This is a genomic window from Comamonas guangdongensis (assembly GCF_041079535.1).
In the GTDB taxonomy this organism is placed as follows: domain Bacteria; phylum Pseudomonadota; class Gammaproteobacteria; order Burkholderiales; family Burkholderiaceae_C; genus Comamonas; species Comamonas guangdongensis.
Genome location: NZ_JBFYGN010000001.1, coordinates 57,672 through 114,066, shown reverse-complemented (window position 1 = coordinate 114,066; position 56,395 = coordinate 57,672). Strand labels below are relative to the sequence as shown.

53 protein-coding genes and 2 riboswitches (2 of these 55 only partly in view) are annotated in these 56,395 nt (G+C 64.4%); of the genes, 17 read left to right on the top strand and 36 right to left on the bottom strand.

Annotated features, from left to right (window positions below; all coding sequences use genetic code 11):
• The 4 genes from AB6724_RS00485 to accD all read left to right on the top strand — a co-directional run.
• Positions 1-295, top strand: partial view of a phosphoribosylanthranilate isomerase gene (locus AB6724_RS00485; protein ID WP_369336540.1) — the end only. It extends 488 nt beyond the left edge of the window; the window shows 295 of its 783 coding nt (coding positions 489-783); its start codon lies beyond the left edge, outside the window; it ends in the stop codon at positions 293-295.
• Positions 220-1,527, top strand: coding sequence for a tryptophan synthase subunit beta (trpB, locus tag AB6724_RS00480; protein ID WP_369336539.1), 1,308 nt, complete (start codon positions 220-222; stop codon positions 1,525-1,527). The genes AB6724_RS00485 and trpB overlap by 76 nt, the downstream gene beginning before the upstream one ends.
• Entirely contained in the window at positions 1,524-2,333 is an 810-nt protein-coding gene (gene trpA / locus AB6724_RS00475) for a tryptophan synthase subunit alpha (RefSeq protein ID WP_369336538.1), read from the top strand. Before trpB ends, trpA begins: the two co-directional genes overlap by 4 nt.
• A 187-nt stretch (positions 2,334-2,520) precedes the next feature.
• Positions 2,521-3,396, top strand: a complete 876-nt coding sequence (gene accD, locus AB6724_RS00470; protein WP_369336537.1) for an acetyl-CoA carboxylase, carboxyltransferase subunit beta — start codon at positions 2,521-2,523, stop codon at positions 3,394-3,396.
• A gap of 72 nt (positions 3,397-3,468) precedes the next feature.
• Here the strand turns inward: accD and AB6724_RS00465 are convergent, their stop codons facing one another.
• Complete coding sequence (locus AB6724_RS00465; RefSeq protein WP_369336536.1) at positions 3,469-4,038, bottom strand: YggT family protein; 570 nt, start codon at positions 4,036-4,038, stop codon at positions 3,469-3,471.
• Positions 4,039-4,097: 59 nt separating this feature from the next.
• On the opposite strand from AB6724_RS00465, the gene AB6724_RS00460 reads away from it, so the two are divergent.
• The 6 genes from AB6724_RS00460 (at position 4,098) to AB6724_RS00435 (ending at position 11,158) form a co-directional block, all read left to right on the top strand.
• Positions 4,098-4,751 (top strand): LON peptidase substrate-binding domain-containing protein, encoded by a 654-nt coding sequence (locus AB6724_RS00460; protein WP_369336535.1) that lies wholly within the window; start codon positions 4,098-4,100, stop codon positions 4,749-4,751.
• 253 nt (positions 4,752-5,004) lie between these two features.
• On the top strand, positions 5,005-6,549 hold the full coding sequence (gene lysS, locus AB6724_RS00455) for a lysine--tRNA ligase (protein ID WP_369336534.1): 1,545 nt from the start codon (positions 5,005-5,007) through the stop codon (positions 6,547-6,549).
• Between the two features lie 561 nt (positions 6,550-7,110).
• Complete coding sequence (locus tag AB6724_RS00450) at positions 7,111-7,950, top strand: class II glutamine amidotransferase (RefSeq protein ID WP_369336533.1); 840 nt, start codon at positions 7,111-7,113, stop codon at positions 7,948-7,950.
• A gap of 260 nt (positions 7,951-8,210) precedes the next feature.
• Positions 8,211-9,230 (top strand): hypothetical protein, encoded by a 1,020-nt coding sequence (locus AB6724_RS00445; protein ID WP_369336532.1) that lies wholly within the window; start codon positions 8,211-8,213, stop codon positions 9,228-9,230.
• 144 nt (positions 9,231-9,374) lie between these two features.
• The gene (locus tag AB6724_RS00440) at positions 9,375-10,433 is read left to right on the top strand and encodes a diguanylate cyclase domain-containing protein (protein ID WP_369336531.1); all 1,059 of its coding nucleotides are present in this window, start codon (positions 9,375-9,377) and stop codon (positions 10,431-10,433) included.
• A gap of 59 nt (positions 10,434-10,492) precedes the next feature.
• A complete protein-coding gene (locus AB6724_RS00435; protein ID WP_369336530.1) occupies positions 10,493-11,158 on the top strand; it encodes a mechanosensitive ion channel family protein in 666 nt (221 codons plus the stop codon).
• Positions 11,159-11,215: 57 nt separating this feature from the next.
• Here AB6724_RS00435 and purT read toward each other — a convergent pair whose 3' ends face one another.
• The 27 genes from purT to AB6724_RS00300 all read right to left on the bottom strand — a co-directional run bounded on the left by purT (position 11,216) and on the right by AB6724_RS00300 (position 36,586).
• A complete protein-coding gene (purT, locus tag AB6724_RS00430; protein ID WP_369336529.1) occupies positions 11,216-12,433 on the bottom strand; it encodes a formate-dependent phosphoribosylglycinamide formyltransferase in 1,218 nt (405 codons plus the stop codon).
• Positions 12,434-12,513: 80 nt separating this feature from the next.
• Positions 12,514-12,993, bottom strand: coding sequence for a hypothetical protein (locus tag AB6724_RS00425; protein ID WP_369336528.1), 480 nt, complete (start codon positions 12,991-12,993; stop codon positions 12,514-12,516).
• 213 nt (positions 12,994-13,206) lie between these two features.
• The gene (locus AB6724_RS00420) at positions 13,207-13,563 is read right to left on the bottom strand and encodes a hypothetical protein (protein WP_369336527.1); all 357 of its coding nucleotides are present in this window, start codon (positions 13,561-13,563) and stop codon (positions 13,207-13,209) included.
• Between the two features lie 67 nt (positions 13,564-13,630).
• Complete coding sequence (locus tag AB6724_RS00415; protein WP_369336526.1) at positions 13,631-14,101, bottom strand: hypothetical protein; 471 nt, start codon at positions 14,099-14,101, stop codon at positions 13,631-13,633.
• A 59-nt stretch (positions 14,102-14,160) separates the two neighbouring features.
• Entirely contained in the window at positions 14,161-15,216 is a 1,056-nt protein-coding gene (locus tag AB6724_RS00410; protein ID WP_369336525.1) for a 6-phosphofructokinase, read from the bottom strand.
• A gap of 171 nt (positions 15,217-15,387) precedes the next feature.
• Positions 15,388-17,178: an ABC transporter ATP-binding protein/permease gene (locus AB6724_RS00405; RefSeq protein ID WP_369336524.1), complete on the bottom strand. Its 1,791-nt coding sequence runs from the start codon at positions 17,176-17,178 to the stop codon at positions 15,388-15,390.
• Positions 17,179-17,407: 229 nt separating this feature from the next.
• The gene (gene nagZ / locus AB6724_RS00400) at positions 17,408-18,511 is read right to left on the bottom strand and encodes a beta-N-acetylhexosaminidase (RefSeq protein ID WP_369336523.1); all 1,104 of its coding nucleotides are present in this window, start codon (positions 18,509-18,511) and stop codon (positions 17,408-17,410) included.
• Between the two features lie 56 nt (positions 18,512-18,567).
• Complete coding sequence (gene acpS / locus AB6724_RS00395; protein ID WP_369336522.1) at positions 18,568-18,963, bottom strand: holo-ACP synthase; 396 nt, start codon at positions 18,961-18,963, stop codon at positions 18,568-18,570.
• A 65-nt stretch (positions 18,964-19,028) separates the two neighbouring features.
• A complete protein-coding gene (locus tag AB6724_RS00390; RefSeq protein WP_369336521.1) occupies positions 19,029-19,802 on the bottom strand; it encodes a pyridoxine 5'-phosphate synthase in 774 nt (257 codons plus the stop codon).
• Positions 19,799-20,578 carry a DNA repair protein RecO gene (gene recO, locus AB6724_RS00385; protein ID WP_369336520.1) on the bottom strand — a complete coding sequence of 260 codons (780 nt, stop codon included), beginning with the start codon at positions 20,576-20,578 and terminating at the stop codon, positions 19,799-19,801. The genes AB6724_RS00390 and recO overlap by 4 nt, the downstream gene beginning before the upstream one ends.
• Positions 20,579-20,747: 169 nt before the next feature.
• Positions 20,748-21,863 (bottom strand): GTPase Era, encoded by a 1,116-nt coding sequence (era, locus tag AB6724_RS00380; RefSeq protein ID WP_369336519.1) that lies wholly within the window; start codon positions 21,861-21,863, stop codon positions 20,748-20,750.
• On the bottom strand, positions 21,860-22,543 hold the full coding sequence (gene rnc / locus AB6724_RS00375) for a ribonuclease III (protein ID WP_369336518.1): 684 nt from the start codon (positions 22,541-22,543) through the stop codon (positions 21,860-21,862). The genes era and rnc overlap by 4 nt, the downstream gene beginning before the upstream one ends.
• 9 nt (positions 22,544-22,552) lie before the next feature.
• Entirely contained in the window at positions 22,553-22,903 is a 351-nt protein-coding gene (locus tag AB6724_RS00370; protein WP_369336517.1) for a DUF4845 domain-containing protein, read from the bottom strand.
• Between the two features lie 73 nt (positions 22,904-22,976).
• Positions 22,977-23,954 (bottom strand): signal peptidase I, encoded by a 978-nt coding sequence (lepB, locus tag AB6724_RS00365; RefSeq protein ID WP_369336516.1) that lies wholly within the window; start codon positions 23,952-23,954, stop codon positions 22,977-22,979.
• On the bottom strand, positions 23,954-25,762 hold the full coding sequence (gene lepA, locus AB6724_RS00360) for a translation elongation factor 4 (RefSeq protein WP_369336515.1): 1,809 nt from the start codon (positions 25,760-25,762) through the stop codon (positions 23,954-23,956). The genes lepB and lepA overlap by 1 nt, the downstream gene beginning before the upstream one ends.
• A gap of 428 nt (positions 25,763-26,190) precedes the next feature.
• Positions 26,191-27,687 (bottom strand): DegQ family serine endoprotease, encoded by a 1,497-nt coding sequence (locus AB6724_RS00355; RefSeq protein ID WP_369336514.1) that lies wholly within the window; start codon positions 27,685-27,687, stop codon positions 26,191-26,193.
• Between the two features lie 241 nt (positions 27,688-27,928).
• Positions 27,929-28,687, bottom strand: a complete 759-nt coding sequence (locus tag AB6724_RS00350) for a sigma-E factor negative regulatory protein (RefSeq protein WP_369336513.1) — start codon at positions 28,685-28,687, stop codon at positions 27,929-27,931.
• A 20-nt stretch (positions 28,688-28,707) separates the two neighbouring features.
• A complete protein-coding gene (gene rpoE / locus AB6724_RS00345; RefSeq protein WP_369336512.1) occupies positions 28,708-29,337 on the bottom strand; it encodes an RNA polymerase sigma factor RpoE in 630 nt (209 codons plus the stop codon).
• 37 nt (positions 29,338-29,374) lie between these two features.
• On the bottom strand, positions 29,375-29,857 hold the full coding sequence (locus tag AB6724_RS00340) for a hypothetical protein (RefSeq protein ID WP_369336511.1): 483 nt from the start codon (positions 29,855-29,857) through the stop codon (positions 29,375-29,377).
• Positions 29,858-29,972: 115 nt separating this feature from the next.
• Positions 29,973-31,217: a beta-ketoacyl-ACP synthase II gene (fabF, locus tag AB6724_RS00335; protein WP_369336510.1), complete on the bottom strand. Its 1,245-nt coding sequence runs from the start codon at positions 31,215-31,217 to the stop codon at positions 29,973-29,975.
• A gap of 37 nt (positions 31,218-31,254) precedes the next feature.
• The gene (acpP, locus tag AB6724_RS00330) at positions 31,255-31,494 is read right to left on the bottom strand and encodes an acyl carrier protein (protein ID WP_003058049.1); all 240 of its coding nucleotides are present in this window, start codon (positions 31,492-31,494) and stop codon (positions 31,255-31,257) included.
• Between the two features lie 159 nt (positions 31,495-31,653).
• The gene (fabG, locus tag AB6724_RS00325) at positions 31,654-32,397 is read right to left on the bottom strand and encodes a 3-oxoacyl-ACP reductase FabG (protein ID WP_369336509.1); all 744 of its coding nucleotides are present in this window, start codon (positions 32,395-32,397) and stop codon (positions 31,654-31,656) included.
• Positions 32,394-33,338 (bottom strand): ACP S-malonyltransferase, encoded by a 945-nt coding sequence (gene fabD, locus AB6724_RS00320; protein WP_369336508.1) that lies wholly within the window; start codon positions 33,336-33,338, stop codon positions 32,394-32,396. The genes fabG and fabD overlap by 4 nt, the downstream gene beginning before the upstream one ends.
• Positions 33,339-33,389: 51 nt before the next feature.
• Positions 33,390-34,370: a beta-ketoacyl-ACP synthase III gene (locus AB6724_RS00315; RefSeq protein WP_369336507.1), complete on the bottom strand. Its 981-nt coding sequence runs from the start codon at positions 34,368-34,370 to the stop codon at positions 33,390-33,392.
• Between the two features lie 8 nt (positions 34,371-34,378).
• Positions 34,379-35,419, bottom strand: coding sequence for a phosphate acyltransferase PlsX (gene plsX, locus AB6724_RS00310; protein ID WP_369336506.1), 1,041 nt, complete (start codon positions 35,417-35,419; stop codon positions 34,379-34,381).
• A gap of 197 nt (positions 35,420-35,616) precedes the next feature.
• Positions 35,617-35,799, bottom strand: coding sequence for a 50S ribosomal protein L32 (gene rpmF, locus AB6724_RS00305; protein WP_012207072.1), 183 nt, complete (start codon positions 35,797-35,799; stop codon positions 35,617-35,619).
• Positions 35,800-36,031: 232 nt separating this feature from the next.
• The gene (locus tag AB6724_RS00300; RefSeq protein WP_369336505.1) at positions 36,032-36,586 is read right to left on the bottom strand and encodes a YceD family protein; all 555 of its coding nucleotides are present in this window, start codon (positions 36,584-36,586) and stop codon (positions 36,032-36,034) included.
• 25 nt (positions 36,587-36,611) lie between these two features.
• Between AB6724_RS00300 and AB6724_RS00295 the strand changes: the two genes are divergently transcribed.
• Complete coding sequence (locus AB6724_RS00295; RefSeq protein ID WP_369336504.1) at positions 36,612-37,220, top strand: Maf family nucleotide pyrophosphatase; 609 nt, start codon at positions 36,612-36,614, stop codon at positions 37,218-37,220.
• Positions 37,217-38,005: an SAM-dependent methyltransferase gene (locus tag AB6724_RS00290; protein WP_369336503.1), complete on the top strand. Its 789-nt coding sequence runs from the start codon at positions 37,217-37,219 to the stop codon at positions 38,003-38,005. The genes AB6724_RS00295 and AB6724_RS00290 overlap by 4 nt, the downstream gene beginning before the upstream one ends.
• A 101-nt stretch (positions 38,006-38,106) precedes the next feature.
• On the opposite strand, the gene AB6724_RS00285 is transcribed toward AB6724_RS00290, so the two are convergent.
• Genes AB6724_RS00285 through AB6724_RS00270 form a run of 4 tightly spaced genes read right to left on the bottom strand, consistent with a single transcriptional unit; the run spans position 38,107 to position 41,223 of the window.
• Positions 38,107-39,153, bottom strand: a complete 1,047-nt coding sequence (locus AB6724_RS00285; protein ID WP_369336502.1) for a S49 family peptidase — start codon at positions 39,151-39,153, stop codon at positions 38,107-38,109.
• 1 nt (position 39,154) lies between these two features.
• Complete coding sequence (locus tag AB6724_RS00280; protein WP_369336501.1) at positions 39,155-39,520, bottom strand: Rieske (2Fe-2S) protein; 366 nt, start codon at positions 39,518-39,520, stop codon at positions 39,155-39,157.
• Positions 39,521-39,527: 7 nt separating this feature from the next.
• Positions 39,528-40,211 (bottom strand): HAD family hydrolase, encoded by a 684-nt coding sequence (locus tag AB6724_RS00275; RefSeq protein ID WP_369336500.1) that lies wholly within the window; start codon positions 40,209-40,211, stop codon positions 39,528-39,530.
• Between the two features lie 7 nt (positions 40,212-40,218).
• Positions 40,219-41,223, bottom strand: a complete 1,005-nt coding sequence (locus AB6724_RS00270; protein ID WP_369336499.1) for an RluA family pseudouridine synthase — start codon at positions 41,221-41,223, stop codon at positions 40,219-40,221.
• A gap of 601 nt (positions 41,224-41,824) precedes the next feature.
• Between AB6724_RS00270 and AB6724_RS00265 the strand changes: the two genes are divergently transcribed.
• The 4 genes from AB6724_RS00265 to queF all read left to right on the top strand — a co-directional run bounded on the left by AB6724_RS00265 (position 41,825) and on the right by queF (position 47,573).
• On the top strand, positions 41,825-44,758 hold the full coding sequence (locus AB6724_RS00265; protein WP_369336498.1) for an Rne/Rng family ribonuclease: 2,934 nt from the start codon (positions 41,825-41,827) through the stop codon (positions 44,756-44,758).
• A 160-nt stretch (positions 44,759-44,918) separates the two neighbouring features.
• On the top strand, positions 44,919-45,716 hold the full coding sequence (gene yaaA / locus AB6724_RS00260) for a peroxide stress protein YaaA (RefSeq protein ID WP_369336497.1): 798 nt from the start codon (positions 44,919-44,921) through the stop codon (positions 45,714-45,716).
• A gap of 43 nt (positions 45,717-45,759) precedes the next feature.
• Entirely contained in the window at positions 45,760-46,659 is a 900-nt protein-coding gene (locus tag AB6724_RS00255; RefSeq protein WP_369336496.1) for a 2OG-Fe(II) oxygenase, read from the top strand.
• Positions 46,660-46,727: 68 nt separating this feature from the next.
• Positions 46,728-47,573 (top strand): NADPH-dependent 7-cyano-7-deazaguanine reductase QueF, encoded by an 846-nt coding sequence (gene queF, locus AB6724_RS00250; RefSeq protein ID WP_369336495.1) that lies wholly within the window; start codon positions 46,728-46,730, stop codon positions 47,571-47,573.
• A 99-nt stretch (positions 47,574-47,672) separates the two neighbouring features.
• Here queF and AB6724_RS00245 read toward each other — a convergent pair whose 3' ends face one another.
• The 4 genes from AB6724_RS00245 to AB6724_RS00230 form a co-directional block, all read right to left on the bottom strand.
• Complete coding sequence (locus tag AB6724_RS00245; protein WP_369336494.1) at positions 47,673-49,997, bottom strand: hypothetical protein; 2,325 nt, start codon at positions 49,995-49,997, stop codon at positions 47,673-47,675.
• Positions 49,998-50,076: 79 nt separating this feature from the next.
• Positions 50,077-51,633: a methyl-accepting chemotaxis protein gene (locus AB6724_RS00240; RefSeq protein WP_369336493.1), complete on the bottom strand. Its 1,557-nt coding sequence runs from the start codon at positions 51,631-51,633 to the stop codon at positions 50,077-50,079.
• A gap of 137 nt (positions 51,634-51,770) precedes the next feature.
• Positions 51,771-52,988 (bottom strand): DNA polymerase IV, encoded by a 1,218-nt coding sequence (dinB, locus tag AB6724_RS00235; RefSeq protein ID WP_369336726.1) that lies wholly within the window; start codon positions 52,986-52,988, stop codon positions 51,771-51,773.
• A gap of 183 nt (positions 52,989-53,171) precedes the next feature.
• Complete coding sequence (locus AB6724_RS00230) at positions 53,172-54,698, bottom strand: amino acid permease (protein ID WP_369336492.1); 1,527 nt, start codon at positions 54,696-54,698, stop codon at positions 53,172-53,174.
• A gap of 537 nt (positions 54,699-55,235) precedes the next feature.
• A riboswitch (glycine riboswitch) is annotated at positions 55,236-55,320 on the top strand.
• Positions 55,321-55,437: riboswitch (glycine riboswitch) on the top strand. It abuts the riboswitch before it with no gap.
• 54 nt (positions 55,438-55,491) lie between these two features.
• Here AB6724_RS00230 and AB6724_RS00225 point away from each other — a divergent pair.
• On the top strand, positions 55,492-56,395 hold the 5' portion of the coding sequence (locus AB6724_RS00225; protein WP_369336491.1) for a D-amino acid dehydrogenase. Its footprint extends 365 nt past the window's final position; only the first 904 of its 1,269 coding nucleotides appear in the window; the start codon lies at positions 55,492-55,494; its stop codon lies off the right edge, out of view.

Here is a 56,395-nt window from a genome sequence, read left to right as displayed (position 1 = left end):
TCACCTCGTTTTGTCTGGTGGACTCACGCCTGCAAACGTGACCGATGGCATCTTGCAGGTACGCCCGCGCGGGCTGTCGCTGGCCGTTGATGTGAGCTCGGGCGTCGAGGCCGACGGCCCCGACGGCAAGCCCCTCAAAGGCATCAAGGATGCCCACAAGATTCACCGCTTCATGGCTGCCGTACGCGCAGCCGATGCCCAATATTTGCAGACAAGCACATGTTTGAATACCAATACCCCGACGTCCACGGCCACTTCGGCCGCTACGGCGGCAGCTTCGCCAGCGAAACCCTGACCCATGCGCTGGCCGAGCTGCGCGACGCTTACGCCAAGTACCAGAACGATCCCGAATTCATCGCCGAATTCCAGTCCGAGCTGGCCCACTACGTAGGCCGTCCCTCGCCCGTCTACCACGCGGACCGCATGTCGCGCGAGATGGGCGGCGCGCAGATCTACCTCAAGCGCGAAGACCTGAACCACACGGGCGCGCACAAGATCAACAATGTGATCGGCCAGGCCATGCTCGCCAAGCGCATGGGCAAGCCGCGCATCATTGCCGAGACAGGAGCCGGCCAGCACGGCGTGGCCACGGCCACCATCTGTGCGCGCTACGGTCTCGAATGCATCGTCTACATGGGTGCCGAGGACGTGAAGCGCCAGAGCCCCAACGTCTATCGCATGAAGCTGCTGGGCGCCACCGTGGTGCCCGTGGAATCGGGCAGCAAGACGCTGAAGGACGCGCTCAACGAAGCCATGCGCGACTGGGTGGCCAACGTGGACAACACCTTCTACATCATCGGCACCGTGGCCGGCCCCCACCCCTACCCCATGATGGTGCGCGACTTCCAGAAGGTCATAGGCGACGAGTGCCTGACGCAAATGCCCGAATTCCTGGGCGCAGGCCATCAGCCCGATGCCGTGGTCGCCTGCGTGGGCGGCGGCAGCAATGCCATGGGCATCTTCTACCCCTACATTCCCTTCGAGAACACCCATCTGATCGGCGTGGAAGCTGCGGGCGAAGGCCTGGACAGCGGCAAGCACTCGGCCAGCCTGCAGCGCGGCTCCTCAGGCGTGCTGCACGGCAACCGTACCTTCATCCTGCAGGACGAGAACGGCCAGATCACCGAAACCCATTCGGTCAGCGCCGGCCTCGACTACCCGGGCGTGGGCCCGGAACACGCCTGGCTGCAGGAGATCGGCCGGGCCCAGTATGTGGGCATCACCGACCAGGAGGCACTGGAAGCCTTCCACTATCTGTGCCGCGCCGAAGGCATCATCCCGGCCCTGGAATCCAGCCATGCCGTGGCCTATGCCATGAAGCTGGCCAAGACCATGCGAGCCGACCAGTCCATCCTCGTCAACCTCTCGGGCCGTGGCGACAAGGACATCGGCACCGTGGCCGATCTGTCGGGCGCCGAGTATTTCGACCGACCCTCCATGCGCGGCCTCACCGTCAAGGGCGCGCCCGGCCACGAGGCCGCCAAGGCCGCAACCCATGGCAGCACAGCGGGAGGCAACAAGCAATGAGCCGTATCTCAGACACTTTCAGCAAACTCCAGCAAGAGGGCCGCAAGGCGCTGATTCCCTATGTGACCGCCGGTTTTCCGTTCGCGGCCATCACCCCTTCGCTCATGCATGGCATGGTGGAGGCCGGTGCCGACGTGATCGAGCTGGGCGTGCCGTTTTCCGACCCCATGGCCGACGGCCCCACCATCCAGCGCGCCGGCGACAAGGCGATTGCCAACGGCGTGGGCCTCAAGCAGGTGCTGGCCTATGTGGCCGAGTTCCGCAAGAAAGACCAGAGCACGCCCGTGGTGCTGATGGGCTATGCCAACCCCGTGGAGCGCTATGACCAGATCCACGGCGAGGATGCCTTCGTCAACCAGGCGGCCGAAGCCGGTGTGGACGGCGTGCTCATCGTGGACTACCCGCCCGAGGAATGCGAGGAGTTTGCGGCCAAGCTGCGCGAGCGCAACATGGACCTGATCTTTTTGCTGGCCCCCACCAGCACCGAGGAGCGCATGCAGCAGGTGGCCCGCGTGGCCAGCGGCTATGTCTACTATGTCTCGCTCAAGGGCGTGACGGGCTCGGGCGCGCTGGACACCTCGGCCGTGGAAGCCATGCTGCCGCGCATCCGCCAGCATGTGAGCATTCCCGTGGGCGTGGGCTTCGGCATCCGCGACGCCCAGACCGCCCAGGCCGTGGGCCGCGTATCGGACGCCGTCATCATCGGCAGCCGCATCATCGATCTGCTCGACAACCAGCCGCATGAGAAGATCGTGCCCCTGGCAATAGACTTCCTGCGCGGTGTGCGTAAGGCTCTCGACGCATAATGCAGCCCTGAAATCAGCCACCCCCTGAGCGGCTTCGCCGCTTCCCCCTTGAAAGGGGACGACAGCCTCGCAGCGGGGCGGCCCTTGCTCGCTGTCCCTGACCGGGATTGTGCCAGTGCCTGCGCCGCGCCGCCCTCATGGGTTGCGGGTGGCGCGCAGTGCAGTGGAAACTGAAAAGGAAATAACCATGTCCTGGCTTGAAAAACTTCTGCCCGCAAAAATCCAGCAGACCAACCCGACGGAGCGCCACCAGCAGATTCCCGAAGGTCTGTGGATCAAATGCCCCAGCTGTGAAACCGTTCTGTACAAGACCGATCTGGAAAAGAACCAGAACGTCTGCCCGACCTGCGGCCACCATCACCGCATCGGCGCACGCGCGCGGCTGAACCATTTCCTCGATGCCGAGGGCCGCTACGAAATCGGCCAGGAGGTCATTCCAGTCGACCCGCTCAAATTCAAGGACAGCCGCAAGTACCCCGAGCGTCTGAAGGAAGCGCTGGAGAACACCGGCGAGACCGATGCGCTGATCGTCATGGGCGGTGCCGTCAAGAGCATCAACGTGGTCGTGGCCTGCTTCGAGTTCGACTTCATGGGCGGCTCCATGGGCTCCGTGGTCGGCGAGCGCTTTGTGCGCGGCGTGGAAACCGCCATCGAACAGAAAGTGCCGTTCATCTGCTTTACCGCCACCGGCGGCGCGCGCATGCAGGAAGGCCTGCTGTCGCTGATGCAAATGGCCAAGACCAATGCCGCGCTGACCCGTCTGGCCAAGAAAGGCCTGCCCTATATCTCGGTGCTGACCGACCCCACCATGGGCGGCGTGTCGGCCGGTTTCGCCTTTGTCGGCGATATCGTGATTGCCGAACCCAAGGCCTTGATCGGCTTTGCGGGCCCGCGCGTGATCGAGACCACGGTGCGCGTGAAGCTGCCCGAAGGCTTCCAGCGCGCCGAGTTCCTGCAGGACAAGGGTGCCGTGGACATGATCGTGGACCGCCGCGAGCTGCGCGACCGCGTCTCCAGCTCCCTGGCCATGCTGCAGCGCCTGCCCGCCGACGCCGTGGCATAAGCGCCCACGCGCCCCAAAAACAAACAGCCCGCGCAGACCCAGTCTGCGCGGGCTGTTTGCTTGCTGCCGGGCTTAGAGACTGCTTTGCGCAATCACCATCAAGCCGGCCGCCTGCACATAATTGAGCACCATCAACAGCACCTGCAGCGCGATCAGGCCGATCAGCGCAGAGAAGTCCACATTGCCGATCAGGGGCACGAACTTGCGTATGGGCGCCACCAGCGGATCCGACAGGCGCTGCAGCACGCCATAGATCGGCGAATACGGCTGCACCCAGGACAGGATGGCATAGACCAGCAGGATGCCCATCATGCCGGACAGGGCCACCTTGACCAGGCCGCAGAGGGCCAGCCAGGGCAGAGCCAGCAATGCGCCCTTGGCACCCAGCAGCAGCCAGACCAGCAGCACCTCCACGAACTGCAGCAGCAGGGCTGCCAGCAGGCTGAGCATATCCCAGCGCCCCTTGCTGGACATGACCTTGCGCAGCGGCAGCACGATCCAGTCGCTGAGCGCAAAGACCAGCTGCCCCACGGGATTGGAAAACGGCACGCGCTGGGCCTGCATATACATGCGCAGCAGGCTGGCGCCGCTGATCAGCCCCACGACAACGTCCAGCAGAAACGAAACAATCTCAAACAGCATGTGACTTGATCCGAAAAATAGCGGCATTTCGCCCATTCGTGGGATGATAGCCGGGCACCATGACTGAAACATCAAGTCTGCACTCTCTGCCGCTGTTCCCACTGGGAGCTGTCCTGTTTCCCGGCGGCCAGCTAAGCCTGCGGGTCTTCGAGGTGCGCTACCTCGACATGGTGCGTAAATGCCTGAGCACCGGCGCCCCATTCGGCGTAGTGGCGCTGCACAGCGGACAGGAGGTGCGCCAGGCCGGAGCCCAGCCGGAGCAGCTGTTTGCCGAAGGCGTGCTGGCCCGTATCGAGAAGCTGGAAACCGTGCAGACCGGTCTGCTGCATCTGCAATGCCATGGCATGCAGCGCTTTCACATCGAAAACAGCTGGCGGCTGCCGCACGGGCTCTGGGTGGCCGATGTGAACCTGCAGCCCCCCGACGTCGTCGTACCGGTGCCGCCCCATCTGCGCAGCATGGCCCATGCGCTGTTCCAGGTGCTGATGAATATGCATGGCCAGGATATCGGCCGCGTGCAGCTGCCGACGCTGGCACAGATGAACGACTGCGGCTGGGTGGCCAACCGCTGGGCCGAGATGCTGCCGCTGTCCGTGAACATCAAGCAGCAGCTCATGACCCTGGACAGCCCGCTGGTGCGGCTGGAACTCGTGGCCGATGTGCTGGAACAGAACGGCATAGGCGGCTCGGGCCCGCAGGCCCGCCAGCAATAAATCCAGCCATATTGGCTTTGCGGCCATGCCGGGCTGGCGCTGCAGACTCTGTTTTCAATAGCACAACCAGGGCTGCAAACTGCGACGCCCCCGACCCAGGGATGCCCATACCTCAGCCTGGGTCGGCACTTTGCCCGCCCGCTCTCCCCAGATTTGGCAAAAAACTTAAAATGTCCGGTTCCGGACCGCGGCAGCCACTGCCGCTCCATACCTTGTGGTCTCCAACCGGCGCTTGGCGCTGGCGCTCATTTTCATGACTGAACAAAACACCTCTTCTGCGGCAGAAATCACCGCCCCTCAGGACGAAAACAAACTCATCGCCGAGCGCCGCGAAAAACTCAAAGCCCTGCGCGAGTCTTCCAAGGCCAACGGCGGCGTCGCCTTCCCCAACGACTTCAAGCCCGAGCACCGCGCCGCGGCCCTGATCGCCGAACACAGCGACAAGGACGCCGAAGCCCTGGACGCCGCAGCCATCGCCGTCAGCGTGGCCGGCCGCATGATGCTCAAGCGCGTCATGGGCAAGGCCAGCTTTGCCACCGTGCAGGACGCCACGGGCCGCATCCAGGCCTATGTGACCCGCGACGCCGTGGGCGAAGAGCTGTACGCCGATTTCAAGAAGTGGGACCTGGGCGACATCATCGCCGTCGAAGGCCAGCTGATGAAGACCAAGACCGGCGAGCTGTCGATCAAGGCCACGCGCATCCGCCTGCTGACCAAGAGCCTGCGCCCCATGCCCGACAAGTTCCACGGCATGGCCGACCTCGAGCAGAAGGTGCGCCAGCGCTATGTGGACCTGATGACGGACGAGGAGGCCCGCAAGCGCTTCGTGGCCCGCAGCAAGGCCGTGGCCGGCATCCGTGACTTCATGGTCGAGCATGGCTTCCTCGAGGTCGAGACGCCCATGCTCCACCCCATCCCCGGCGGTGCCAACGCCAAGCCCTTCATCACCCACCACAATGCGCTGGACCAGGAGATGTACCTGCGCATCGCGCCCGAGCTCTACCTCAAGCGCCTGATCGTCGGTGGCTTCGAGCGCGTGTTCGAGATCAACCGCAACTTCCGCAACGAAGGCATCTCGGTGCGCCACAACCCCGAGTTCACGATGATGGAGTTCTACGCGGCCTACTGGAACTACCGCGACCTGATGAACTACACCGAGCAGCTGATCCGCGACGCCGCCATGAAGGCCGTGGGCACGCTGGAGCTCAGCTATGGCGGCAAGCCCGTGGACCTGAGCAAGCCCTTCGAGCGCCTGACCATCGTGGAGGCCATCGTCAAGTACACCGACGCCGGCGAGAACGTGGCCAACCGCGACTGGCTGATCAATGCCCTCAAGAAGCTGGGCATGAAGGAAGACAAGGACAAGCTGTCCACGCGCACGCTGGCCAGCCTGCAAGTGCTGTACTTCGAGGAAGTGGTCGAGGACAAGCTCTGGAACCCCACTTTCATCATGGAGCACCCCACGGAAATCTCGCCGCTGGCCCGCGCCAACGACGAGCGCCCCGAGGTGACCGAGCGCTTCGAGCTCTACATCACGGGTCGTGAGTTCGGCAACGGCTTCTCCGAGCTCAACGACGCCGAAGACCAGGCCGCGCGCTTCAATGCCCAGGTGGAGGCCAAGGACAGCGGCGACGACGAAGCCATGTACTTCGACCACGACTTTGTGCGCGCCCTCGAGTACGGCATGCCTCCCACCGGCGGCTGCGGCATCGGCATCGACCGTTTCATGATGCTGCTGACCGACAGCCCCAGCATCCGCGACGTGATCCTGTTCCCCGCCCTGCGCCGCGAGCAGTAAGCCAGCCGCCAGATTGATAGCTGTCAGCGCTTGATAGCCCTTGCACTCATAGACTTTCATCTCTGAAAGCCAATCAATACAAGCGCTACCAGCTATCAAAAAAGCGACCACGCCCGCCGCTTAGCCCTAAGCCGGCACAGATGAAACCATAGCTGCCATCCCTTGAATGCAAAGGGATCGCAGCTATTTTCATGGGGTCTACACAAGCCGGTGACCCGGCGCTGTTCCGTCCCTGTACCGCGGTAACCACCAGGATCTTCGGCGCCCAGGGCACGGAGCTTTTATCCATAGGCCCGCTCACGGCTCGCATTGCGGGCCATGTTTTTTTATGGATCCGGTCAGATACAGTAGAGACCCTGCTCATCCAGGACATCTGCTGGAGGTCGGACATGCATGGACCGGACAAATCGGCTCGACGTGGGGTGACCGAACTGGATGTGCACCCGGCGCGGCTCATGGATGAGTCTGCAGCAGCCACCTGATTGACGCGTGCCCCGGCAGATGCCGGCGGCATGCGGCGGTGCCAGGCCGGGCCAGTCTTGCCGAAGCGAGGAGAGCGCCATGTGTCGTTGGCTAGCCTATACGGGCAATCCTGTTTCTCTGGAAACGATGCTGTTCCATGCGCGCCATTCGCTGATCGACCAAAGCCTGCATTCGAGGCTGGGTGCGACGACGACCAATGGCGACGGCTTCGGGCTGGGCTGGTACCAGCATCCGCACGATATGCCCTTCCGCTATCGCAGCATCCAGCCGGCCTGGCGCGATCACAACTTGCGCGAGCTGGCTCGCGCCATCTCGGCGCCCATGTTTCTTGCGCATGTTCGCGCGGCGACGCATACGCCGGTGCAGGAGACCAACTGCCATCCGTTCCGCCACCGGCGCTGGATGTTCATGCACAACGGGATGATCGAGGACTTTCCTCTCGTGCGGCGCGATCTGCTCGTGGCCATCGATCCGCAGCTCTTCGCTTCGCTGGAGGGCTCGACGGACTCGGAGACCATGTTCCTTCTGGCCATGACTTTCGGGCTGGAGCGCGATCCGGTGCCGGCCATCGCGCGCATGGCGGGCTTTGTCGAGGCCACGGCGCGCCGGTATGGGATAGCACACCCGCTCAGCATGACCGTGTGCGCCAGCGATGGCGAGCAACTGGTGGCCGTGCGCTACGCGAGCGAAGGCCAGTCGCCGCGCTCGCTCTATCACAGCACCTCCTTCAAACATCTTCACGCGCTCTACCCCGACGACCCGCGCATCGCGGCCGTCGGCGACGATGCGTATTTGATTGTTTCCGAACCTCTGGTCGATCTGCCGCAGGCCTGGGCCCAGGTGCCCGAGTCCACGGCAATCGTCGTGCGCGACGCGCAGGTCGATTACCTGCCGTTCGCACCCATTCAAGCCTTATAGGCGGCCTGGATCCTGGCCCTTCATGCCTGCCGCGCCCGCACCCATGCAAACCGAAGCCCCGTGCCCGTTCATCCAATCCCTGCTGGCCCTCTGAGCATCACCGGCGACATCGTCCTGCTCTTCGCACTGCGCCGCGCACAGCAAGCCTCATCGCTTTCCGAACCATAGCTGCCAGCCCTTTACCAGCAAGGGCTGCCAGCTGTTTTCAGCGGCAATGCATAAAACCGGCCGGTCACGGTCCGTGGCTATACTGGCCCACCATGCATATCCCTCAATACTGGGCGCAAGCGCGGCTGCGCCATGCAACCGGCCAACGCCACGGCGCTACCGTCCAGCGTTGGGGCTGGTCCGACCACAGCCAGCAGGAAGCCGAAACCCATGCCCGGCAGCGGGCGCAACAAGCACTCGACGCTTTGCTGGCCGCACCCAAGACGCGAAATCCGGATGCGAGCTTCGAGCGCATGGAGTGGCGCGGCGAATACGGACTCGATGGCGCCACGCCCATCCGCGAGGAGGTGCTGGAGCGCCGCGGCAACACCGTGCTGACGCGCAACAGCTATGGCGCCCATTGCCTGAACACCGAGCAGGTGGCCATTGCCGATATGGACTACCCGGTACCGGCCAGGCCCGCCAGCCTGCCATGGCTGTCCAGCCTGCTGCTGTTGGCCGCGCTCGCCGTCACCGCGACACAACCGGCCGCCTGGGATGCGCGCATGCTGATCGGCGTCGTCGCCGCGGCAGCGCTGGGCCTGTTCTGCCTGCGCCGCTGGCAAAGCTGGGCGCGCGACCGCAGCGCCGGCGCCAAGGCCCTGCCCCCGCGCCAGACCGCGCTGGAGCACATCCGGAATCTGTCCCAACAGCACCCCGACTGGGGCCTGCGCGTCTACGAAACCCCCAAGGGCCTGCGCGTCATCGTGACCCACGCCCTCCTCCATGCCCAGGCCCCCGAGGTCAAGACCCTGTTCGAGGGCCTGCGCGTGGACCCGCTCTACGCCATGCTTTGCGAACGGCAGCAGTGCTTTCGCGCACGCGTCAGCGCCAAGCCCTGGCGCATGAAGATGAGCGGCCTGTCCACCATGGAGCGCGGCTGGCCCCTGGAGGCGCAGCGCCTGCCGGCCCGCCAGCAATGGGTGAGCGACTACGAACAGGCGGCCGCCAGGTTCGCGGCCTGCCGCTTTGTGATGCGGCTGGGCAACCCCGAGTCCTGTGCCGAGGCCAGCGAGTTCGTGGCCTGGCATGACGCGGCCTGCCGCGCCCAAAGCAGCCTGCCACTGGCTTGAAGACGAGCCAGATCAAACCCCTGCGCAATCCTGGGCACGGCACGCTTATTTTTTGAAAATAGCGTATAAAGTAACGATAACTTACATGAACATGCTGCCAATGCCTACGGTCTTCGCACTGGCTTGCGTTCTTTCCTCTGCCTCATGACAGTCTTGCAGCCTCCCGCTTTGGCGTCTTCGGCCACAGAATCCAGCGGCGCCAACTTTGGCTCGCCCGAGTCTTCCGCACCTTTCTCCGTACTGGTGGTGGAGGATCAGGCCATGATGCGCGCGGCCCTGGTGGCCGAGCTGCGCCAGGCGGGCGTGACCCGGGTGCTGGAAGCGGAAAACGGCCGCGCCGCGCTGGCCCTGTTCAGCAGCGGACGTCCCGATCTGGTGCTGCTCGACATCCGCCTGCCCGGCGAAGACGGCTACTGGGTGGCCCGCCAGCTGCGCGAGGCCGAGCCCGGAGAGTGGACTCCCATCATCTTCCTGTCCGGCCTGGACAACGACCTCGACGTCTGGCGCGGCATCGAGGCCGGCGGCGACGACTACCTGGTCAAGCCCGTCAAGCCCATCGTGCTGGTGGCCAAGCTGCGCGCCATGCGCCGCCTGCTGGACATGCGCCGCCGCCTGGTGACTGTGTCCGCGGAACTGCATCTGGCCAACCAGAAGCTCAACGAAATGGTCGAGCTCGATGCCCTCACCGGCCTGGTCAACCGCCGCGGCATGGACCGGATTCTGCATGCGGAGATCGCGGCCGCGCGGCGCGAAGGCAAGCCGCTGACGCTGATGCTCTGCGACCTGGACCACTTCAAGCAGTTCAACGACACCCACGGCCATGTGCAGGGTGACGAATGTCTGAAACAGGTGGGCCGCCTGCTGCGCGAAGTCTGCGTACGCCCGCGCGATATCGCCGCACGCTATGGCGGCGAGGAGTTCGCGCTGATCCTGCCGAACACACCGCGTTCGGGCTCCATGACTTTTGCGCGTGCCCTGGGCCAGATGCTGAAGTTCCTCAAGATCCGCCCGCCTGGAGCCACGGAAGACCTGCAGCTGACCCTGTCCGGCGGCATCACCACCTGCATTCCCGACGAGCACACCAGCGCCGAATCCATGCTGATGCGCGCCGACGAAGCCCTGTATGCGGCCAAGACCCAGGGGCGCAACCGCTTCTTCAGCTTCGAGATGCAGATGGATACCGTCGAACAGCGGCAGCTTTGATCCGCTTGGCCGCCAAGAACCGCTAGGATGCCCTCCTGGCTTTTTTTATGGTCTTGGTTATGCGTCGTTTTCAAATGAGCCTGCCCGAATGGATGCAGGAATGGCTGGAAGTCCTGATCCCTGGGGCCCAGATTTTTCTCATCATCCTGGTGGCCTGGCTGATCAACCGGCTGCTCAAACGCATCATCTCACGCGTGGGCCAGGCCTATGACCTGCCGCACGAGCTGCTGCTGCCGCTGCGCGGCGTGTTCCGCTGGATCATCATCGGTGGCGCCGTGCTGGCCGTTCTGGAACGCCTTGGCATGTCGGCCACCGTGCTGTGGACGGCCTTCACGGGCTTTGCCACCGTCGGCGCCGTGGCTTTTTTCGCGGCCTGGAGCGTGCTGTCCAATCTGTTCTGCGCCATGCTCATCGTCACCGTCGGTCCGTTCAGGCTCGGCGACCATATCGAGCTGCTGGACTCGGCCGACAAGCCCGGCGCCAAGGGCCGCGTGATCGACCTGAACATGCTCTACACCACGCTGCAGGACGACAGCGCTCCCGAAGGCATGCCCAATCTGCTGCAGATTCCGAATTCCCTGATCTTCCAGCGCGTGCTCCGCCGCTGGAAGGGCGGCATGCCGACCGCGACGGAAAACACCCCGGCCACGAGTAACGAGGAGGCCTGCGCCATTGCGCTGACCACGCCGAGCAGCGCCGGCGAAAACGGCAGGGCCGCAACCTGAAGCGCTGCCGGCTGCAGCAAAAAGGGCTTCTTGCGAAGCCCTTTTTTGCTACCTGCCTCAGGGCAGACGCGGCCTGACCTTGCTGGCCGCCAGCTTGGCGTTCGTGCGCGCCTGCTCCAGATCCTCGGCGCGCGCCAGCGCCACGCCCATGCGGCGCTTGACGAAGCTCTCGGGCTTGCCGAACAGACGCAGGTCCGCGCCGGACACGGCCAGGGCCTCGGCCACGCCGTCAAACACCAGGCCTTGGGCGTCCTGGCCGCCGTAGATCACGGCGCTGGCACCGGGATTGCGCAGGCTGGCATCCACGGGCAGGCCCAGAATCGCGCGTGCATGCAGCTCGAACTCGCTTTGCCACTGAGTGGCCAGCGTGACCAGGCCCGTGTCGTGAGGACGTGGCGAGACCTCGCTGAACCAGACCTGCTCGCCCTTGACGAACAGCTCCACGCCGAACAGGCCCAGACCGCCCAGATCGTCGGTCACGGCCTTGGCGATCCGACGTGCCTGTTCCAGGGCTGCCGCATGCATGGGCTGGGGCTGCCAGCTTTCCACATAGTCGCCGGCCTGCTGGATATGGCCTATGGGGTCGCAGAAATGCGTCTGGACCTGACCGTCGGCGCCCTTGGCGCGCACGGTGAGCTGGGTGATTTCATAGTCGAAGTCGATAAAGCCCTCGACGATCACCCGACCCTTGGCCACGCGGCCACCGGCCATGGCGTAGTCCCAGGCCTTGGCCACATCGGCCGGAGCGTCGATCTTGCTCTGGCCCTTGCCCGAGCTGCTCATCACGGGCTTGACCACGCAGGGGTAGCCGATGGCCGGCTGTCCGTCGCTGCCGTCGATGGCAGCCTGCAGCTCGGCCAGCGAGTCACAAAAGCGGTAAGGACTGGTGGCCAGACCCAGGGTCTCGGCCGCCAGGCGGCGAATGCCTTCGCGGTCCATGGTCAGACGCGTTGCCCGGGCCGTGGGAATGCAGGTGATGACGCCTGCGGCCTCCAGCTCTTCCAGCACGGGCGTGGCAATGGCCTCGATCTCGGGCACGACCAGGTCGGGCTTTTCGTCCTCGATCAGCGCCCTGAGCTGCACCGGATCGCTCATGGTGATGGTGCGCGCATGGTGGGAGACCTGCTGGCCGGGCGCATTCTCGTAGCGGTCCACGGCAATCGTCTCCACGCCCAGGCGCTGCAGCGCCATCAGCACTTCCTTGCCCAGTTCGCCGCTGCCCAGCAGCATGACTTTGGTGGCATTGGGAGAGAGAGGTGTTCCTAAGGTGGTCATCAATGCATCCTGCAGGTGTGGCGCCAGGCTGGTGCGCCATGAAAAAAGCCCCGGCGGAGCCATCTACGCCAGGGCCCCGATCATAGGCCAGCCTCAATGCCCACTGGGCACTCCGGCTGCTGCGGCAGCACCACGGCCTGCGTGCCCACCTGCACCACCTGCCCGCCCTGCTCTGCGGCATGGGCCATGGCCTGCTCGGGCGTGGAGAACCAGTGATTGGGATAGCCCGCCTTAAGGGCCACAGCCTCCAAAGGCATATGGACCGGGGCCGCGCTGTCGGCCAGCACCTCACGATAGCCGGCCCAGTCGTCAAAGCCCGCTTCCCTGCCCAGCATCAGCAGCACATGTTTGCGCTGGACCATGGCTTTTTGCGCAAACAGCTGCGGCAGACTCAGACCCTGCAGTACCTGGCTGGACAGCAGACGCCTGAGCACAGGCAGAGCTTGCGCGCGCGAATCGGCCACGGCATCGCGATGCAGCAGCTTGGCCGCGCGCAGCAAGGCCACCACGCGCTCCGGCGCGCGGGATTCAAACGGATGGAATAAGGCTGGGGTAGGCATACCAACTCCTGTGTGCTGGACTTGCCTCGCTGCGTGCCCGGATTGGTATGCAAGCAGGATGCTTGCGCTGAACGATGATGAAGGTGCGTCTGCTTTTGCGAGATGGGCGGCCTCTCAGCCCGGGCCGCATTCTAGCGCAGAGCTTCGGGCAGGCCTCGAGCCCCCGATATCGCGAACCAATCAGCAGCGCATAGCGCTTGAGCGAACCGGGTTTCAGCGCAATACCGGCGAGTAATGCTGTATGCGGCAGGGGCCGCGCTCCTTGCATTCGCCATCGAGATAGCGGTAGCGCACGTTCACCGTCTTGCCGGGCCGGGGCCACTGGCTGCGCGGCAGCTCGCTCTGGTAGTCCTCGGCCTCGGGCCTGAAGCTCAGCGCCGAACCGGGCTGCGGGCATTCGGCCTGGGCCTGGGGTTTGGCCTCGATCACCCGGGTCTGCAATTCCGCGCGATTGCTCTGCTTGTCGCGCACCTGCACCTTGAGATCGCAGCTCTCCCAGTTGCCGGCCGATGCGTTGTGGCAGATGGCCAAGATTGCCGCGGCAATAAACAGGGCTTTATTCATAGACATGATCGAGAAAGTACCGCGGCGGCTGCGCGGCGGGTTGGAAAAAGCGGTGTGCTCCAGGGGGGCGCCATCAATGCGCCAGACCCGAGGGCCTGAGAGTCCGCTGGGGGATGACACCGCCCGCAAACTCCATCTCGGCGGTCCAGACCGCATCGCCCCAGTTCCAAGGGCTGCTGGCCTGCTCCAGGCTCAGCACATGCACCCCGCTCAAATCCTTGACGCGCTCCCTGAGCCAGTCGGCCTGATCGCCGCGCACGAACACCAGGCAGCCAATCTCCCAGTCGGACTGGGTGATACCCAGTCCGTGCAGCTGGGACAGCAGCGGCGCATACCACTTCTCGACTCTTTCATTGAGACGGTTGACCAGCGCCAGCGGATAACCGGAGGCCGACACCTCCACCACATAGACCTGGCGGCGCGCGGGGCGCAGAGCCACAAAGGCCGGGCATTGCCAGCCGTCGGCCACCTCGTACTTGGGGGCCACAAAGGTTTCACCGTTGGCCGTGAGCAATTGCATCACGGCTTCTTCATGTCGGTCCATGCTGTGTATCTCCGCTGCGCAGACAAAAAAGTGCGCACAAGCTCACACCTTAGCGCAGCTCAGGCCTCGCCAAAGCAAATCCCGATATCGCGCGCCATGGTCAGCAAAGGACTGTCCAGCGGCACGGTGCGCTGGGTGTTGGCCACATCAGCGATCGCCACGCTGCCTATCCTGCCGTTCTGCAGCGTGACCATATGGCCCAGCCGACCGCTCTGCACCAGCTGCGCCGCATGGTGGCCGAACTGCGTGGCCAGCACGCGGTCGAACGGCGTGGGATCGCCGCCGCGCTGCACATGGCCCAGCACCGTGGTCCGCACCTCGCTCTTGAGATGGGGCTGCAGACGTTCGCGCAGCACATGGCCCACGCCGCCCAGGCGCACCGGATCGGGGCTGGCCTCGATGCGCTCGCGCACCGTCAGATTCTGGCCGCTTTCCTTGGCACCCTCGCCTATGCAGATGATGGTGTAGCGCTGGCGCTGCTCGCGCTTCTGGCAGACCTGGATGATGGTCTGCAGGTCGTAGTCGATCTCCGGCAGCAGAATGATGTCGGCCGCGCCCGCAATGCCGGACTCCAGCGCCAGCCAGCCCGCGTGGCGCCCCATGGTCTCCACGATCATCACGCGGTGATGACTCATGGCCGTGTTCTCTATGCGGCGCAGGCTTTCCGCCACCGTGGCCACGGCGGTATCGAAGCCGAAGCTGCGCTCGCAGTTGGCGATGTCGTTGTCAATGGTCTTGGGCACGCCCACGCAGTGCAGGCCGATCCGGCGCAGGCCGTGGGCCAGGCTCATGGTGCCGTCGCCGCCTATGACCACCACCACATCCAGGCCCAGCGTCTTTACATTGCGTTCCACCTGCTCCAGCGTCGCCTCGTCGCGCAGCGGATTGGCGCTGTTGCTGGTGCCCAAGATGGTGCCGCCCAGATGCAGGATGCCGCTGACCTCGTCCCAGCTCAAGGGCTTGACATGGGGCTTCTTGCCCATCAGGCCTTCAAAGCCGTCGGCAATGCCCAGCACCTCGCACTGGCCATGGTTGATCAAGGACTTGGTGACCGCACGGATCACCGCATTCAGACCGGGGCAGTCGCCGCCGCCGGTCAGCACACCAACACGCATTCGCAAGCTCTCCAACATGGACTGCACCCACCGGGTACGACCAAGGCCAAACCGCCTCGGCAGCGCCCGGCTCGGCGCAGGTCCTACAAAAATCAGGGCCGGCCATCATCATCCCACGCCGCAGGCCGGTTTGCACCCTGGCGCGCGGATCAAAACACTGGAAACATGCTCTTAGACCATGGCGGAAAGAGCGGTCGCGCAGACCTTGCCGGTTTCGGCATCGAGCAGCCAGCGCGTCTCGTGAAAGCGCGCCACGCTGTCGCGGTGGGCCACGGAAACCAGCGCCCCGCCGCGCTCGTTCACCAGTTGCACCAGGCGCGCATAGACCTCGGCCTCGGCCGGGCCGTCCAGCGCGCTGCTGGCCTCGTCGGCAAACACCCAGGCCGGGCGCTTGAGCAGCACGCGCGCAATCGCCAGACGCTGGCGCTCGCCGCCCGAGAGCACCGCATTCCAGGCGGCCTGCCGGTCCAGCTGACCCACCAGCCGCGGCAGCTGCGCGTCTATCAGCGCCTGCTCCAGCGCCGTATCGGCATAGTGCGAGGCGGGCTCGGGATAGGCCAGCGCATCGCGCAGGCTGCCGTCGGGGAAATAGGGACGCTGGGGAATGAACATGGCGTCCGCGGGCCGCTGCAGCCTTCCCTTGGCGAACGGCCAGATGCCCGCAAACACGCGCAGCAGCGTGGACTTGCCGCTGCCCGAGGGGCCGCTGATCAACAGCCGCTCGCCGGGCTGCACGCTGAGATCGCCGGCCCGCATGATGGGCTCGCCACTGGGCAGATCCACCTCCAGTGCCTGGGCCAGCAACCGCGCACCGCTCTGCAGGCTGACGCCGTCGTGCGCGCTCTCCTCGCCCTGCAAGCTGGTCTCGAAGCCGCCCAGGCGATTGGTGGTGGCGCGCCAGGCCGCGATGTCGGCGTAGTTGTTGACGATCCAGCTCAGCGAGTCCTGCACCTGGTTGAAGGCCGAGGCAATCTGCATGAGCTGGCCCAGCTGGATGGCGCCGCTGAAAAAGCGCGGCGCCGCGATGATGAAAGGAAACACCACGGCCGCCTGGCCGAAGAAATTGGTGAACCAGACCAGGTTCTTCTGCTTGCGGATCAGCTGCAGATAGTTGGCCAGCGCATCCGAGAAGCGCAGCGACAGCTGGGCTCCCTCCACGCGCTCGCCGCCATCCAGCGCAATGGCTTCGGAATGCTCGCGCACGCGGATCATGTGGTGGCGGAAATTGGCCTCCAGCTGCTGCTGGCGGTTGTTCAGCCAGACCTGGGGCTTGCCTATCCAGAAGGTGATGGCGCTGCCTGCCAGGCAGTAGAGCACGGCCATCCAGACCATGAAGCCCGGAATATGCAGCTCGCCGCCGCCCAGCAGCTGCGGCAGGCTCACATCCATGGCCGCGCTCAGGCCCCAGAGAATGCCGACAAAGCTAACAAAGGTGACGCAGGCATTGAGCAGGCCCATGACCAGCGAGACCGTGTAGGTGGTGAAGAGGTTCAGGTCTTCCTGGATGCGCTGGTCGGGGTTGTCCGGCACGCCCGCACGCCTGCCCGCACCAGATCCGTAACGCCCCAGCTCCAGCCGGTAAAACGCCTGGTGGGCCAGCCAGCGCCCCATGATGTGCTGGGTGAGCCAGCGCCGCCAGTTCAGCTGCAGCAGCTGGGTCAGATAGAACTTGTAGACCGCGATGACGATATAGGCCAGAGCCAGCCAGAGAAAGCGCCACAACTGCTGCCAGAACACGTCAGCCTGCTTGTTCTGCAGCGCATCGTAGAACACGCGGTTCCACTCGTTGATCTGCACCAGCATGAACACGGCCGCCAGATTCAGCGCCACGATGGCGGCCAGCAGGCCCCAGGCCTTGGCTTTCTGATCGGAGACGAAATACGGCCGGCTCAGATCGAAGGCCTGCTTGAAAACATGGATGCGGCTGAGCCGGGCAGCAGATGCTGGCGCTGTGGTGGTCATGCGGCCTCTTCTGTGGAGTGTTTGCCCAGCACTTTACGCCTGCTGACTGAGGCCAGACTTAAGCCAGAAATTCTCAGAAATGTTTACCCTGCAAGCAGCTTAAGCACCTCCGCATGAGACGCCCCTTCGCCAGGGACGCCGAGCAAGAGCCGCCTCGCGGCGGGGACGCCGAGCCGAAGGCGTCGTCCCCTTGGGGGAAGGCGCTGCGCGCGCCTCAGGGAGCCTTGGATCAGGGCAGCAGATCCAGCGCCTGCAGATAGGCGGGCTGGCGCATCAGATCGTCCCAGGTCTGGGGTTCGGTCTCGGGCAGCAAGGCCAGGCGGCGCGCTTCGGAATCCTCGTCGGGCAGCCAGCGGCCCTCGCGCAGCGCCGCGTCCATGCCGTCCAGCAGCTCGTCCACATGCTCGCCCAGGCCCAGGCTCTGGTTGCACAGCAGCACCATGTCGCAGCCCGCATTGAGCGCGGCCAGGGCCGCGTCGGTGTAGCCGATCAGCTGGCCGTTGATGCGGCGAGCGCCCTCCATGCTCAGGTCGTCGCTGAAGATGGCGCCGTCATAGCGCAGGCGGCCGCGCAGCACGTCCTTCAGCCATTTCTCGCTGAAGCCCGCAGGGCGCTTGTCCACCTTGGGGTAGATCACATGGGCCGGCATGATCGCCGTGAGCACGCTGGACAGCCAGGGATAGGGAGCCGCGTCTTCGCCGAGAATCGCCGTGAGGCTGCGCGTATCGACGGGAATGTCCACATGCGAATCGGCCTTGACGAAGCCGTGGCCCGGGAAGTGCTTGCCGCAATTGCCCATGCCCGCCTGCAGCAGGCCGTGCATCAGGCTTTTGGCCAGGGCCGCCACCACGCGCGGGTCGCGGTGAAAGCTGCGGTCGCCAATCACGCTGCTTTCGCCGTAATCCAGGTCCAGCACCGGCGTGAAGCTGAAATCCACACCGCAGGCGCGCAGCTCCGTGCCCAGCACATATCCGGCCGCCGTGGCAGCATTCATGGCGCGCAGGGCACCGCTGCCTTCGCGGGATTTCTTGCCCTTGCCGCTGCGCACGCCGTCATCCATCCACAGCTCGCCAAAGGCGCGCATGGGCGGGATATGCGTGAAGCCGTCGGTGCGAAAGCGCTGCACGCGGCCGCCCTCGTGGTCCACGCAGATCAGCAGATCGGGCTTGACGGCCTTGATGTCGGCGCACAGCTGCACCAGCGCACAGCGGTCTTCCCAGTTGCGCTTGAAAAGAATGATGCCGCCCACCAGCGGGTGGGCCAGACGGGCGCGGTCCACATCGGTCAGCGATGTGCCTGCGATATCAATGATCAGAGGGGCGTGCATGCTCATGATTTAAAAATTTCTATAGCTGTCAGCGCCTATATATCAAGCACCAGAGGCTAATTTCACTCTTTTCTTTCGACGACGCAGAAGCTGGCCGCGTAATCGGATTCGTCGGTCACGGAAAGATGCGCCTGCAGCCCTTTCTGCTCGAACCATTCCTTGAGCTCGCCATGCAGGCGGATCGCGGGCTGGCCGCTGGGCAGCTTGATGACTTCGCAGAGCTTCCAGGTCATGGGCATGCGCATGCCCAGGCCTATGGCCTTGCTGAACGCTTCCTTGGCCGAAAAGCGCGTGGCCAGATAGCGGATGCCGCGCTCGGGCCAGCGCTCGCTGCGGGCCTTCCAGGTCGCCAGTTCGCCATCGGCCAGCACTTTTTGCGCAAAACGCTCGCCATGCCGCTCCAGACTGGCACGGATGCGGCGCACATCGCAGATATCCGTGCCTATGCCGTAGATCATTGCTTGCTCCTTCGCAGCCCAGCCGGGCTTTGGCGCCCATGCTTCAAGCACGGGCAGCCATGTTGTCAGGACTTCCGGCGCGCCACTCCGTCGTCGATGCAGGCCTGGTAGGCCTTGACGGTTTCGGCATAGCCCAGCTCCAGCGCATCGGCGATCAGCGCATGGCCGATGGAGACCTCGGCCAGGCCCGGCACGCGCGCCACAAAGGCCGCGAGATTGTCGCGGTTCAGGTCATGGCCGGCATTGATGCCCAGACCCACATCCAGCGCCGCCTGTGCGGCCTTCGCATAGACCTGCAGCTGGAGCTCCTGCCCGGCCTGGCCCCAGTTGGCGGCGAAAGGTTCGGTATACAGCTCCACGCGGTCCGCGCCCGCGGCCTTGGCCGCAGCCATCTGCTCGGGGACAGGGTCCATGAACAGGCTCACGCGCACGCCCAGGGCCTTGCACTCGGCGATCAGGGGCGCCAGGCGCTCGGCATCCTGCGGGAAGCTCCAGCCATGGTCGCTGGTGAACTGGTCTTCGCTGTCGGGCACGAAGGTGGCCTGGTGCGGACGCGTGCGGCGTATGAACTCCATCAGGTTCTGCGTGGGATTGCCTTCAATATTGAACTCGGCGCCAGGCCAGTTCTTGAGCAGATCGTGCAGTTCGAACACATCCTGGGCACGGATATGGCGCTCGTCGGGGCGCGGGTGGATGGTGATGCCCTGCGCGCCGGCTTGCAGGCAGATCTCTGCGGCACGCGTGACCGAGGGTATGCCCAGATGGCGGGTATTGCGCAGCAGCGCCACCTTGTTGACATTGACCGAGAGCGCGGTACGCAAAGAGGCGGAAGGTTTCATAGCGATTGCAGATCCATCATCAGCTGGCGGGTGCGCAGCATGGTTGAGCCGCAATGGTATTGCAGAAGATTCCGCAATTGCGGCTTCAGGGCCTGGGCCACTTCGGGCTCGGCCAGGGCATGGAGGGTGCGGGGAAAAGGCTGGTCGGCCTGCAGTGCCAGCTCTATGCTCTGCCACTGCCGGCCCGTGAGCGCCGCGCGCTCGTATTCCGAGGCCTGGCGCAGGCCGCCGTCGGCCACCAGGGTGTAGCGCAGACCGGCCTGCACCTCGCTTAACGTGGTGCTTTCCTGGGTCAGGTCGGGCAGGTGGCCCAGCTCGCGCAGCAGCACCAGTTCAAAGGCGCGCAGCACGGGCTCAATGGCCTCGGTCGTGCCGCCATGCTGGCCGGCCAGCACGCGCACCACGCCCGCATAGATGTCGAACAGCGCCGCATAGGGGTCGTCGCGCGCCAGCAGCCGCAGCAGCAGCTCGTTCAGATACATGCCCGACCACAGCGCATCGCCCTGGGGCATGACATGGCCGCCCACCCACTCCGCGCCCTTGAGCGTGTGAATCTCGGCATTGCCCTCGGCACCCAGGCTGTAATTGAGCTTGAGCGGCTGCAGCGGCAGCAGCACGGGCCGGAAGTTGGAGGTATGGCGCTTGACCCCCTTGGCGGCCAGCGCCACCCGCCCGCGATGGCGCGTGAACACCTCCAGAATCAGGCTGGATTCACTCCAGTCGTACTGGTGGAGTATGTAAGCGGGTTCGTCGCTGACGCGTTTGGCGCTAGCCATGCCGCACTCCTGCCTGAGTAGCAGCGCATGCCTGCGCCCGAAAACCGCGCGAAACCGAGAAGAAGGCGGTTTTGCCGCCGGGCCGCCCCAAGGCAAAACCCGGCCTAAGCCGGGTCAGGGCCCCCTCGGGGGGCAGCAAGCACACGCAGTGAGCGAGCGTGGGGGTCACTTATTCGTAGCCGAAGGATTTGACCCGGGCCTCGTCATCGGCCCAGCCCGACTTCACCTTGACCCAGATTTCCAGGAAGACCTTGGCGTTGAGCAGCTTTTCCAGCTCCTGCCGCGCTTCGGTGGAGATGCGCTTGAGGCGCTCGCCGCCCTGGCCGATGACCATGGCCTTGTGGCCGTCGCGCTCGACCACGATGGTGGCGGCGATGCGCATGAAGCGGCCATGCTTGGGGCTGGGCTCTTCGTCGAACTTGTCGATGACCACCGTGGAGGTGTAGGGCAGCTCGTCGCCCGTGAAGCGGAACAGCTTCTCGCGGATGGTCTCCGAGGCCAGGAACTTCTCGCTGCGGTCGGTCAGCTCGTCGGCGCTGTAGAACCAGGGCTGCTGGGGCAGGTACTTGGAGCAGATGCCGAACATGCGCTCGATGTCTTTCCGGTTCTTGGCCGACATGGGCACGAACTCGGCAAACGGGTGGCGCTCCTGCATGTCGCGCAGCCAGGGCGCGATCTCGGCGCGGCGACCCACGGTATCGAGCTTGTTGGCGATCAAGAGCGTGGGAATACCGGGCTTGAACAGCGACAGCACCTTGGCATCGGCCAGCGTGAAGCTGCCGGCCTCGACCACGAACAGGATCAGGTCCACATCGCCGATCGCGCCCATCACGGTCTTGTTCAGCGACTTGTTCAGCGCCGTCGAGTGCTTGGTCTGGAAGCCCGGCGTGTCCACGAACACGAACTGGGTCTCGTCCTTGGTGCGGATGCCGGTAATGCGGTGACGCGTGGTCTGGGCCTTGCGCGAGGTGATGGAGATCTTCTGCCCCACCAGCGCATTCATCAGCGTGGACTTGCCCACATTGGGCTTGCCGACGATGGCGATCAGGCCGCAGCGCTGCTCCTCGGGTGCATAGACGCGCGCGGGCTCGGCGCCCTCTTCCTCGCGGATGGCCGTGGGCGTGGCGCCGGGCTTGGCCGCCGCCAGCATGGCGCTGATGTAGTCCAGGCTGGGGTCGGCGATATCGGTGGCAGCCGTGGCAGAGCTCTTGCGGCCTTTGTTTTGGCTTTTAGCGCTTGCTGCACCTGCGGTGCCTGCTATCTTTTTCTTAGCAGCATCGGTCATGGATGTTTGGCTTTCAATTTGTCCAGAACGGCAGCCGCAGCTGCCTGCTCGCCCATACGGCGCGATCCGCCCGTACCTTGGGCGCTGATATTCCATTCGGCGATGGAGCACTCGACCTTGAAGGTCTGCTTGTGCGCCGCGCCGCTGATTTCCACCACATGGTATTGGGGCAGTTGCATGCGCTTGCCCTGTAACAATTCCTGCAGTGCGGTCTTGGGGTCCTTCTCGGCCGCGCGCATATGCGGGTTGATGTCCACGCCCTCGAAGAGATGGTGCACGACCTTCTCGCCCGCCGCAAAACCGGCGTCCAGGTAGACGGCCCCGATCAGGGCTTCCACGGCATCCGCGAGGATGGAGGGACGCAGCTTGCCGCCGGACTTGGACTCGCCCTCGCCCAGGCGCAGCAGCTCGGGCAGCTGCAGCTGCAGCGCGATCTTGTGCAGCGTGCCTTCCTTGACCAGATTGGCGCGCACGCGCGAGAGATCGCCTTCGGGCATGGAGGCCAGCTTGGCATACAGCAGGCTGGAGATGGCCAGGCTCAGCACCGAATCGCCGAGAAACTCCAGGCGTTCGTTGTTGTCGGCCGAGAAGCTGCGGTGCGTGAGCGCACGCTGCAGCAGGGCCGGATTCGAAAATTGATGTTGCAGCCTTTGCTGCAGTGCGACTAGGGCAGGTTCCACCTGAAAGGTCTATCTCTTGAAACGGTAAACAAGGTAGGCCGGGCCTACCAGATGAATCTCACGGGAGTACTCGAAGCCGACCACCACCTTGTCGTTGACCTTGCTCACCTGCAAATCGTTGCCGGAGATGGACTTGATGTCATCGATGGACGCGGCGCGGTCAAAGCTGGCCTTGACTTCGGCCACGGTATTGCCCTCGGCAGCGGCCTTGTTGGCAGCCTTGGTGATGGCCTGGTATTCCAGAAAGACGGGCACCGATTGTGAGCCAATCCCCACCACCGCCACCAGGATCGCAACCAGAAACACCAGGCCGATAAAGGACAGTCCGCGCTGGCGCGAACGCGATGCAACTCTCTTCATGCTTTTCTCCTCTCGAGGCGGGCATGTTCCTGCCCGCGCTTCCCTGAAAACCTGAAACCGGGGATGGCCGCTCTTAGTGGAAGCTGCCGATGCGTCCCAGATCGCCGAAGTTCATCCAGACAAAAAAGGCCTTGCCGACGATGTTCTGGTCGGGCACAAAGCCCCAGTAGCGCGAATCCAGCGAGTTGTCCCGGTTGTCGCCCATCATGAAGTAATGGCCTTCGGGCACCTTGCAGGTCACGCCCTCCACGCTGTAGCGGCAGTTCTCCTTGAACTCGAAGTTGCTCGCGCCCTGGATGAAGGCCGGCGCATCGTTGTTGACGATGATGCGGTGCGGCTTCTCGCCCAGGGTCTCGTCGAACTGCTTGAAGTAGCGCATCACGTCGCGGTCCAGGAAGTCCGGCAGCTCGCTCACGGGCAGTTCCTGGCCGTTGACGGTCAGGCGCTTGTTGAGATAGGCGATCTCGTCGCCGGGCACGCCCACCACGCGCTTGATGTAGTCCAGGCTGGGCTGGGGCGGGTAGCGGAACACCATCACGTCGCCGCGCTGGGGCTTGTTGCCTTCGGTGATCTTCTTGTTGATCACCGGCAGGCGTATGCCGTAGGTGAACTTGTTCACGAGGATCAGGTCGCCGACCAGCAGCGTGGGAATCATCGAGCCCGAAGGAATCTTGAACGGCTCGAACAGAAAGGAGCGCAGCACGAACACGATGGCGATCACCGGGAACAGCCCCGCGGTCCAGTCCAGCCACCAGGGCTGCATCAGGATGCGCTCGCGCGCATCCGCCGAGACCTCGATATCGGTCTTGGCGATGCCCATGCGGTCCAGTTCGGCGCGGCGCTCCACCGCGGCCTGCTCCACGGCGGCGGCCGCAGCCCTGCGCTGGGGCAGGAAGTAAAAGCGCTCGGCAAGCCAGTACAGGCCGGTCACCACGGTCGCCAGAAACAGCAGCAGCGCGAAGTTGCCTTCGATGGCCCCCGTGTACCAGGCGCCCACATAACCAACAAAGGCCGCCAGGATGACGGCCGTGATCCATTGCATGACTTGCATCAATCCTCCACTTGCAGAATGGCCAGAAACGCCTCCTGCGGCACTTCCACCGAACCGATCTGCTTCATACGCTTCTTGCCGGCCTTCTGCTTTTCGAGCAGCTTGCGCTTGCGCGTGATGTCGCCGCCGTAGCACTTGGCCAGCACGTTCTTGCGCATGGCCTTGACGGTTTCACGCGCGATGATGTTGGCGCCGATGGCGGCCTGGATCGCCACGTCGAACATCTGGCGGCTGATGATCTCGCGCATCTTGGCCACCACGGCGCGGCCGCGGTAGACCGACTGCGAACGGTGGACGATGATGGACAACGCATCCACCTTGTCGCCGTTGAGCAGGATGTCGACCTTCACCACATCGGAGGCGCGGTATTCCTTGAACTCGTAGTCCATGGACGCATAGCCGCGCGAGACGCTCTTGAGCTTGTCGAAGAAGTCCAGCACGATTTCGCCCAGCGGCATCTCATAGGTCAGCATGACCTGGCGGCCGTGGTACTGCATATTCATCTGCACGCCGCGCTTCTGGTTGGCCAGCGTCATCACCGGACCCACGTATTCCTGGGGCATGTACAGGTGCACGGTCACAATGGGCTCGCGGATCTCCTGGATGCGGCCGACATCGGGCATCTTGGAGGGGTTCTCCACGTCGATCAGCTCGCCGTCGCCCTTGATCACCTGGTAGACCACGCTGGGCGCCGTGGTGATCAGATCCTGGTCGAATTCGCGCTCCAGACGCTCCTGCACGATTTCCATGTGCAGCAGACCCAGGAAGCCACAGCGGAAGCCAAAGCCCAGAGCCTGCGAGACTTCGGGCTCGAACTGCAGCGCCGCGTCGTTGAGCTGCAGCTTTTCCAGCGCATCACGCAGCTGGTCGTATTCAGAGGCTTCGGTGGGATACAGACCCGCAAACACCTGGGGCTTGACTTCCTTGAAACCCGGCAGAGGCTTCTCGGCCGGGCCCAGGTTGTTGGGCAGCTTTTTTTCCAGCGTGATGGTGTCACCCACCTTGGCGGCCTTGAGCTCCTTGATGCCGGCAATGATGTAGCCCACCTCACCGGCCCTGAGCACGTCGCGCGGCGAGTTGGCAGGGGTGAACACGCCGATGCTGTTGGCTTCATAGGCAGCGCCGCTGGCCATCATCTTGAAGCGCTCGTTCTTCTTGAGCTCGCCATCCACCACGCGCACCAGCATCACGACGCCCACATAGGGGTCGAACCAGCTGTCCACAATCATGGCGCGCAGTGGTCCGTTCGGATTGCCCTTGGGGGCAGGCACCTTGGCCACGATGGCTTCGAGGATCTCGTCAATGCCCATGCCGGTCTTGGCCGAGCAGGGAATGGCGTCGCTGGCGTCAATACCGATCACGTCCTCGATCTCGGCCTTGGCGTTCTCGGGATCGGCCTGGGGCAGGTCCATCTTGTTGAGGACGGCGAATACCTCCACACCCAGATCCAGCGCGGTGTAGCAGTTGGCCACGGTCTGGGCTTCCACGCCCTGAGAGGCATCGACCACCAGCAGGCCGCCTTCGCAGGCCGACAGTGAACGCGAGACTTCGTACGAGAAGTCCACATGGCCCGGGGTATCGATCAGGTTCAGGTTGTAGATCTGGCCGTCCTTGGCCTTGTACTGCAGCGCAGCGGTCTGCGCCTTGATGGTGATGCCGCGCTCTTTCTCGATATCCATCGAGTCCAGCACCTGGGCTTCCATGTCGCGCTCGGCGAGGCCACCGCAGCGCTGGATCAGGCGGTCTGCGAGCGTGGACTTGCCATGGTCAATGTGCGCAATGATGGAGAAATTACGGATGTGATTCATCAACGAGAAAGACGACTTGGAATTGAAAAAACAGTGGCTAGGACAGGCAAGAAAAAAGGGCGCGTCCCTCAGCGGCGCGCCCTTAACCAACAATCTCTGGCAACTGCGATAGTTGGGACTTCATTGTAGGCAAAACTGGCCGCAAACCAAGACCCAGCAAGGCTTGACAAGTTTCGGTTTGTGCTTTTTGATTTCATTTATCAACAGTTTATTCACAAACCTGAAACCGCCGTTTGCCCATCAGCAGCCGGAGATTGCAAGGGCTTTTGCACCGCTTGAAAACCGCTCCTCAGCGCAGCTTTTTTGCGTCCAACCACCATGCATTTGCGTTGGATTCTACCCAATGGCATAGGGGCACTGGCGGGGCAGGGCTTGCAGCCATTCCAGATCATGAAATGGATGCCGCCGCTGCCGTGTTTGCAGCCCGCTTACTTGGCGGGACGGATCAGCACATACTGAGCCCAGTCGCCGCGGCGCACCAGCACATTGACGGGCTTGCTCTTGTCGGCCTTGGCCCAGGCGGCCTCGAAGCTCTTGAGATCGCCGACCTCGGCATTGGCCAGCTGCAGGATCACGTCGCCTTCGCGCAGGCCGGCACGGGCTGCAGCATCCACAGCCGACATCACGCGCACGCCGCCCTTGACCGCCAGTTCCTTCTTCTGGGCCGCCGTCAGCTCGCCCAGGGTCAGGCCCAGGGGCTTGTTCTCGAGCGAGCCCTGGGAGGGCTTGCCGCCGCTGCCGCCGGTCTTGACCTTGACAGCCTCGTCGGCCGGCACCTCGGCGATCACCAGGTTCAGATCCTTGAGCTTGCCGCGGCGCAGCACGGTCAGCGTGCTCTTGGTGCCGGGCTTGGTATTGCCCACCAGGCGCGGCAGATCGGAAACCTTCTCGATGGCCTTGCCGTCGAACTTGGTGATCACGTCGCCGGCCTCGACCCCCGCCTTGGCGGCCGGCGAATCGGGCTCGATCGCCGAGACCAGGGCGCCCTCGGGCTTGCCCAAGCCTATGGATTCAGCGACCTCCTTGGTCACCGGGCCGATCTGCACGCCGATGCGGCCGCGCGTGACCTTGCCCGAGGCGCGCAGCTGATCGCTGACGCGCGCGGCCTCGTCGATAGGAATGGCAAAGGAAATGCCCATGAAGCCGCCCGAACGCGAGTAGATCTGGCTGTTGATGCCCACCACCTCGCCGCGCATATTGATCAGCGGGCCGCCCGAATTGCCGGGGTTGATGGCCACATCGGTCTGGATGAAGGGCAGATAGTCGCCGGTGTCGCGCTGCTTGGCCGAGACAATGCCGGCCGTCACCGAGTTCTCGAGGCCGAACGGAGAGCCTATGGCCATCACCCATTCGCCGACGCGCAGCTTGCTCACATCGCCTATCTTCACGGCGGGCAGATTCTTGGCATCGATCTTGACCACGGCCACATCGGTGCGCTTGTCGCTGCCCACGATCTTGGCCTTGAACTCGCGCTTGTCGGTCAGCGTGACGACGACCTCGTCGGCGCCTTCCACCACATGGGCATTGGTCATCACATAGCCGTCGGCCGTGAGCACAAAGCCCGAGCCCACGCCGCGTGGTTGCTCCTCCTCGGACTGCCCCCCCTTGGGCGAGCGCTGGCGCGGCACATTGGGCACGGGCAGGCCGAAGCGGCGGAAGAACTCCAGCATGTCTTCATCCATGCCCAGCGAATCGGCTGCATTGTTGGAAACTTTCTCCAGCGTGCGGATATTGACCACCGACGGGCCGACCTGATCGACCAGATCCGTGAAGTCCGGCAGGCCACGTGTCGCGGCCGCGCTCTGGGCATGGGCGGTGGAAGCCGGCAGCAGGGCCGTGCCGGTCAAGGCGGCCGCAGCCATGGCGCTGGCCAGGGCAGTGGCAGAGACACGGGATTTGAGCGTCATCCAGGCAGCTGTGCGCATCGTTGTGGTTTCCTTGTTCGAGTCGTCTGACGGTCCAGGGCCTGCGGTTCAGGCGCTGCAATAAAGAAAAGCCGCAAAGCCTTCATTCTGGCAAAGCCGGGGCCAGACCGAAAGAGCCAGGCGCGGCAAGCCGGAGAGGCCGGCTGCGAACTATGGGGTGAGAAAACAATATTCTGGGGCCGGAGACAGCGAAATCAATAGCTGGCTACGCAGCCTGCAACCGGGTTTGAGGGCCAGAGCATCAATGCCTTGTGGCCGTGGCGAAGCTGGCATTGCGCAAAAAACTGGCCGGCATCTGCAGATTGGGCACGCTGCTGTACTGCGGGTGTGCGGCCAGCAGTTCGTCCAGGCGGGGATCGCGCAGCATCATCGTCTGCCCGTTGGGGCCGGAGACCGCCACCACGGTGGACGACTGAGCTTCAGCCCCCAGCGGCATCGCGACCTCCTGCGTGACGGAGGCCTCGGATGCGGGAGCTACAGCCACCACGGCCTGGGGACTGAGAGCGGCCAGCTGGGTGCCGCCCTGACGACCCGACAGGCCGCCCGCGCCGCCCAGCATCACCCCCCAGCCCACAGCGGCCACGGCGGCCACCGAGGCAAAGCCGGCCGCCATCTTCCAGCGGAAGACCGAGGCATTCGCAGCCTGGCGTGCGGGCAGGCCCGGCACCGAGCCCTTGGCCCGCTCCTCTGCACCCGCAGCGATCTGCTCCAGCCCGCCGCCTGCCAGCGCGTCGGAGGCTTCCGCCGTGACCCCGGGCAGATGAATACCCAGCACCGGCTCGCGCTCCATATGGGCACGCACGCCGCCGAGGATGTCGTGCTGGCTATGGTGGGCCAGTTCGGGCGAGCGCAGCACATCGCCGATCAAGTGGTACATGCGCCAGGACTGCTGGCCTTCATCGCTTTCCGCAAAGGAAAGCACGGCCTGCATATGCTGCGCCGCAGCCTCCCCATCCACCAGGGCCGACAGCTGTTCGCGCTTGATCAGTTCGTCATTCATGAAGTTCACCTGCTCCTGTCCTACCAACGCTTACCACTCTGACGCTCCAGCAGGGGCTTGACCCTGGCCGAAATCGCCTCGCGGGCCCGAAAAATGCGCGAGCGCACCGTGCCGATGGGGCAATCCATGGCCTGCGAGATTTCCTCGTAGCTCAGGCCCTCGATCTCGCGCAGCGTCACCGCCTGGCGCAGATCCTCGGGCAAGGCTTCCATGGCTGCGCTGACGGCTTCGGCGATTTCCTGGGCCGCGAGCACGGTTTCCGGGGTTTCCTGGGTGGTTAGTTCCTGTGCCAGGCCAGAAGTTTCATCCTCGTCGCCACCGGCATTCAGCGCGCTCTCGCTAATCACCGGTGAGCGGCGCATTTCCATCAAGGCTTTTTTGGCGGTATTGACGGCGATGCGGTACAGCCAGGTATAGAACTGCGCCTCGCCGCGAAACTGGTGCAAGGCCTTGTAGGCACGGATAAAGGTTTCCTGGGTGATGTCCTGCACCAGGTCCACATCGCGCACCATGCGCCCCACCAGTCTCTCGATGCGACGCTGGTATTTGATGACCAGCAGCTCGAAAGCCCGGGTATCACCTGCATTGGCACGTTCGACCAGGGCCAGATCGCTGTCTGCGGAGGGGGTGGGAAAATCGGGTGGTGTCATGAAAAGCCAAGCGGCGTGCCGCCATAACCGGCGGGCGTCAGCCCTGCTCTGCCAGCGGCACAATCGATGAATATACCGCACGCCGCAAGTCTCCCCATTGCGCAGGGCTGTGGTTTCGAGCTACGAAAATCCATAGCACCCGACGCCTGCCAGTCCTTGGCCTTGCAGCAGAAACATCCAAAAGCTGCAACCAGAGCCAGCTACCGCCGTCCAGCCCCATGCGCAGGTGCACGGACGTCGCCGTGGCGGACATGTGCAGCGGCGCCTCCACCTGCCAGCCCCCTCCATCCCAGAGCAGCCTGCCCTGCGGCCAGACTCGCCACTGCCGCCACAACAACCAGGCGGCGGCCAGCGAGGCCGAAACCGCCGCCGCGGCCTGCGCCCAGCCGGCCCACGCTTGTGCGCACCACAGCAGCATGACCGACAGCAGGGCCAGCCACAGCAACAACAAGCCGCCCGCGGCCCAGCCTGGCCGCTCGAACGCATAGGCCACAGCGGGAGCGTGATAGCGTGCACTCATAGCCTGACAGTGTGCAAACCTCACCGGGCCGGGCAGCTAGGGAAAGCACTGCCACCAGAAAGCACAAAGCCCGCAAGGCCAGGCCTGTGCGGGCTTGAGCAGCGGTCGGTTCGGCTTAGACGCGCTTGAAGACCAGCGTACCGTTGGTGCCGCCAAAGCCGAAGTTGTTCTTCACGGCTACCTCGAGCTTGGCATCACGCGCGGTATTCGCGCAGTAGTCCAGGTCGCACTCGGGGTCCTGGTTGAGCAGGTTGATGGTCGGCGGAATCTTCTGGTCGTGCAGCGCCATCACGGTGAACACGCTCTCGATGCCACCGGCGCCACCCAGCAGGTGGCCGGTCATGGACTTGGTCGAGCTGACCACCAGCTTCTTGGCGTGCTCGCCCATGGCGGCCTTGATGGCGTTGGACTCGTTGGCATCGCCCAGCGGGGTCGAGGTGCCGTGCGCATTCAGGTAATTGACCTGATCCTGGTTCACACCGGCGTTGCGCAGAGCATTGAGCATGGCGCGACGGGGGCCGTCCATGTTGGGAGCCGTCATATGACCGGCATCGGCGCTCATGCCGAAGCCTGCAAGCTCCGCGTAAATCTTGGCACCACGGGCCTTGGCATGTTCGTACTCCTCGAGCACCATCACGCCGGCACCTTCGCCGAGCACAAAGCCGTCACGGTCCTTGTCCCAGGGGCGCGAGGCTGCCTTGGGGTCGTCGTTGCGCGTGGAAAGCGCACGCATGGCAGCAAAGCCGCCCACACCCAGGGGAGATACGGTGGCTTCCGTACCACCGGCGACGACGATGTCGGCATCGCCATATTCGATCATGCGTCCCGCTTCGCCGATGCAGTGCAGACCTGTGGTGCAGGCGGTCACGATCGACAGATTCGGCCCCTTGAAGCCAAAGCGCATGGACACATGCCCTGCCACCATGTTGATGATGGAAGCAGGCACGAAGAACGGCGTGATGCGGCGCGGACCGCGGGCAGCCAGTTCTGCGTGGGTGTTCTCGATCAGCGGCAGGCCGCCAATACCCGAGCCGATCACGCAGGCGATGCGTGTGGCTAGGTCTTCGGACAGGGCTTCGCCTGTGGGCAGGCCTGCGTCCAGAACGGCTTGCTCCGCAGCCGCAATGCCGTAATGAATGAAGCTATCCATGGAGCGCGCATCCTTGGCGCTCATGTACTTCTCCACATCAAATCCCTTGACCTCACCCGCAATCTTGCAGGAGAAGTTCGACGCATCGAACTTGGTGATGAGGTCAATACCGGACTGGCCGGCCAAAAGATTGGCCCAGGCTTCGCCCACCGTGTTGCCCACGGGGGAAATGCAACCCAGGCCGGTCACGACAACGCGACGACGGCTCATGCGTTCAAACCTTTAACTGATCGCTGAAAAAAAGACCTTAGGCCTTTTGATGGGTGTTGGCGTAGTCGATGGCGTTTTGCACCGTCGTGATCTTCTCTGCGTCTTCGTCAGGAATCTCGATGCCGAATTCATCTTCCAGGGCCATCACCAGTTCCACTGTGTCCAGGGAGTCAGCGCCCAGGTCGGCCACGAAGGCCTTTTCGTTGGTCACTTGGGACTCTTCAACGCCGAGTTGTTCAGCAATGATTTTTTTGACACGTGCTTCGATATCGCTCATGGTTTCCCTCAGGGGGTTGTGAATGAACCCGCGATTCTAGCCGTTTCGGGCAAAGTCCCTTGGCGGCTGGCCGTCGCGAGGAAACGGCCACTGAACTTGCAAAAATGTTCAGCTTCTGGCAGCAAGTGCGACAAACGCCGCCCCAACTGTCGAAATTTTTTACATGTACATGCCGCCGTTGACGTGCAGTTCCTGGCCCGTCACATAGCCTGCACCGACAGATGCCAGATAGGCCACGGCGTGCGCGATGTCGCTGGGCTGGCCCAGGTCGCCCATGGCGATCTGCGCCTTGAGCGCGGCCTTCTGCGCCTCTGGCAGATCGGCCGTCATATCGGTGGCGATAAAGCCCGGGGCCACGCAGTTCACGGTGATGCCGCGGCTGCCCAGCTCCTTGGCCAAGGCACGCGTCATGCCGGCCACGCCGGCCTTGGCGGCCGCGTAGTTGGCCTGACCCGCATTGCCCGAGGCGCCGACCACGCTGGTGATGCTGATGATGCGGCCGAAACGCTGCTTCATCATGGGGCGAATAGCCGCACGGCTGACTCGGAAAACGGCCTTCAGATTGGTGTCCTGCACCGCATCCCAGTCGTCGTCCTTCATGCGCATGGCCAGGGTGTCGCGGGTGATGCCGGCGTTGTTGACCAGCACATGCAGGCCGCCGTCGTTCTTGACGATGGAGTCGATCAACGCCTCCACGGCTGCGCCGTCGGTCACGTTGAGCGTGACGCCGCGGCCGCCGAAGGCGGACAGCGCCTGGGAAATTTTCTCGGCGCCCGCATCGGAGGTGGCGGTACCGATCACTTGATAGCCACGCGAGGCCAGCTCCTGTGCAATGGCAGCGCCGATGCCACGGGTGGCACCGGTCACCAGGGCAATCTGAGGCTTGGTCTGGTTATCAGTCATGCGAGCAATTCTTTCACGTCAGCGAGAGTCGCTGTGTCATACAGGGGCGCACCCGTCAGGTCCGCGTCAATACGCTTGGTCATACCGGCCAGCACCTTGCCGGGGCCGCATTCGACCAGATGGCTCACGCCGCGGGCCTTGATGGCCTGCACGCATTCCACCCAGCGCACGGGGCCGAAGGCCTGACGATACAGGGCGTCGCGAATGGCGGCGGCGTCCGTTTGGACGGCGACATCGATGTTGTTGATGACGGGGATCAGGGGCGCGGCCAGCGTCAGCTCCGCCAGCGCGGCCTTGAGCTTCTCGGCCGCGGGCTTCATCAGGCTGGAGTGGAAAGGCGCGGACACGGGCAGGGGCAGAGCGCGCTTGGCACCTGCGGCCTTCACGGCTTCGCAGGCCTTTTCCACGGCCAGCTTGCTGCCGGCAATCACGGTCTGGCCCGGGTCGTTGAAATTGACGGCCTCCACAACCTCGGCACCGCCGAGCTGGGCCGTCACTTCGGCGCAGACGGCCTTGACCTTTTCCGCATCCAGAGCCAGCACCGCGGCCATGCCGCCCGTGCCCACGGGCACGGCGTCCTGCATGGCGGCGGCGCGCAGGCGAACCAGGGGCGCGGCCTGGGCCAGCGTCAGCACGCCGGAGGCCACCAGGGCCGAATACTCACCCAGCGAGTGGCCGGCCACCGCATCGGGCAGCGCACCGCCCTCGGCCTGCCAGACGCGCCAGGCAGCCACACCGGCCACCAGCATCACGGGCTGGGTATTGGTGGTCAGCGCCAGCGCTTCCTTGGGGCCTTGCTTGATCAGCAGGCCCAGGTCCTCGCCCAGGGCTTCCGAGGCTTCGGCCACGGTCTGAGCGACCACGGGGTGATCGCCCCAGCCGTCCAGCATGCCCACGGATTGCGAACCCTGGCCGGGAAATACAAATGCGAACTTCTTCATATTTCTTAGTATAGAAAATACTTGAAACGCCTGCATAGCAAGCGCTTACAGCTACATCTTGAGGAGCACCGCACCCCAGGTGAAACCGCCGCCCACGCCTTCGAGCAGAACGGTCTGGCCGGGCTTGACCTGGCCCGAGCGTACGCCATGGTCCAGCGCCAGCGGAATCGATGCCGCCGAGGTATTGCCGTGCTGGTCGACGGTGACCACCACCTTGTCCATGGACAGCTTGAGCTTGCGTGCCGTGCTCTGCATGATGCGGATATTGGCCTGGTGCGGGATCAGCCAGTCCACGTCCGACTCCTGCAGACCCGCTTTTTCCAGCGCCGCGCGAGCCGCCTTGTCCAGCACGCCCACGGCCAGCTTGAACACGGCCTGGCCGTCCATCTTCAGCAGCGGATCGCCCAGCACATTGCCACCCGAGACATTGCCCGGCACACAGAGAATGCCCACATGGCTGCCGTCGGCGTGCAACTCGGCCGACAGAATGCCCGGCTTCTCCGAAGCCTCCAGCACCACGGCGCCGGCGCCATCGCCGAACAGCACGCAGGTCGTGCGGTCGTTGAAATCCAGAATGCGGCTGAACACCTCGGATCCCACCACCAGCGCGCGCTTGGCCGCGCCGGTCTGGATCATAGAGTCCGCCACCGTCAGCGCATAGACAAAGCCGCTGCAAACGGCCTGCACGTCGAAGGCCGGGCAGCCATTCGAGATGCCCAGCTTGTGCTGCAGGATGGCTGCGGTCGAAGGGAAGACCATGTCCGGCGTGGACGTGGCGACGATGATCAGGTCGATGTCCTGCGCCGCGATGCCCGCGGCCTCGATGGCCTTGCGGCTGGCTTCCAGCGCCAGATCGCTGCTGGCCACATCGGGAGCCGCAAAATGACGCGCGCGGATGCCGGTGCGCTCGACGATCCACTCGTCCGAGGTTTCGATGCCGCGCTGAGCCAGTTCTGCAGCCAGGTCATTATTGGTCAGGCGACGGGGCGGCAGATAGCTGCCGGTGCCGATGATGCGTGCGTAGCGTCTCATGTCTTCTATCAGGGCGCCGCCGTGCCTTGCTCCGCCTGCGCCGCCAGCAACAAAGGTGCGGCGGCGGCAATACGGCTACGGACACGGTCAAGCAGGTTGTTGCGTGCCGCATCATACGCGCGGTTGAGCGCATGCTCGAAAGCCATTGCATCCGCCGAACCATGGCTTTTGAAAACCAGGCCGCGCAGGCCGAGCAGCGCCGCGCCGTTGTAACGGCGGTGATCCACGCGCTTCATCAGCGCAGATAGCACCGGATAGGCAATGATGGCCGCAACTTTGGTGAAGATATTGCGTTTGAATTCTTCCTTGAGAATGCCCGAAATCATCGACGCCACGCCTTCGGTGGTCTTGAGCGCCACATTCCCGACAAAACCGTCGCAGACCACGATGTCCACCACGCCCTTGAAGGTGTCGTTGCCTTCCACATTGCCGTAGAAATTGAGGTTGCCGGCCTCTCCCGCGGCGCGCAGCAGCTCGCCCGCACGCTTGATGACCTCGCTACCCTTGATCAGCTCTTCGCCGATATTGAGCAGACCCACGCTGGGCGCTTCCGCGTTCTTGAGCGCCGAAACCAGGGCCGAACCCATGACCGCGAACTGCAGCAGATGCTCCGCCGTGCAGTCCACATTGGCGCCCAGGTCCAGCATGGTGGTGTCGCTGCCCTTGGCATTGGGCAGACCGAAAGCGATGGCGGGACGGTCAATGCCCTCGAGCGTCTTGAGCAGATAGCGCGAAATCGCCATCAGCGCCCCGGTGTTGCCCGCAGAGACGGCGGCCTGGGCCGCGCCATCCTTGACCTGCTGCACCGCCACGCGCATGGACGAATCCTTTTTCTTGCGCAAAGCCACTTCCACCGGGTCATCCATGCTCACCACCTCGGTGGCGGCCACCAGCGTGGCACGTTCATGCTGGAAATTTGCCAACTCTTCGGCCCTGCCCACCAGCAGCAGCCGGGCATCGGGGTGAGAGTTCAGAAACTGACGGCACGCAGCCAGCGTGACGCGGGGGCCGTGGTCGCCCCCCATGCAGTCAACAGCCAAAGTGATCATGGGCGACTGACAAGTCCATGCGGACCTGGGTTAAGGGTTGAACGGCCTAGAGACCGCAACAGGAGTTATCTGCAAAACCCGCCCGGGCATTGTGCGGCAAGACCGCAGCCGGACTGATTTTGCAGATATCTCTTCATAAACACAAAGGCCCGCGCTACAAATAATGTAGCAACGGGCCTTGCGAGAACAGTCGTCGCTTAGGCTTCGGACTTGTTCTTCAGCACTTGGCGGCCGCGGTACACGCCGTTGGGGCTGATGTGGTGGCGCAGATGGGTCTCACCGGTGGTGGGCTCCACAGCGATGCCGGGCACATTCAGTGCGTTGTGCGAACGGTGCATGCCGCGCTTGGAGGGAGACTTCTTGTTTTGCTGAACAGCCATGATGGCTCCTGTGTATCTTGAAAGGGTTGGTAACACGACCCACGCATAAAGGTCAGGCAAAAACTTTTGCCTTAGCGACGCACCATAGATGCATCCTTGTTTGCGTAAGTCCTAAAAAAACGCGATCAGCCCATTAAAGACACGAGGGGGATTCGCGCGAAGCTCATGATTATAGCGCAAACGCTTTTCATGACCTAGGCTGTCTCAAATCCCCATCGCATCGCTGGAGTGATCAGTCGGCAGACTTGCCCACATTGAGGGACTGCAGCACGGCAAAAGGATTCTCCTTCTGCTCGTTGGCCTGCTCGAAATCGGCGTCGCTGGATTCGAGCTTGACCGGCACCGGGCAGGTCTCATGGCGCGGCACCACAGGCACCTCCATCAGCAGCTCGTCCTCGATCAGCTCCAGCAGGTCGAACTCGCGGCTCAGCGCCAGCACGTCCTCCTCGCTGTCGTCATCTTCCAGTTCCGCCGTCGCCTCGTCGCTCACGAAGCGGAATGACCGGTCCACAAAAAGGGGAATACGCGCCGCCGTCAGGCAGCGCTGGCAGGTCATGGGCAGCTCCACCTCGGCCGTCACATGCAGCCACACATGGCCGTTGCCGCCGGTCTGGGTCACCAGTTCGCCCTCGGCCTCCCAGCGCACCAGGGGCGGTTCGCCTTCGACGACCAGCGCATCCGCGGCCAGACGTTTGAAGTCCGACAATGGGGCCTGGCCTTGCAAATGACCGGCGGCCTGGGCGAAAGCACGCACATCCAGCCGGGTCGCAGAAAAATCCTTGCTCATGCAGCCAGTGTAAGAGAATCCCGCCATGCCCGACTCCTTGATTGCCGGACGCCTTGAGCGCCCATTGATCCTCGGCTCCACCTCCCGCTATCGCCGTGAGCTGCTCAGCCGCCTGCAACTGCCGTTCGAAACCGTCTCGCCCGAAGTGGACGAAACCCCTCTGAACGGCGAAACCCCGTACGATCTGAGCCTGCGCCTGGCGCGCGCCAAGGCCCGGGCCGTGGCCCGGCTGCACCCCAGCGCCCTCGTCATCGGCTCCGACCAGGTTCCCGAACTCGACGGCCAGCCGCTGTCCAAGCCCGGCACGCACGAGCGCGCCACAGAACAGCTGCGCCTGATGAGCGGGCGCCAGATGAATTTCCACACCGGCGTCTGCGTGAGCTGCGCCGAAACCGGCTTTACCGACGCCGGCGTGGTCACCGTGCAGGTACGTTTTCGCACGCTGAACGACGCCGAGATCGAGCGCTATCTGCGCGCCGAGCAGCCTTATGACTGCGCGGGCTCGGCCAAGAGCGAGGGCCTGGGCATCGCGCTGCTGGACGCCATCGTGAGCGACGACCCCACGGCGCTGATAGGCCTGCCGCTGATCCGCACCTGCCAGCTGCTGCGCGCCGCCGGAGTGGTGCTGCCATGAGTTCCGCCACCAACCACCAGGTCGGCACCCTGTATCTGGTCCCGGCCCCGCTGGATTTCGGCTGCGAAAGCCAGACCGCGCTGACCGAGGTGCTGCCCGAGGGCACGCTGCGCCGCGCCGCGGGGATCACCCACTGGATCAGCGAGAACGCCAAGACCGCGCGCGCCTATCTCAAGCGCATAGATGCGCTGTTTCCACTGGCCGCTGCGCTGCAGGCCCAGAACATTGCCGAGCTGCCGCGCGAAGCCCATAAAAAAGGCGATCACGGCAACAAGGGCAGCGCCATGTTCGACCCCAAGCCGCTGCTGGCTCCGGCTCTGGCAGGCCAGGACATGGGACTGATCAGCGAGGCCGGCATGCCCGCCGTGGCCGACCCCGGCAGTTCCATCGTGCGCGCCGCCCATGACCTGGGCATACGCGTCGTCCCCCTGGTCGGCCCCGTGTCGCTGCTGCTGGGCCTGGCCGCCAGCGGCCTCAATGGCCAGAACTTTGCTTTTGTCGGCTATGTGCCCCAGGATGGCGCCGAGCGCACGGCCCGCATCAAGGAGCTGGAGGGACTGGCCCTGCGCCACGGCCAGACCCAGCAGTTCATCGAGACCCCCTACCGCAACGCCGCGCTGTGGCAGGCGCTGCTGCAGACGCTGCAGCCCAATACGCGGCTGGCCCTGGCCAGCGGGCTGACGCTGGAGACGGCTCGCATCGAAAGCCACCTGGTGCGCGAATGGCGCCAGCGCAACGCGCCGCCGGACAACCGCACACCCGTGGTGTTCTCCATCGGCCGCTAGAGCACATGAAAAAAAGCCCGCTGCAAGTACAGCGGGCTTTTGCTTCAACGATAGCTGGCAGCGCCTGCCCTACCCGGGCTTGAGGCGCTTGTACGCCAGAATCAGTGAATCGTCGGCAGCATGCCGCGCATGGCCTGGACCGAGCCCGAACCTATGGCCGCACCGAACTTCTTGGCCAGACGCTCGGCCACATTGTCGCGACGGGTGTAGTCAATGACCTCCTCGGCCTTGACCACTTCACGCGCCACATAGTCCAGGCTGCCCAGCTTGTCGGCCAGGCCCATTTCCACGGCCTGCTCGCCGGTCCAGAACAGGCCGCTGAAGATTTCCGGCGTCTCGTGCAGACGCTCGCCACGCCCCTTCTTCACCGCGCCAATGAACTGCTCATGGATCTGGTCAAGCATCTGCTGCGCATACTGATGCTGCTTCTCGGACATGGGGCTGAAAGGATCGAGAAAACCCTTGTTCTCGCCGGCGGTCAGCAGGCGGCGTTCCACGCCCAGCTTGTTCATGGTGCCGGTGAAGCCAAAGCCGTCCATGAGCACGCCGATGCTGCCCACGATGCTGGCCTTGTCCACAAAGATCTCGTCGGCCGCCGCCGCGATGTAGTAAGCCGCCGAAGCGCAGCTTTCTTCCACCACCGCATACAGAGGCTTGTTGTACTTGGCCTTGAGCCGGGTCATCTCGTCATTGATGATGCCGGCCTGCACCGGGCTGCCGCCAGGCGAGTTGATCAGCAGCACCACGGCGCGCGAGCCCGAGTCCTCGAAAGCGCTGCGCATGGCGGCCACCACGAACTCGGCACTGGCGTCCGCTCCCGAGGCGATCTCGCCCTTGATCTCCACCACGGCCGTATGCGGAGCGGAGCTGGTCTTGGTGGCAGTGTCCTTGAAGAACACCAGCCACAATGCCAGCAGCACCACCACCGACCACAGCAGGCGGCCATAGAAGCGCCAGCGGCGTGCGGCACGCTGCTCCTTGATAGAGGCGAACACCAGCTTCTCCAGCACGTCGCGCTCCCAGCCGGCGGTCGGAGCACTGGCGGCAGCCGGCGCCGCGGGAGCAGCAGAAGCCTTGGACCACAGGTCCGCACCCGGCGTCACAGGAGGCTGGGAGTCATTGTTCTCGGGAGGAATTGGGGAACTCATGTCAAAACTCGACTGGTTTCAGTTGTGGTCCAGTATGCCAGCGCACCACGCCGTTGCCCTCACTTAGTGCAATTTTCACCAAACCGCCACGGCAGGGGCCGCCGGCACAGGCTCCGCTGTCAGGTTCGTAGGCGGCTCCGTGGGTAGAACACAACAGCCAGCGCCCCGAATCATCGAAAAACTGAGCTTCCCTGTAGTCCATTTCCATGGGCACATGGCTGCAACGGTTCAGATAGGCATGAACCCGCCCCTCATAGCGGATCGCAAATGCCCGGCTGGGCTGCCCGCCATAGAGCACATCGAAGGCGACCGCAGGGCCGCCGTCGACCAGATCGGCACTGGAGCACAGCTCCACGCTTTCGTTCATACCGTCCTCAGGCATTGGCCTGCAGCCACTGATGCAGCTGAAGCGCCGAATCCGCCACGAACAGGGGCTGGAACTGCCCAAAATCGTCGGGCGCATGGGCGCCGTACGAAACGCCCACGCAGGCGCAGCCCGCATTCACCGCCATCTGCAGATCGTGCGTGGTGTCGCCGATCATCAGCGTGCGCTCGGGCTCCACACCGAACTCGGCCATCAACTCCTGCAGCATCAGCGGGCTGGGCTTGCCGGCGGTTTCATCGGCCGTGCGCGAACCATCGAACAGGCCTTTGAGCTGCGGATCCTGCAGCGCGTGGTTGAGCCCCATGCGGCTCTTGCCCGTGGCCACGGCCAGCCAGTGGCCGCGGCGGCGCAGGTCCGCCAGCAGGGGCAGCATGCCATCGAACACGCAGATGTCGTCCTGATGCTTGAAGAAGTGATAGCGGTAGCGATTGGCCAGCTCCGCATACTTCTCGGCGGGCACATCGGGCGCGGCCCTGGCCAGGGCCGGCATCAGCGCCATGCCTATCACATAGGCGGCCTGCTCGTCGCTGGGCACGGTGCCGCCCACATCGCGCACGGCCTCCTGAATGCTGCGACCGATGATGGCCGTGGAGTCCGCCACCGTCCCGTCCCAGTCGAAAGCGATCAAATCAAAGCTGCGTGGGCGCTGTGCGCTATTGTTTTCGGTAGTCATAACCCTGTCAGTCCACAAAGGCCGCCAATTCCGGCGGCAATTCGGCACGCAGCTCCACACGCTCGCCGCTACCCGGATGGTTGAACTGCAGCCGCCAGGCGTGCAGAAACATGCGCTTGAGCCCTTGCTTCTGCACACGGCGGTTGAGATCAAAGTCCCCGTATTTGTCGTCGCCCACGATCGGATGGCCTTGGGAGGACAGGTGCACGCGGATCTGGTGGGTGCGCCCGGTCTTGATGGTCACCTCGAGCAGGCTCATGGCGGGCAGGCCCAGCATGGGGCGCGGCTCGATGAGCTTTCGGACCTTGACCAGCGTGATGGAGCGCATGCCGTCGGGATCATCCGCTGTGGTCACGCGCACGCGGCGCTCGCCGTCGGCCTGCAGGTATTTGTGCAGCGGCGCATCAATGACCTTCTTGCTGGCCGGCCAGGTACCCTGCACCAGAGCCAGATAGGTCTTGCCCGTCTCGCGCTCGCGGAACTGGTCCTGCAGATTCACCAGCGCCGAACGCTTCTTGGCCACCAGCAGGATGCCCGAGGTCTCACGGTCCAGCCGGTGCACCAGCTCCAGAAACCTTGCCTCGGGCCGCGCCTGGCGCAGTTGCTCGATCACGCCGAAGCTCACGCCCGAGCCGCCATGCACGGCCACGCCCGCAGGCTTGGACAGCGCGACCAGGTACTCGTCATCGAGCAATGCGGGAAAGTCCTTAGCCGGAGCCGGTCTCTCGGCTTTCTCGGCCACTTTTTCGGAAATCCGCACGGGCGGCAAGCGCACCATATCGCCTTGCTGCACGCGCGTCTCGGCGCTCACGCGGCCTTTGTTGATGCGCACCTCGCCACTGCGGATGATGCGGTAGACATGGGTTTTGGGCACGCCCTTGAGATGGCGCAAAAGAAAGTTGTCCAGACGCTGTCCGGCGGAGTCTTCATCGACCTCGATCAGCCGTACCGAGGCCGCGGCTGTATTTTGGGAGCGGTCCTGTGCCGGTTTGCCCTCTATAATGTGTTTCACCTGTGCCGAGCTAGTTGTAAGTGGTTGATTCGCATGGAGTTTAGTCCAAACAGCCATTTCCCACCGCACAGGCAGGTCGATGCCCGCCGGTTTTGCACGCATAAATTGCAGTAATAGATGGACTGCAGCAGTCCGTGAAAGGCTGGCAAAGGCTGACGCATTGAAACACTGATACGGAATCCCGAACCAGCAGTTGCCCCAGGCCAAAGCAGCCTGCAACTGCTGGTCAATCACAACGAGCATGTGGATCTTTTGGACATGGATGATCAACCTCTGGGGCAAGGCAAGACCTGCGGCCGGGGTGAACCGTGTCCAAAAGCGACCACCCACCTCCCTAGCACGCGCCGCAGCCTCTTTTGTACCTCGCCTGCATGCGCGTCCTCTCCCGCTCGCCCCCCGGCCTGTACCTCCGCTGCTGACTTGATCCCAAGATCAGTAGCGCAGCCCTGTACCGCCCACGATTCCTGTTTCGTTTCAACGCGTCCGTCTGGCATCTCGGCTCCTATTGAGCCTGTCTTTGATTACCGGTCAAAGGCGCGTTGGTCTGACGGCATGTGCCCATGACCGGCGCGCCCTATAAAACGAATAGAGGAAACGCATCATGAAACGGATGCTGATTAACGCCACGCAGTCCGAAGAACGCCGCTTGGCCATCGTGGACGGCCAAAAGCTGCTGGACTACGAAATCGAAATCGAGGGACGCGAACAGCGCAAGGGCAATATCTACAAGGCGGTCGTGACCCGCGTCGAGCCCTCGCTCGAAGCCTGCTTCGTCGATTACGGCGAGGACCGCCACGGCTTCCTGCCGTTCAAGGAAATCTCCAAGCAGTATTTCGCCGAAGGCGTATCGCCCAGCCAGGCCCGCATCAACGACGTGATCCGCGAAGGCCAGGAACTGATCGTCCAGGTCGAGAAGGAAGAGCGCGGCAACAAGGGCGCGGCCCTGACCACCTTCATCTCCCTGGCCGGCCGCTATGTGGTGCTGATGCCCAACAACCCGCGTGGCGGTGGCGTCTCGCGCCGCATCGAGGGCGAGGACCGTGCCGAGCTCAAGGAGGCCATGGACCAGCTCGAGTACCCCAAGGGCATGTCCATCATCGCGCGCACCGCCGGCATCGGCCGCACCGCGCCCGAGCTGCAGTGGGACCTCAACTACCTGCTCAAGCTCTGGAACGCCATCGACGGCGCCGCCAAAGCCTCCAAGGGTGCTTTCCTGATCTATCAGGAATCCAGCCTGGTGATCCGCGCCATCCGCGACTACTTCAACAACGACATCGGCGACATCCTCATCGACACCGATGACATCTACGAGCAGGCCCAGCAGTTCATGGCGCATGTCATGCCCGAGCATGCGGCCCGTGTGAAGCGCTATCGCGACGATGCGCCGCTGTTCAGCCGCTTCCAGATCGAGCACCAGATCGAGTCGGCCTACTCGCGCACCGTGACCCTGCCCTCGGGCGGCGCCATCGTGATCGACCACACCGAAGCCCTGGTCTCCGTGGACGTGAACTCGGCCCGCGCCATCAAGGGCGGCGACATCGAGGAGACCGCGACCCGCACCAACCTCGAAGCCGCCGACGAAGTGGCGCGCCAGATGCGTCTGCGCGACCTCGGCGGCCTGATCGTGATCGACTTCATCGACATGGAAGAGTCGAAGAACCGCCGCGAAGTGGAAAACCGCCTGCGCGACGCGCTGCGCCAGGACCGCGCCCGCGTGCAGTTCGGCACCATCAGCAAGTTCGGCCTCATGGAGATGAGCCGCCAGCGCCTCAAGCCCGCCCTCTCCGAAGGCGCGCACATCAACTGCCCGCGCTGCGGCGGCTCCGGCCATATCCGCGACACCGAATCCTCGGCGCTGCAAATCCTGCGCATCATCCAGGAAGAGTCCATGAAGGACAACACGGCCGCCGTGCACTGCCAGGTGCCCGTGGAAGTAGCCTCCTTCCTGCTCAACGAGAAGCGCAGCGAAATCACCAAGATCGAGCTCAAGCAGCGCGTCAACGTGATCATGGTGCCCAACAAGTCCATGGACACGCCGCACTACAAGCTCGAACGCCTCAAGCACGATGACGCGCGCCTCGAATCCATGGAGGCCAGCTACAAGCTGGCCGACGAGCCCGAGGATGTGGCCACCGTCACGCGCCGCTCGCAGGAGCCCACCAACAAGCAGACTCCGGTGATCAAGGGCGTGCTGCCCGACGCACCCGCACCGGTGGCCGAGCCCCGTCCGCCCCGCACCACCAACCAGCCGCGCCCCCAGACCGGCACGGCAGCGCCGGCACCCGTCGCCGCAGCCCGCCCCGCGGTGCGCGAGCAGGGCTTCTTCGCCTGGCTCAAGAACCTGTTCGGCTTTGGCACGCCGGCCCCTGTGGCAGCCCCTGCCCCCGTGGTGGAGACGCCGGCCCGCGAAGCGCGCGAAGGCAGCCGCGACGGCCGCCGCAGCGAAGGCCGCGCCGAGCGTGGCGAACGCAGCCGTGATGGCCGCCGCAGCGAACGCAGTGGCGGCGAGCGCGCCGAACGCGGTGACCGCAGCCGCCGTAACGCCCCCGGCCGCGATGGCGAGCAGCAGCGCAGCGAGCGTCCGGAGCAACGCCAGGATCGCCCCGAGCGCGGCAGCCGCCGTGGCGGCGAGCGCAACGAGCGCCGCGACGAGCGTCAGCCCCAGGTCGCCGAAGCCGCTCTGAACGCCGGCGAGGAACTCAACGCACAGGCAGCAGCGCCCAAGCCCGAGCGCAATCGCCAGGAACGTGGCGAGCGCGGCGAACGCGGTGAAGGCCGTCGTGAGCGCCAGCCGCGCCACGTCGATGTCCAGCCCGTGACCGACGAAGCCGCCCTGCAGTCCGCGCCGCTCGAAGGCGCGGAAGCCCAGGACGCGCAAGGCGAGCAGGCCGGACGCGAACCGCGCCAGCGCCGTTCGCGTGACCGCTACGGCCGCGATCGCCGCGACCGTGCACCGCGCGATGCGCAGGCCGAAGGCTTGGCCGAACAGGCGGCTGAAGCCCAGCCCGTGGTGGAAGCTCCGGCAGAGGAGTCCGGCGAGCAGCCCGCGCGCCGCAGCTATTTCGATGCTGTAGCCCCGCAAACCGAGGCAGAGGCAGCGCCTGCTGCTACGGAAGTGCAAGCACCTGTGGTGATCGCAGAAGCTGCGCCCGTCCAGGAAAGCGCGGCTCCCGTGGTCCAGGCCGAGCCGGCAGTTGCCGAACCCCAGGCGGCAGCCCCCGCGGCCGAGCCCGTGGCTGCAGAGCCTGTGGCACCGGCCACGCCCAAGGTCCAGGCCTATGAGCTGCCCATCGCTCAGCTGCAGGATCTGGCCGCCGCATCGGGTCTGCAATGGATCAACTCCGACGCCGACAAGATCGCAGCCGTGCAGGCCGCCATTGCCGCCGAGCCCAAGCCCTTGCGCATTCCACGCGAGCGTCCGCCCGTGGTTGTGCTCGACGAAGGTCCGCTGGTGCTGGTCGAGACCCGCAAGGATCTGAGCCTGATGCAGCTGCCGTTCGAGAAGGAAGAGCAGGCTGCCGGCAGCAACGCCTAAGCAGACCGCCATCCGGCATCACAGGGCCAAGGCGCTGTCCACTGCGGTGGGCGGGCCCTGGCCCTTTTTCATCGCCGGGCCGCTCCAGCAAGCCCCCTCGGGGCCGCTGCCACCTTGGCGACCTTTTCATTCACCGCTATCCGATTTCCGAGCACCAGCCATGCTGTTTCTGATCTCTCCGGCCAAGTCGCTGGACTATGAAAGCCCTGTTCCCGCCGATCTGCCGCACACCTTGCCCGTCTTCAAAAAGCAGCCGCTGGAGCTGATCGAGCTGCTGCGCGCGAAGTCGCCGCAGCAGCTCTCCGAGCTCATGAGCATCAGCGACAAGCTGGCCGTGTTGAACGTGGGCCGCTACGAAGCCTTCAGCCCCAGGTTCACGGCCCGGAACTCGCGCCAGGCCGTGCTGGCCTTCAACGGCGACGTCTATGAGGGGCTGGACGCGCATTCGCTCAAGCCCAGGGAGCTGGACTGGGCCCAGGAGCATGTGGTGATCCTCAGCGGCCTCTACGGCGTGCTGCGCCCGCTGGACCTGCTGCAGCCCTATCGCCTGGAGATGGGCACCCGGCTCGAGAACGCCAGCGGCAGCAATCTCTACCAGTTCTGGGGCACGCAGATCGCCGACTATCTCAACGAGCGCGGCACGGAGCAGCAAAAGGCCGAGCCACAAGCCGAACACGTGGTGGTCAACCTGGCCTCGCAGGAATACTTCAAGTCCGTGGACCGCGGGGCGCTGCAGGCGCCCGTGGTCGAATGCGTGTTCGAGGATTTCAAGGGCGGCAAATACAAGATCATCAGCTTCCACGCCAAGCGCGCGCGCGGGCTGATGGTGCGCTGGGCCGTGCAGCACAAGGCCAGAAAAGTCGCGGACCTGCGTCGCTTCGACCTCGAAGGCTATGCCCTGGCCGAAGCCGCCTCCACGCCCGAGAAGCTGGTGTTCCGCCGCCGGCTCGAAGACTGACGACGCATTGAAATTGGCATCGCTGCACACTAGCATTGTCGGCATGAGCACATCCACCCAAGACGAGTTCGCCATCCCACCCGGCTTGACCCCCGAGCTGATGCAATGGGTGCGCACGCAGAGCGCGGCCGGTGTTCCCCTGCCCGCGCTGCTGCAATCCATGCGCACCGCGGGCTGGGCCGAACATCTGGCGCGCCGGGCGCTGGCTCTGCCGGAGGTGGGTGAGCTGCCCTACCCGTTCGCCGCGGCCAAGCCCCAGGCCGGCGTGCAGGTCCAGGCCCACGCGTCCGGCGTGCCCGAGCCGCAGCTGCAGAGCGATCCCTGCAGCGTCGACGCGGGCGACCGCGAGGTCCATGTGCTGCTGAGCATGCGCAACCCGCGCGTGGTGGTGTTCGGCAACCTGCTCTCCGACGAGGAATGCGAGGCCATCATCGCGGCGGCGCGTCCGCGCATGCAGCGCTCGCTGACCGTGGACAACCAGAGCGGCGGCGAGGCCGTCAACGACGACCGCACCAGCAACGGCATGTTTTTTCAGCGCGGCGAAAACGAGGTCATCGCCCGCGTGGAAAAGCGCATCGCCCGCCTGCTCAACTGGCCGCTGGAAAACGGCGAAGGCCTGCAGGTGCTGCATTACCGGCCGGGCGCCGAGTACAAGCCGCATTACGACTATTTCTCGCCCAACGAGCCCGGCACGCCGACGATTCTCAAACGCGGCGGCCAGCGCGTAGGCACCCTGGTCATGTACCTGAACGAGCCCGCGCGCGGCGGCGCCACCATTTTTCCCGATGTGGCCCTGCAGGTCGTGCCGCGCCGCGGCAATGCCGTGTTCTTCAGCTACAGCCAGCCCGACCCGGCCACACGCACGCTGCACGGCGGCACTCCCGTGCTCGAAGGCGAAAAGTGGATTGCCACCAAATGGCTACGGGAACGCGAATTCAAGTAAAAAGCGGCCCAAGCCCCTCTTCATCAGGTGCCAGCAGCCTGGCCGCCCGCACCTCACTGCTTCAAGTCATGCATACACCCGAACAATCGCAGCTGGGCAAAAGCTCGGCCTATGTGGACCAGTACGATGCGTCCCTGCTCTTTCCCCTGCCGCGCAAAGTCAAGCGCGAGGAAATCGGCGCAGGCAGCAATCCCCCGTTCTTCGGCGCCGACCTGTGGACGGCCTTCGAGCTGTCCTGGCTCAATCCGCGCGGCAAGCCTCAGGTGGCATTGGCGCACTTCACGATTCCCTGCGAAACGCCCAATCTGATCGAGAGCAAGTCCTTCAAGCTGTATCTGAACAGCTTCAACAACACCCGCTTTGCGGATGCCGGCGAGGTGCTGGCCCGCCTGCGCACCGACCTCTCGGAAGCGGCCTGGCGCGGCAGCGCGAGCCAGGGCAGCGTGGGCGTGCGGCTGCTGGAAGTGGACAAGTTCGATGCCGAGCAGGTGCATGAGCTGGACGGCCTGCTGCTGGATCGCCTGGATGTGGAATGCACCCGCTACACGCCCGCTCCCGAGCTGCTGCGCGCCCACCACGACGAAGCTCCGGTCAATGAAACCCTGGTCAGCCATCTGCTCAAGAGCAACTGCCTGGTCACCGGCCAACCCGACTGGGGCAGCGTGCAGATCCAGTACAGCGGCGCGCAGATCGAGCAGGAAGGCCTGCTGCAGTATCTGGTGAGTTTCCGCAACCACAACGAATTCCACGAGCAGTGCGTGGAACGCATCTTCATGGACATCTGGACCCGCTGCCGGCCCATCAAGCTCGCGGTCTACGCGCGCTACACGCGCCGCGGCGGCCTGGATATCAATCCCTTCCGCACCAGCCACCCGGGCGCCCTGCCCGCCAATGTGCGCACGGCCCGCCAGTAACGGCAAATACCGGCGTCAACCAACTCAGGGGCAGCAAGGGCCGCCCCGTAGCAAAGCTGCCACCCCTCGCCAGGGAAAGCCGCAAAGCGGCTCAGGGGGTCAAGTCCGCCACGGGCAATCGTCCTGGCCCAGCAAGGTCTCCGCATAGCGCAGGTCCTGCTTGCGCAGCCACAGGCCGTTCATGCCCTGGCGCAGCTGCTCCACGGCAGCGCGCTGCCAGGCTTGCTGAACAATCAGCTGGCGCGGCTTGCTCTCAGCGGCCGGCGTGCCGCCATCCACGCCATCGGCGTCCGGCGCGGGCTGATCCAGCCAGTGCAGGCCCTGCGCATCCCAGGCCTGCAGCACAGGCATGCGCGCCCTGAGCTCCAGCGTGCGGACTTCCTTTTCCACGGGGTTGAGCCAGTGCAGATGCCACAGGCCCAACTCGCCATAGCGGCTTTGCTGCAGCTCCAGCATGGCCCAGCCCTCGCCCGAAGGATGGGGGCAGGCGCAGGGACCTACGCCGCAGAACGCAGTGCCGCTGCGCGTCATGGCCACGCCGTCGATGCGCGGCGAGTTCTGCTGCCAGTAATTGTTGACGCCCTCGTGCACCCCGCCCCACCACCACAAGGTGTCGCCGCGGACCTCGTCGCGCCAGACATAGTCGCCATCGGCACAGGGATGCTGGATCTGCCGCACGGAACGCCAGCGCGGCAGCAGCTGCCAGCGGCCCTGGACATCGGGAGCCAGTTCGCGCTCGCTGTACAGCGGCCTCCAGTCCGGCCGCGCCAGATGGCTGGCCGAGACGGATTGCAAAGGCCAGCGCCAGGAAGCCGTGGCCGGATCCCAGTCCTTGTCGGCCAGGCTGGCCGTCAGCGCCATCACACGCACGCGCGCGGCCATGCCGCCGCGCGGCGCGGGCACGGCCGACAGCCGCACCACGGGCCAGGGCAGGTCCACCGCCTGCAGGCGCTCGCCATCCCAGACCTGCAGGCCACCGCTGCCGCCGCGGATAGGCGCGCGCCCATGGGGCATGAGCAGCGCCCAGCGGCCCTGCACCAGCAGATGCTCCAGAGCCCAGGTGCCGGGCAGATGCCGCTCGCCCCATTGCAGGTTGTAGGCCGCGGTTTCGCCAATCTCTTCTCTCGCGGGCTTGGCCAGGGTCCAGATCAGGCGCTGTCCCTTGAAAGAATCGCTTTGCGCACGCCACAGCGCGGGCTGGACCGGATCGCGCAGCCAGTCGAACGCCACGCGCAGCGAGGGCTTGACCAGGGGCAGTCCATCGGCCTGGTGACCCGCACAGACCTCCACCTCGCTCATGGCGCAGCTGAGGCTGGTGCCGTCATGCAGGCGCTCGGTCTGCGGCGTATCCAGCTCCACCCTCTGCAGCACCAGCTCGTCGGACCAGCTCAGCTGCGGCCCCTGAGTCGATGCCTCTTCGTGTGGCGAGAACAGGCCCAGCGCCCAGGGTTTACGGTCTTCGGGCATCAGCTCGGGCCACTGCTGCCAGCCGCGCTCCATGCTCCAGACCGCCAAGCGCAAGCTGGCCTGGCTGCTGTCTTCCTGGCTGGAGCTGGCATAGAGCGCAAAGGCCTGGGCATCGGCGCGCCAGACCAGGCCATGGTTGTCGTCCACCAGCCAGGGCTGCGGCGCCTCGCCCAGCATCAGCTGCCAATGCGGGTTGCACAGCGGATCCATGGGATAGCGCAGCTTGCGCAGCGATGCGGGCCAGTGCCGCCTCAGGCCCAGTGCGGGCACCGGCGTGGGCTGTGCGGGCTGGGGCAGGACCGGCATGGGCCTGGCGGCCTCGGCCGGAATGCTGTCGTGGGGAATCCAGAGATCACAGACCTGAACCAGGGGCTGGGCCGGCTGGCTCAGGTTCTCGCCCAGCCAGGCCTCAAAGCTGGCATCGGACATGATCACATGCGCGTCGTCGGCGATGCCGCTTTCGTTGATGGTCTCGCCGCTCCAGCGCGGCATGCGCCAGTGCAGCGCGTCCAGGATCTCCCCTTCCACGGCATTGATGCTCCAGCTGCGCCGGGATTTGCGGTCCACCAGATGCGCGGTTTCGCTCTGATAAAAGCCCGTGCGCAGCCAACGCCCGTCGAAGGAGGTATGCATGTCCCGTTCCCACACATGGGGCAGATAGACACCGTCCGCACAGAGCACATCGCCATACACCGGGCCGCCCATGCCGCGCTCGCCCTGGGCGCGGAAATTCACATCCTTGCCGCCTTCATCGGCCTTCTCGGCGGCCGGTTCGGCATTCGAGGACATTTTTCTGTATGCGGGAAGCAGGGGAGCCAGCGGCTCTGCGGGCGTCTCGGTCTCTGGCGGCGTCTGCACGCCCGCAGCTCTGAAGCCATCGCGCAGGCGCGACAGCAGCCAGACCAACAGGCACAAGGCCAGCACCGCGATGGCCATCAGGGTCAGCACAACATTCATGCAGCAATCCTAACCAAAGCTGAGGCAAAAAAAAGGCAGCTGTACACGCCAGCTGCCCAGGGTTCACGTCATCGATCCATCATAGATGGAATACATCCACCGAACGCTCCAGCGTCTTGGCACTCAGGCGCAGCGAATCGGCAGCGCCCGTGGACTGCTCCACCAGGGCCGCATTCTGCTGGGTCACGGAATCCAGCTGGGCCACGGCCTCGTTGACCTGCGAGATGCCTATGGACTGCTCGCGCGTGGCGATGCTGATCTGGTGCACCAGGGCGCTGACCTTGTCCACGGCCTCGACCATGCCGTCAATGGTCTGGCCCGCGGCACGCATGCGTGCATTGCCGTCGTTGATGCCGTCGACCGTGCGGTTGATGAGCACACCGATCTCCTTGGCAGCCTCGGCGCTGCGCTGGGCCAGCGCCCGCACCTCGCCCGCCACGACGGCAAAGCCGCGGCCCTGCTCGCCCGCACGCGCTGCCTCCACGGCCGCATTGAGCGCCAGCAGATTGGTCTGGAAGGCAATGCTTTCGATCACGCCGATGATTTCGCTCATGCGCGTGGACGAGCCACGGATATGTTCCATGGCCGAGCCCACTTCGCTGATGGCGGTGCCGCTGCGGCTGGCCACGGCACGGCTTTCATCGCTGGCGCCCGCCATGAACTGGGCGGTATCTGCGGTCTGCGCGACCGTGCCCGAGATTTCCTCCATGGAGGCCGCGGTCAGCTGCAGGCTGCCGGCCTGCGCTTCCGTGCGCCCCGCGAGGTCGAAGCTGCTCTGCGCGATCTCGTGCGCCGTCTCGGCAAAACCGCGCACCTCGGTGCGCACATCGCCCACCACCGCGCGCAGATTGATCTGGATCTGCTGCAGCCTGAGCATCAAAGCTCCCATGGCACCGTTGTAGCTCTGGCTGCAGTCGGTGCTCAGATTGCAGGCCGCCACATCGGCCGCAAAGCGGCTGGCCTCCTCCAGTCCGGCCACGCAGCGGCGATAGAAGCGCCAGAGCACGAAAGCACCGCCAAGCACTAGGCTGGCCCCGCGCCAGCCCCAGGCCGCGGCGCCCTGCCAGCCCAGCATATCGGGCAGCATGGCGATCAGCGCCAGCACCGCCAGCAGCCAGGCCATGCGCGCCACCAAGCCCACGTCCCGGCGGCTGTCCCATAGGCCCAGCAGGCCCAGCCGGCGCACCTCTCCGGCACGCAGGCGAAAGCTGAGCCCGCCTTTTTCCTCCTCGCTGCGCATGCGTGCATACAGCGCTTCGGCGCCCGCAATTTCCTGCGCGGTCGGCTTGGTACGCACCGACAGATAGCCGCTGGGCTTGCCGCCTTCCATGATGGGCGTGACATTGGCCCGCACCCAGTAATGGTCGCCGTTCTTGCGGCGGTTCTTGACCAGGGCCGTCCAGGGGTAGCCGTGGGCAATGGTGCGCCACATGTCCTTGAAGGCGGCGGCCGGCATGTCGGGGTGGCGGATCAGATTGTGGGGCTGACCGATCAGCTCCTCGTACGCATAGCCGCTGACCCGCACGAACGCGGGATTGCAATGGGTGATCTCGCCCTTGGTGTTGGTGCTGGAGACCAGCAGCTCATCGCCCGGAAAGTCGTAGTTGTGTTGGGATACCGGTAGATTCAGGCGCATGCCTTCCACTCCTCCTATGTGCCTGTATTTTTATAGTTCGAGACTGGAAACCCGCGCGATCAGCAACCGCTGACATCAAAGATACACAATCTCACACTTGGCATCATCGCACAGCATGCATGCCCATATACAGCGGCTCAGAACAGAGAAGCGGTATAGGGATCCGAATCCTTGACCAGGGTCAAGATATTCGATCGCAGCAGCGCTTCCCGCGCTGCCGGATTCCGGGCACTGGCCTCCCAGTCCGCCGCGCGGATCAGGCCCGAAACCTTGACCCCCAGCAGCCTGATGCGCTTGGCCAGCGGCACGCGCTTGAGGCATTGGCCTGCGGCCAATCGGATGGCGGCCGCATCCTGCACCGGCAGATTCAAGGTCTGGTCCCGTGTGGCGATCTTGAAATCGTCATAGCGCAGCTTGATGCCCACGGTGCGTCCCACATAACCCTTGCGCTGCAGATCCTCGGCCAGACGCGCGCACAGGTCCGTGAAGATGGCACCCAGCTCGGCCTTGTCGCGCACGGCATGCAGATCACGCTCGAAGGTGGTCTCGCGGCTCATGGACACCGGCTCGCTCTCTGTCACCACGGCGCGCTCGTCCCGCCCCCAGGCCGATTCATGCAGCCAGTGGCCGTAGGACTTGCCGAACCAGTGCAGCAGCTGCGGCAGGCTTTGCGCGGCCAGTTGGCCTATGGTTTCTATGCCCAGGCTTTTGAGCTTGGCGTCGGCCTTGGGGCCTATGCCGTTGACCTTGCGGCAGGCCAGCGGCCAGATCTGCGTCTGCAGATCCTCGGGCTGGACGATGGAGATGCCGTTGGGTTTGTTGAACTCGCTGGCCATCTTGGCCAGCAGCTTGTTGGGTGCGACGCCCACCGAGCAGGTCAGTCCCGTGGCGTCGAAGATGGATTTCTGGATCAGCCGGGCCAGCACGCGGCCGCCTTCGCGCTGGCCGCCGGGCACGTCGGTGAAGTCGATGTAGACCTCGTCCACGCCGCGGTTCTCCATGACCGGCGCAATGGACAGGATCACTTCCTTGAAGACCTTGGAAAAGCGCCGGTACTCGCCAAAGTCCACGGGCAGAAGAATCGCCTGCGGGCACAGCCTGGCGGCCTTCATCATGCCCATGGCCGAGCCCACGCCAAACTGCCGGGCCGCATAGGTGGCCGTGGTGATCACGCCCCGCCCCGTGTAATCGCGCAGCAGCGGAAAGTCCGCGACCGGGATCTCGGACAGCGGCCGCCCCGCATGGCGTGCCAGCAGCTCCTCGTCAAAGCTGCGCCGCCCGCCGCCGATCACCACCGGCAGCCCCTTGAGCTGCGGGTAGCGCAGCAGCTCCACGGAGGCGTAGAACGCATCCATGTCCAGATGCGCTATGCGCCTGGGCCTGGACTCGGGGCTGGGGGAAAGATCGCTCACAGTGCCGATTTTGCCTGCGCTGGCAAGAACCGGCCTTGATGCCTAAAACAAGCACACATGCGCCGAGAAACAGCCAGCACGCCCCCCGGCAATGCTGTTGTCCCCCGGGGGAGGACCAAAAGCGCCTCAGGAGGAAACCTTGCCCTGCTTGATGTCTTCGAGCTCGTCAAAGCGCATATCGGCATAGCTGACCCAGGTCTTGCGCTTGACCAGCCAGTAGCCCAGCCAGAACAGCAGGAACAGCGGAATGCCCAGATAGGTCGAAACCACGCCGCCCCAATCGATGCGCTCTTCCAGGAAGGCCTGATAGTTCTGGCCCAGCGTCACCACCAGACACAGCACAAAGGCAAAAATGGGTCCGAAGGGGAAGGCGCCGGCCTTGTAAGGCAGCAGGCCCACATCATGGCCATGCATGACATAGCCACGACGGAAGCGGTAGTGGCTGACGGCAATGCCCAGCCAGACGATGAACTCCGTCATGCCGGCCAGATTCAACAGCCAGATATAGACGGCCTGCGGGCTGTAGAGCGAGGAAAGCAGGCACAGGCTGGCGACCAGCGTGCTGCCGATCAAGGCCACCAGCGGCACGCCGTTCTGGGTCAGACGGGAGAAGATGCGCGGTGCATTGCCCTCGGTCGCCATGTTGTAGAGCATGCGCGTGGCCGCATACATGCCAGAGTTGCCGGCCGACAGCACCGAGGTCAGGATCACCGCATTCATCACCGTGGCCGCCGAGAGCAGGCCCGCATGCTGGAACACCAGCGTGAACGGGCTCACGGCAATATCGGCCACATCGGTGCGCAGCAGCTGCGGGTCGGTATAGGGAATCAGAAAGCCGATGACGACAATGGCCAGCACATAGAACAGCAGAATGCGCCAGAACACCTGGCGAATGGCACGCGGCACGTTCTCGCGCGGATTCTCGGATTCGCCCGCCGCCACGCCCACCAGCTCCGTGCCCTGGAAGGAATAGGCCACGATCATGGCCACGCCCACAAAGGTCGCGAAATTGCCGACGAAGGGCGCATCGCCCGTGGTCCAGTTCTCGAAACCGGGGACATGGCCGTTGCTGATGATGCGGAACAGAATCAGCACGCCGGTGATCAGAAAGGCCACTACGGCCAGCACCTTGATCAGCGCGAACCAGTACTCGGCCTCGGCAAAGCCGCGCGCGGAAAACGCGTTCAGCCCCACCATCAGCAGCAGGAACAGGCCGCTCCAGAGGATGCCGGGCACATTGGGGAACCAGTAGGCCATGACCAGTTGCGAGGCCACCAGGTCCACGGCCACCACCACGGCCCAGCTGAACCAGAAGTTCCAGCCCAGCGCAAAGCCGAAGCCGCGATCCACATAGCGCGAGGCATAGGTAGAGAAAGAGCCGGCCACCGGCATGAAGGCGGCCAGCTCGCCCAGGCTGGTCATGATGTAGTAGACCATGATGCCGATGAGCAGATAGGTGAGCACGGCGCCGCCCGGGCCGATCTGGGCAATGGCCGAGCCGGAGGCCACAAACAGGCCCGTGCCGATGGCGCCGCCGATGGCGATCATGCTCAGGTGGCGCTGCTTGAGCACGCGGTGCAGATGCGGCTCGGACGCTGGCGCGCTGTCGCTGCAGCCGTCTGCGGTCTGCTGGCTGGAGGGAGATGGAGACATGGGTCTTGTGATCTGGGTTTGCGCCCATCAGGCAAAGTCACCAGACCATCTCTTGCGCATTGCAGGCCGCAACGCAAAAAAGCGATCACATTGATCGCTGCAACGAGGACAAAGGAATCAAGCCAACAGACAGAAGATTGGGCGCACAGTCCTGCAACCACCTGCACCAGCAGCCACCCCGGCCGGGTGCTTCAACAGCCAAGCGGTGCGGCCGCTGAGCCAATTGACGAGCAAAACCGTCATTTTGCCCAAATCCTTCAATGACTATGGCACGCACCATCAATGCAATGACGGATTCTGGGGCTGCTCAGCTCCACTTGACAGATGGTATCGCTATTAAATTGAGGGCATCCTGCGCTTGAAAATCAAGCACTATCCCGCAATCAAGCTCCCAAACCAACAGGACCGTGACGCATGGCGCCGTCAAACTGGCCGATCCGCAAAAAACGGCCACGCCGGCACTTTGCCCGGTAAGTCTAGAAAACCCGTATATCCAAGCCATGGCGTTCTTCTTACATTCGCCCTCGGGCCCTTAGCCCAGTGATGCCGAGAGAGACTGCAGCGCAGCGCCGAAGGAGCAACCGCCCCGGAAACTCTCAGGCAAAAGGATCGGCATCACTTGTTTCATCACTCTGAAGAATGTCCGGCGCCATCGTCCGCCGGGCATACCGAAGGAGCAAGCGATCATCGCCCCGGCGATGCCTCGTGAATCTCTCAGGTCCAGAACAGAGGGGGCGTCCGCTGCGCATATTGCGCACGGACTCCACCTTTGACGCATCTGGAGCTGATCATCATGAAGACAATCGCCGTTATCGGAGGCGGCATCACGGGCGTGACCACGGCCTATGCCCTGGCCAAGCGCGGATTTTCCATCACCCTGTTCGAGAAGCAGCGCTATGCCGCCATGGAAACCTCATTTGCCAATGGCGGCCAGCTCTCGGCATCGAATGCCGAGGTCTGGACCCATTGGTCCACCGTCCTCAAGGGCCTCAAGTGGATGCTCAAGAGCGATGCTCCGCTGCTGCTCAATCCCAAGCCCAGCTGGCACAAGATTTCCTGGTTCTGCCAGTTCCTCGCGGCCATTCCTCACTACGAGAAAAACACGGTCGAAACCGCGCGCCTGGCGATTGCGGCGCGTGAACATCTGTTTGACTGGGCAGATGCCGAAGGCATTGACTTCGATCTGAAGAAGAAAGGCATTCTGCATATCTACCGTGACCAGGCGGGCTTCGAGCACGCAGGCAAGGTCTCGCAGCTGCTCGCCCTGGGCGGGCTGGAGCGCCGCGCCGTAACGCCCCAGGAAATGCGGGCCATCGAGCCCACGCTGTCCGGAACCTTCTATGGCGGCTACTTCACCGAGAGCGATTCCACCGGCGACATCCACAAGTTCACCAGCGGCCTCGCCGGCGCCTGCGAAAGGCTGGGCGTGCAATGCCGCTACGGTCAGGAGATCGTGGCAGTGAACAGCAATGGCAAGCAGGCCAGCGTGACCGTGCGCCAGGGTCTGGAAACCGAAGCCTTGACCTTCGACGCCATGGTGGTCTGCGCCGGCACGGCCAGCCGCGCGCTGGCCAGCCAGCTCGGTGACAGCGTCAACATCTATCCGGTCAAGGGCTACTCCATCACGGTCAATCTGCTCGACGAGACCAGCCGTGCCTCGGCCCCCATGGTGAGCCTGCTCGACGACGAGACCAAGC

What these genes read in the sequence shown, in the direction of transcription:
- AB6724_RS00410 (WP_369336525.1), bottom strand. Translation starts at nt 15,216, where the DNA reads ATGCGTGTTGGTGTGCTGACCGGCGGCGGCGACTGCCCCGGTCTGAAT.
- AB6724_RS00370 (WP_369336517.1), bottom strand. Translation starts at nt 22,903, where the DNA reads ATGAAGAGAGTTGCATCGCGTTCGCGCCAGCGCGGACTGTCCTTTATC.
- fabD (WP_369336508.1), bottom strand. Translation starts at nt 33,338, where the DNA reads ATGAAGAAGTTCGCATTTGTATTTCCCGGCCAGGGTTCGCAATCCGTG.
- AB6724_RS00230 (WP_369336492.1), bottom strand. Translation starts at nt 54,698, where the DNA reads ATGTCTCCATCTCCCTCCAGCCAGCAGACCGCAGACGGCTGCAGCGAC.
- AB6724_RS00465 (WP_369336536.1), bottom strand. Translation starts at nt 4,038, where the DNA reads ATGCTGTTTGAGATTGTTTCGTTTCTGCTGGACGTTGTCGTGGGGCTG.
- purT (WP_369336529.1), bottom strand. Translation starts at nt 12,433, where the DNA reads ATGACCACCTTAGGAACACCTCTCTCTCCCAATGCCACCAAAGTCATG.
- nagZ (WP_369336523.1), bottom strand. Translation starts at nt 18,511, where the DNA reads ATGAGCATGCACGCCCCTCTGATCATTGATATCGCAGGCACATCGCTG.
- lysS (WP_369336534.1), top strand. Translation starts at nt 5,005, where the DNA reads ATGACTGAACAAAACACCTCTTCTGCGGCAGAAATCACCGCCCCTCAG.
- AB6724_RS00300 (WP_369336505.1), bottom strand. Translation starts at nt 36,586, where the DNA reads ATGAGCAAGGATTTTTCTGCGACCCGGCTGGATGTGCGTGCTTTCGCC.
- AB6724_RS00415 (WP_369336526.1), bottom strand. Translation starts at nt 14,101, where the DNA reads ATGGACCGACATGAAGAAGCCGTGATGCAATTGCTCACGGCCAACGGT.
- trpB (WP_369336539.1), top strand. Translation starts at nt 220, where the DNA reads ATGTTTGAATACCAATACCCCGACGTCCACGGCCACTTCGGCCGCTAC.
- fabG (WP_369336509.1), bottom strand. Translation starts at nt 32,397, where the DNA reads ATGACTGATAACCAGACCAAGCCTCAGATTGCCCTGGTGACCGGTGCC.
- acpS (WP_369336522.1), bottom strand. Translation starts at nt 18,963, where the DNA reads ATGATCTACGGCATAGGCACGGATATCTGCGATGTGCGCCGCATCCGT.
- AB6724_RS00295 (WP_369336504.1), top strand. Translation starts at nt 36,612, where the DNA reads ATGCCCGACTCCTTGATTGCCGGACGCCTTGAGCGCCCATTGATCCTC.
- AB6724_RS00255 (WP_369336496.1), top strand. Translation starts at nt 45,760, where the DNA reads ATGAGCACATCCACCCAAGACGAGTTCGCCATCCCACCCGGCTTGACC.
- rpoE (WP_369336512.1), bottom strand. Translation starts at nt 29,337, where the DNA reads ATGACACCACCCGATTTTCCCACCCCCTCCGCAGACAGCGATCTGGCC.
- AB6724_RS00290 (WP_369336503.1), top strand. Translation starts at nt 37,217, where the DNA reads ATGAGTTCCGCCACCAACCACCAGGTCGGCACCCTGTATCTGGTCCCG.
- AB6724_RS00420 (WP_369336527.1), bottom strand. Translation starts at nt 13,563, where the DNA reads ATGTCTATGAATAAAGCCCTGTTTATTGCCGCGGCAATCTTGGCCATC.
- yaaA (WP_369336497.1), top strand. Translation starts at nt 44,919, where the DNA reads ATGCTGTTTCTGATCTCTCCGGCCAAGTCGCTGGACTATGAAAGCCCT.
- AB6724_RS00425 (WP_369336528.1), bottom strand. Translation starts at nt 12,993, where the DNA reads ATGCCTACCCCAGCCTTATTCCATCCGTTTGAATCCCGCGCGCCGGAG.
- rpmF (WP_012207072.1), bottom strand. Translation starts at nt 35,799, where the DNA reads ATGGCTGTTCAGCAAAACAAGAAGTCTCCCTCCAAGCGCGGCATGCAC.
- AB6724_RS00240 (WP_369336493.1), bottom strand. Translation starts at nt 51,633, where the DNA reads ATGCGCCTGAATCTACCGGTATCCCAACACAACTACGACTTTCCGGGC.
- trpA (WP_369336538.1), top strand. Translation starts at nt 1,524, where the DNA reads ATGAGCCGTATCTCAGACACTTTCAGCAAACTCCAGCAAGAGGGCCGC.
- acpP (WP_003058049.1), bottom strand. Translation starts at nt 31,494, where the DNA reads ATGAGCGATATCGAAGCACGTGTCAAAAAAATCATTGCTGAACAACTC.
- AB6724_RS00265 (WP_369336498.1), top strand. Translation starts at nt 41,825, where the DNA reads ATGAAACGGATGCTGATTAACGCCACGCAGTCCGAAGAACGCCGCTTG.
- lepB (WP_369336516.1), bottom strand. Translation starts at nt 23,954, where the DNA reads ATGCAAGTCATGCAATGGATCACGGCCGTCATCCTGGCGGCCTTTGTT.
- AB6724_RS00390 (WP_369336521.1), bottom strand. Translation starts at nt 19,802, where the DNA reads ATGAAACCTTCCGCCTCTTTGCGTACCGCGCTCTCGGTCAATGTCAAC.
- AB6724_RS00285 (WP_369336502.1), bottom strand. Translation starts at nt 39,153, where the DNA reads ATGAGTTCCCCAATTCCTCCCGAGAACAATGACTCCCAGCCTCCTGTG.
- AB6724_RS00245 (WP_369336494.1), bottom strand. Translation starts at nt 49,997, where the DNA reads ATGAATGTTGTGCTGACCCTGATGGCCATCGCGGTGCTGGCCTTGTGC.
- AB6724_RS00350 (WP_369336513.1), bottom strand. Translation starts at nt 28,687, where the DNA reads ATGAATGACGAACTGATCAAGCGCGAACAGCTGTCGGCCCTGGTGGAT.
- accD (WP_369336537.1), top strand. Translation starts at nt 2,521, where the DNA reads ATGTCCTGGCTTGAAAAACTTCTGCCCGCAAAAATCCAGCAGACCAAC.
- AB6724_RS00275 (WP_369336500.1), bottom strand. Translation starts at nt 40,211, where the DNA reads ATGACTACCGAAAACAATAGCGCACAGCGCCCACGCAGCTTTGATTTG.
- AB6724_RS00445 (WP_369336532.1), top strand. Translation starts at nt 8,211, where the DNA reads ATGCATATCCCTCAATACTGGGCGCAAGCGCGGCTGCGCCATGCAACC.
- AB6724_RS00440 (WP_369336531.1), top strand. Translation starts at nt 9,375, where the DNA reads ATGACAGTCTTGCAGCCTCCCGCTTTGGCGTCTTCGGCCACAGAATCC.
- AB6724_RS00280 (WP_369336501.1), bottom strand. Translation starts at nt 39,520, where the DNA reads ATGAACGAAAGCGTGGAGCTGTGCTCCAGTGCCGATCTGGTCGACGGC.
- AB6724_RS00460 (WP_369336535.1), top strand. Translation starts at nt 4,098, where the DNA reads ATGACTGAAACATCAAGTCTGCACTCTCTGCCGCTGTTCCCACTGGGA.
- AB6724_RS00450 (WP_369336533.1), top strand. Translation starts at nt 7,111, where the DNA reads ATGTGTCGTTGGCTAGCCTATACGGGCAATCCTGTTTCTCTGGAAACG.
- dinB (WP_369336726.1), bottom strand. Translation starts at nt 52,988, where the DNA reads ATGGATGCGTTCTACGCCTCCGTGGAGCTGCTGCGCTACCCGCAGCTC.
- plsX (WP_369336506.1), bottom strand. Translation starts at nt 35,419, where the DNA reads ATGATCACTTTGGCTGTTGACTGCATGGGGGGCGACCACGGCCCCCGC.
- recO (WP_369336520.1), bottom strand. Translation starts at nt 20,578, where the DNA reads ATGGCTAGCGCCAAACGCGTCAGCGACGAACCCGCTTACATACTCCAC.
- queF (WP_369336495.1), top strand. Translation starts at nt 46,728, where the DNA reads ATGCATACACCCGAACAATCGCAGCTGGGCAAAAGCTCGGCCTATGTG.
- lepA (WP_369336515.1), bottom strand. Translation starts at nt 25,762, where the DNA reads ATGAATCACATCCGTAATTTCTCCATCATTGCGCACATTGACCATGGC.
- AB6724_RS00355 (WP_369336514.1), bottom strand. Translation starts at nt 27,687, where the DNA reads ATGCGCACAGCTGCCTGGATGACGCTCAAATCCCGTGTCTCTGCCACT.
- fabF (WP_369336510.1), bottom strand. Translation starts at nt 31,217, where the DNA reads ATGAGCCGTCGTCGCGTTGTCGTGACCGGCCTGGGTTGCATTTCCCCC.
- AB6724_RS00315 (WP_369336507.1), bottom strand. Translation starts at nt 34,370, where the DNA reads ATGAGACGCTACGCACGCATCATCGGCACCGGCAGCTATCTGCCGCCC.
- AB6724_RS00340 (WP_369336511.1), bottom strand. Translation starts at nt 29,857, where the DNA reads ATGAGTGCACGCTATCACGCTCCCGCTGTGGCCTATGCGTTCGAGCGG.
- AB6724_RS00435 (WP_369336530.1), top strand. Translation starts at nt 10,493, where the DNA reads ATGCGTCGTTTTCAAATGAGCCTGCCCGAATGGATGCAGGAATGGCTG.
- era (WP_369336519.1), bottom strand. Translation starts at nt 21,863, where the DNA reads ATGACCGATGCTGCTAAGAAAAAGATAGCAGGCACCGCAGGTGCAGCA.
- AB6724_RS00405 (WP_369336524.1), bottom strand. Translation starts at nt 17,178, where the DNA reads ATGACCACCACAGCGCCAGCATCTGCTGCCCGGCTCAGCCGCATCCAT.